39 protein-coding genes and 1 riboswitch (2 of these 40 cut by a window edge) are annotated in these 57,671 nt (G+C 64.0%); of the genes, 24 read left to right on the top strand and 15 right to left on the bottom strand.

All coding sequences use genetic code 11. The features are described 5' to 3' along the window. The 3 genes from AC1RL5_RS04480 to AC1RL5_RS04470 all read left to right on the top strand — a co-directional run. Positions 1-1,915, top strand: partial view of a fimbria/pilus outer membrane usher protein gene (locus AC1RL5_RS04480; RefSeq protein WP_072450382.1) — the 3' portion only. Its footprint begins 617 nt before the window's first position; 1,915 of the gene's 2,532 nt are visible here — the last part of the coding sequence; the start codon falls outside the window, past its left edge; its stop codon occupies positions 1,913-1,915. 162 nt (positions 1,916-2,077) lie between these two features. Next, positions 2,078-2,944, top strand: a complete 867-nt coding sequence (locus AC1RL5_RS04475) for a fimbrial protein (protein ID WP_072450379.1) — start codon at positions 2,078-2,080, stop codon at positions 2,942-2,944. A gap of 99 nt (positions 2,945-3,043) precedes the next feature. Further along, positions 3,044-3,673, top strand: coding sequence for a response regulator transcription factor (locus AC1RL5_RS04470; RefSeq protein ID WP_065364027.1), 630 nt, complete (start codon positions 3,044-3,046; stop codon positions 3,671-3,673). Positions 3,674-3,727: 54 nt separating this feature from the next. On the opposite strand, the gene AC1RL5_RS04465 is transcribed toward AC1RL5_RS04470, so the two are convergent. After that, on the bottom strand, positions 3,728-7,369 hold the full coding sequence (locus AC1RL5_RS04465) for a transporter substrate-binding domain-containing protein (protein ID WP_176876697.1): 3,642 nt from the start codon (positions 7,367-7,369) through the stop codon (positions 3,728-3,730). A 94-nt stretch (positions 7,370-7,463) separates the two neighbouring features. Next, positions 7,464-8,375, bottom strand: a complete 912-nt coding sequence (locus AC1RL5_RS04460) for an EAL domain-containing protein (protein WP_176876695.1) — start codon at positions 8,373-8,375, stop codon at positions 7,464-7,466. A gap of 170 nt (positions 8,376-8,545) precedes the next feature. Between AC1RL5_RS04460 and AC1RL5_RS04455 the strand changes: the two genes are divergently transcribed. From AC1RL5_RS04455 to AC1RL5_RS04440, 4 genes are all read left to right on the top strand, one after another. Continuing rightward, on the top strand, positions 8,546-11,836 hold the full coding sequence (locus tag AC1RL5_RS04455) for an ATP-binding protein (RefSeq protein ID WP_492588877.1): 3,291 nt from the start codon (positions 8,546-8,548) through the stop codon (positions 11,834-11,836). A gap of 101 nt (positions 11,837-11,937) precedes the next feature. Further along, a complete protein-coding gene (locus tag AC1RL5_RS04450; protein WP_072450373.1) occupies positions 11,938-13,044 on the top strand; it encodes a DmpA family aminopeptidase in 1,107 nt (368 codons plus the stop codon). 202 nt (positions 13,045-13,246) lie between these two features. After that, positions 13,247-14,932, top strand: a complete 1,686-nt coding sequence (locus AC1RL5_RS04445; RefSeq protein WP_072450371.1) for a ShlB/FhaC/HecB family hemolysin secretion/activation protein — start codon at positions 13,247-13,249, stop codon at positions 14,930-14,932. A gap of 130 nt (positions 14,933-15,062) precedes the next feature. Beyond that, entirely contained in the window at positions 15,063-16,859 is a 1,797-nt protein-coding gene (locus AC1RL5_RS04440; RefSeq protein WP_492588879.1) for a two-partner secretion domain-containing protein, read from the top strand. 54 nt (positions 16,860-16,913) lie between these two features. Here AC1RL5_RS04440 and AC1RL5_RS04435 read toward each other — a convergent pair whose 3' ends face one another. After that, positions 16,914-17,711, bottom strand: coding sequence for a LuxR C-terminal-related transcriptional regulator (locus AC1RL5_RS04435; protein WP_065364034.1), 798 nt, complete (start codon positions 17,709-17,711; stop codon positions 16,914-16,916). Between the two features lie 116 nt (positions 17,712-17,827). Here AC1RL5_RS04435 and AC1RL5_RS04430 point away from each other — a divergent pair, with 116 nt between their 5' ends. Next, the gene (locus AC1RL5_RS04430) at positions 17,828-18,643 is read left to right on the top strand and encodes a carbon-nitrogen hydrolase family protein (RefSeq protein WP_065364035.1); all 816 of its coding nucleotides are present in this window, start codon (positions 17,828-17,830) and stop codon (positions 18,641-18,643) included. Positions 18,644-18,742: 99 nt separating this feature from the next. Then, positions 18,743-19,837 (top strand): polyamine ABC transporter substrate-binding protein, encoded by a 1,095-nt coding sequence (locus AC1RL5_RS04425; protein ID WP_065364036.1) that lies wholly within the window; start codon positions 18,743-18,745, stop codon positions 19,835-19,837. Here the strand turns inward: AC1RL5_RS04425 and AC1RL5_RS04420 are convergent. The 5 genes from AC1RL5_RS04420 to AC1RL5_RS04400 form a co-directional block, all read right to left on the bottom strand. Continuing rightward, positions 19,834-21,285, bottom strand: a complete 1,452-nt coding sequence (locus tag AC1RL5_RS04420) for an efflux transporter outer membrane subunit (RefSeq protein WP_072450368.1) — start codon at positions 21,283-21,285, stop codon at positions 19,834-19,836. The genes AC1RL5_RS04425 and AC1RL5_RS04420 overlap by 4 nt on opposite strands. 10 nt (positions 21,286-21,295) lie before the next feature. Then, positions 21,296-24,397: a MexW/MexI family multidrug efflux RND transporter permease subunit gene (locus tag AC1RL5_RS04415; protein ID WP_072450366.1), complete on the bottom strand. Its 3,102-nt coding sequence runs from the start codon at positions 24,395-24,397 to the stop codon at positions 21,296-21,298. Between the two features lie 18 nt (positions 24,398-24,415). Further along, a complete protein-coding gene (locus AC1RL5_RS04410) occupies positions 24,416-25,537 on the bottom strand; it encodes an efflux RND transporter periplasmic adaptor subunit (RefSeq protein ID WP_072450365.1) in 1,122 nt (373 codons plus the stop codon). Positions 25,538-25,598: 61 nt separating this feature from the next. Then, entirely contained in the window at positions 25,599-26,825 is a 1,227-nt protein-coding gene (locus AC1RL5_RS04405) for an MFS transporter (protein WP_093403168.1), read from the bottom strand. Positions 26,826-27,144: 319 nt separating this feature from the next. After that, on the bottom strand, positions 27,145-27,840 hold the full coding sequence (locus AC1RL5_RS04400) for a peptidoglycan DD-metalloendopeptidase family protein (RefSeq protein WP_026020258.1): 696 nt from the start codon (positions 27,838-27,840) through the stop codon (positions 27,145-27,147). 246 nt (positions 27,841-28,086) lie between these two features. On the opposite strand from AC1RL5_RS04400, the gene AC1RL5_RS04395 reads away from it, so the two are divergent. After that, positions 28,087-28,305, top strand: coding sequence for a PLDc N-terminal domain-containing protein (locus tag AC1RL5_RS04395; RefSeq protein ID WP_072450362.1), 219 nt, complete (start codon positions 28,087-28,089; stop codon positions 28,303-28,305). Positions 28,306-28,342: 37 nt separating this feature from the next. Beyond that, positions 28,343-28,879: a hypothetical protein gene (locus tag AC1RL5_RS04390; protein WP_011061248.1), complete on the top strand. Its 537-nt coding sequence runs from the start codon at positions 28,343-28,345 to the stop codon at positions 28,877-28,879. A 115-nt stretch (positions 28,880-28,994) separates the two neighbouring features. Here the strand turns inward: AC1RL5_RS04390 and AC1RL5_RS04385 are convergent, their stop codons facing one another. From AC1RL5_RS04385 to AC1RL5_RS04370, 4 genes are all read right to left on the bottom strand, one after another. Beyond that, positions 28,995-30,995: a peptidase U32 family protein gene (locus AC1RL5_RS04385; protein WP_011061249.1), complete on the bottom strand. Its 2,001-nt coding sequence runs from the start codon at positions 30,993-30,995 to the stop codon at positions 28,995-28,997. Positions 30,996-31,118: 123 nt separating this feature from the next. Further along, positions 31,119-31,499 carry a RidA family protein gene (locus AC1RL5_RS04380; RefSeq protein WP_015635583.1) on the bottom strand — a complete coding sequence of 127 codons (381 nt, stop codon included), beginning with the start codon at positions 31,497-31,499 and terminating at the stop codon, positions 31,119-31,121. Between the two features lie 82 nt (positions 31,500-31,581). Then, positions 31,582-32,220, bottom strand: a complete 639-nt coding sequence (locus AC1RL5_RS04375; protein ID WP_072450361.1) for a GIY-YIG nuclease family protein — start codon at positions 32,218-32,220, stop codon at positions 31,582-31,584. 105 nt (positions 32,221-32,325) lie between these two features. Next, positions 32,326-32,571 carry a hypothetical protein gene (locus AC1RL5_RS04370; protein WP_015635585.1) on the bottom strand — a complete coding sequence of 82 codons (246 nt, stop codon included), beginning with the start codon at positions 32,569-32,571 and terminating at the stop codon, positions 32,326-32,328. A 218-nt stretch (positions 32,572-32,789) separates the two neighbouring features. On the opposite strand from AC1RL5_RS04370, the gene AC1RL5_RS04365 reads away from it, so the two are divergent. After that, positions 32,790-33,131 carry a hypothetical protein gene (locus AC1RL5_RS04365; RefSeq protein ID WP_492588881.1) on the top strand — a complete coding sequence of 114 codons (342 nt, stop codon included), beginning with the start codon at positions 32,790-32,792 and terminating at the stop codon, positions 33,129-33,131. Between the two features lie 9 nt (positions 33,132-33,140). Here AC1RL5_RS04365 and AC1RL5_RS04360 read toward each other — a convergent pair whose 3' ends face one another. Continuing rightward, on the bottom strand, positions 33,141-33,440 hold the full coding sequence (locus AC1RL5_RS04360) for a DUF7693 family protein (RefSeq protein WP_492588883.1): 300 nt from the start codon (positions 33,438-33,440) through the stop codon (positions 33,141-33,143). A gap of 170 nt (positions 33,441-33,610) precedes the next feature. Continuing rightward, a complete protein-coding gene (locus tag AC1RL5_RS04355; RefSeq protein WP_123577829.1) occupies positions 33,611-35,761 on the bottom strand; it encodes a TonB-dependent receptor in 2,151 nt (716 codons plus the stop codon). A 110-nt stretch (positions 35,762-35,871) separates the two neighbouring features. Continuing rightward, positions 35,872-36,076: riboswitch (cobalamin riboswitch) on the bottom strand. 363 nt (positions 36,077-36,439) lie between these two features. On the opposite strand from AC1RL5_RS04355, the gene AC1RL5_RS04350 reads away from it, so the two are divergent. From AC1RL5_RS04350 to pelG, 8 genes are all read left to right on the top strand, one after another. Continuing rightward, on the top strand, positions 36,440-37,372 hold the full coding sequence (locus tag AC1RL5_RS04350) for an NAD-dependent epimerase/dehydratase family protein (protein WP_011061259.1): 933 nt from the start codon (positions 36,440-36,442) through the stop codon (positions 37,370-37,372). 78 nt (positions 37,373-37,450) lie between these two features. Beyond that, positions 37,451-40,261, top strand: a complete 2,811-nt coding sequence (locus AC1RL5_RS04345; protein WP_015635589.1) for a bifunctional glycoside hydrolase/polysaccharide deacetylase family protein — start codon at positions 37,451-37,453, stop codon at positions 40,259-40,261. Continuing rightward, positions 40,239-43,835, top strand: coding sequence for a tetratricopeptide repeat protein (locus AC1RL5_RS04340; protein ID WP_492588885.1), 3,597 nt, complete (start codon positions 40,239-40,241; stop codon positions 43,833-43,835). Before AC1RL5_RS04345 ends, AC1RL5_RS04340 begins: the two co-directional genes overlap by 23 nt. Before the next feature lie 28 nt (positions 43,836-43,863). Next, positions 43,864-44,385 (top strand): transporter, encoded by a 522-nt coding sequence (locus AC1RL5_RS04335; RefSeq protein ID WP_019095543.1) that lies wholly within the window; start codon positions 43,864-43,866, stop codon positions 44,383-44,385. A gap of 5 nt (positions 44,386-44,390) precedes the next feature. Next, positions 44,391-45,761, top strand: a complete 1,371-nt coding sequence (locus AC1RL5_RS04330) for a PelD GGDEF domain-containing protein (protein ID WP_015635591.1) — start codon at positions 44,391-44,393, stop codon at positions 45,759-45,761. Beyond that, positions 45,739-46,728: a HEAT repeat domain-containing protein gene (locus AC1RL5_RS04325; protein ID WP_492588887.1), complete on the top strand. Its 990-nt coding sequence runs from the start codon at positions 45,739-45,741 to the stop codon at positions 46,726-46,728. The genes AC1RL5_RS04330 and AC1RL5_RS04325 overlap by 23 nt, the downstream gene beginning before the upstream one ends. Next, the gene (gene pelF, locus AC1RL5_RS04320; protein WP_492588889.1) at positions 46,725-48,257 is read left to right on the top strand and encodes a GT4 family glycosyltransferase PelF; all 1,533 of its coding nucleotides are present in this window, start codon (positions 46,725-46,727) and stop codon (positions 48,255-48,257) included. Before AC1RL5_RS04325 ends, pelF begins: the two co-directional genes overlap by 4 nt. Next, positions 48,258-49,628, top strand: a complete 1,371-nt coding sequence (gene pelG / locus AC1RL5_RS04315) for an exopolysaccharide Pel transporter PelG (RefSeq protein WP_011061266.1) — start codon at positions 48,258-48,260, stop codon at positions 49,626-49,628. A gap of 69 nt (positions 49,629-49,697) precedes the next feature. Here the strand turns inward: pelG and AC1RL5_RS04310 are convergent, their stop codons facing one another. Then, complete coding sequence (locus tag AC1RL5_RS04310) at positions 49,698-50,465, bottom strand: substrate-binding periplasmic protein (RefSeq protein WP_065364049.1); 768 nt, start codon at positions 50,463-50,465, stop codon at positions 49,698-49,700. Positions 50,466-50,975: 510 nt separating this feature from the next. Here AC1RL5_RS04310 and AC1RL5_RS04305 point away from each other — a divergent pair. The 4 genes from AC1RL5_RS04305 to AC1RL5_RS04290 all read left to right on the top strand — a co-directional run. After that, complete coding sequence (locus tag AC1RL5_RS04305; protein WP_072450352.1) at positions 50,976-53,117, top strand: type I secretion system permease/ATPase; 2,142 nt, start codon at positions 50,976-50,978, stop codon at positions 53,115-53,117. Then, a complete protein-coding gene (locus AC1RL5_RS04300) occupies positions 53,114-54,502 on the top strand; it encodes an HlyD family type I secretion periplasmic adaptor subunit (protein ID WP_072450350.1) in 1,389 nt (462 codons plus the stop codon). The genes AC1RL5_RS04305 and AC1RL5_RS04300 overlap by 4 nt, the downstream gene beginning before the upstream one ends. 2 nt (positions 54,503-54,504) lie before the next feature. After that, positions 54,505-56,664, top strand: coding sequence for a type I secretion system permease/ATPase (locus tag AC1RL5_RS04295; RefSeq protein WP_492588891.1), 2,160 nt, complete (start codon positions 54,505-54,507; stop codon positions 56,662-56,664). Positions 56,665-56,785: 121 nt separating this feature from the next. Further along, a protein-coding gene (locus AC1RL5_RS04290) for a TcdA/TcdB pore-forming domain-containing protein (RefSeq protein ID WP_492588893.1) crosses the window boundary here: on the top strand, positions 56,786-57,671 show its beginning. Its footprint extends 8,126 nt past the window's final position; the window shows 886 of its 9,012 coding nt (coding positions 1-886); the start codon lies at positions 56,786-56,788; the stop codon falls past the right edge of the window.

Raw genomic sequence — 57,671 nt, 5'->3', positions numbered from 1 at the left:
CTGGCGGTTGCGCAACGAGTCTTCAGTGTCGGGTTACACCGGTGTGCGCGACACCTTCAGCAGCAACCGCAGTTACATCGAGCGGGATGTTGCCTCTCTGAACGGCCGGTTTGCAGCGGGAGAGCTGTACACCCAGGGCGAGGTCTTCGACAGCGTGCGTTTTCGCGGGGTGCAGCTCAGTTCCGAGCTGAGCATGTTGTCGGATGAGGAAATCGGTTACGCACCGGTGGTGCGTGGCATTGCCGAGACCAACGCCACGGTGGAGGTGATCCAGAACAACTACGTCATCTACTCCACCAGCGTCTCGCCGGGCGCCTTCGAGATCCAGGACATCTATCCCAGTGGCTCCAACGGCGACCTGGTGGTGAAGATCATCGAGGCTGACGGTCGCGAACGGCAGTATTCACAGGCCTATTCCTATCTGCCGGTCATGATCCGCAACGGCAGTGCTCGCTACAGTGTTGCCGCTGGCCAATACAAGAACCATGACCAGGCTGCGCCAGGATTCGGCCAAGGCACCCTGGTATATGGCATGAGCGACAACTTTACCGGTTACGGCGGCCTGCTGGCGGCCACGGGGTACAAGGCCCTGAACCTGGGGCTGGGCATCAACTCGCCCTGGGGCGGGGTGTCGTTCGACGTGACCCAATCCAGTTCCGAGAGCTTGCGGGGCCAGATGAGCCGGGGGCAGAGTGCCCGCGCTCTGTACTCCAAGACCCTGGGCACCACCGATACCAGCTTCACCATGATTGGCTATCGCTACTCCACCGAGAACTACCGGACCTTCAGCCAGCATGTGGAGGAGTCCGGCGACGTCGGTGGGAGCCATTACGGACGGCAGAAAAGCCGCTTTGACCTGAACGTCAACCAACCCCTGGGGCAATCGGGTTCGCTGTTCGCCAGCATGGGAGAAACCAGCTACTGGAATCGTCAGGGCAGTACCCGGCGCTGGCAGTTCGGCTACAACGGTAACTATCTGGACGTCAGCTACAACCTAGCCCTTTCGCGTACAGAAGGCCAGGGCATGGAGCAGGGCGCCGATAACCAGCTCAGCGCATCGCTGAGCGTGCCATTCGGTGGCTCGGGCCGGCACCAGCGGGCCTATAGCAGTGTGACGTCGTCGTCCCAGGGGGATTCGTCGGTTCAGACTGGAGTCTCGGGCAATTTGGATCAGCGAAATGCCTGGAACTACTCGGTCCAGGGCAGCCAGAGCCGGCAGGGTGGACGTTCCGCCAACCTCGACCTGAGCTGGGATGGGCCCGCAGCGAAGGTCAGCGGCAATTACGGCCAAGGCTCCGCCAGCAAGCACATGAGTCTGGGCGCTGCGGGTGCGCTGGTGGCCCACGCAAATGGCATCACCTTGGGCCCCTCGGTGGGGGAAACCTTTGCCCTGGTCGAGGTATCCGGGGTCAAGGGGGTAGGGGTCGATAGCAGCGCTGTCACACGTACCGATGACAAGGGTTATGCCATCGTTCCCTATGTACAACCCTATCGCTACAACTGGATCAGCCTTGACAGCGACACCCTGGGCAGTGATGTAGAAATACAAGAAAGTTCGCGCATGGTGGTGCCCACCCGGGGTGCGGTAGTCAAGAGTCGCTTCGAGTCCACGTCCGGGCGCCGCCTGCAGTTCGACCTGCACACAGTAGATGGCCAGAAAATACCATTTGGCGCTCAGGCCTATGACTCCCAGGGAAACTTGCTGGGTGTCGTCGACAACTTGTCCAGGCTGTTGCTGTTTGGTATCGGGGATAAAGGTGAGCTGGATGTTCGCTGGGGTACAAAGCACTGCAAGGTGAATTATGAGTTGCCCGCGGCGAACAAAGAGATGATTTACGAAAAGTTTGAGTTTTCCTGCAGTACTCCGAAGGCCTTGATGGCGAGCACTGAAGTAATTAGTTCAAGTAGCCAATGATGGCTTCGAGGTAAGTGGATGAAGCTGGTTTGTGTTTTTTTTGCAAGAATATGGCTGTGCATGGTTCTGGGGGGTGTCCCGTACGCCATTGCCGGATGTTCTCAGGTGCTTGGCCAGACGCTTCAACCGGCGATACCGGAAGTCTCGCAAGGAGCGACAGGAATGCTCTCCAGTTATTGGGCATCAGCAACGGTCTTGGTGTCCTGTAGCGGTCTGGTGGCATATGGGAAGTACTTTAACAACATCTATGCAACCGCGGGCGACTCGGGGAAGAGCCTCTATTTCGAGGGCGCCAACTACAAGCTTTACAAGACTAGTTCCGCTGATGTGATGTTCATCGCCAAGGCTGCTGGTCCGGATAATATAGCTCGCCCTTTGGGCGACCTGAACCGCACGCCCGTATCTGTAAGCAGCACAGGAGCTGCCGGCTTCGGGATGATCATTTATGTGCGGTATTACTCCCCGTCGCAGAAGCTGTTTCCGGGCTTATACAGCATCACCGGGCAAGATCTGTTTGCCGGGCTGCTCAGTTACAACAATGGTGATCCTTCGGTTAATTTCGGTTATTGGGGAACCAAGGCGCTGGACTTTTCATTTCTGGTCATGGCGAGAACTTGCCAGCTTTATAATAATGCTCCAGTGAAACTGAAAAAAATCAGTTTATCGGCACTGCCAGTTCGAGGCTCAACGGTGGACGCGGGAACAGTCCGCCTGGATATAGGCTGCGAGAGCAGCATGAGCAGCAATAGAATCAGCGTCAATATGATTGATATGGCCACCCCCTGGAGTAACTCGTCGAACCTGACATTTACTACCCACGCCACCCAACCTTCGGGAGTCGCCTTGCAACTGATGAATGCCGGGAAGCTCCTTAATCTAGGCGTCTCGTCCAGTAATGTTATTGGCTATACGCCGGCCGGCACCACAAAAATCAGTAAAGTGCTTGACGTTCGTTATATCCGCACCGAAGACAAGGTAATCCCAGGAGCAGGCAATGCGGCAGTTTCAGTTACCGTCACTAGTGACTAGCCTGTTTCGCATAATCTTTTTCAAGCCATGCATTCACTATTATTCTCAAGTCGCCTACGGCATCATCCACCGAGTCAAGAAATCAGGAACAACCAAATCATGGGCAACATAGTCATAGTCGACGATCATCCACTGATGCGCATGGCCGTGCGTGTCATGCTCGAAAGTGAAGGGCATACCATCATGGCGGAAATCGACAACGGCGTGGATGCCCTGGAAATCATCCGCAAGTTGCTGCCTGACCTGATCGTGCTTGACCTGAGCATCCCCAAGATGGACGGTCTTTCGGTGATTGCGCACCTGACCTCCATCGGTATCTCCACCAAGGTGCTGATCCTCACCTCGGGCGACGCCCGCAACTTTGCCATGCGCTCGCTGCAGGCGGGAGCCGCAGGTTTCGTGTGCAAGGACGACAGCCTCGATGAACTGGCCGGGGCGGTGAAGGCGGTACTGGCCGGATACAGCTATTTTCCGGCGAACACTATTCACATGCTGCGGGACAACTCCCAGGCTGCGTCTCAGGAAAGCCTCAAGCTGGCACAGCTGTCCGATCGCGAGATTACCGTGCTCAAGCTGCTGGCCCGTGGCATGGGTAACCAGGATATAGCCCAGCAGTTGATGATCAGCCACAAGACGGTCAGTACGTACAAGGTGCGCCTGCAGAGGAAACTCAGCGTGGAAAACCTGATCGCCATGGTGGAACTGGCCAAGCGCAACGGCCTGGTGTGACCCCCGGTAGGGCCGGCGCAGGAGAACCTGCGCCGGCCTTTTTTTGCCTGGACTTCAGTGCGGCAGGGCGAAAGCCTTTTCGATCCGCAGCAGCTCGGCTTCCAGCTCCGCGGTTCTGCCGGGCAAGGTGTCCGGATTGTGTTCCGTGCAAGCCCGCTCCAGGTCCTTGCACAGTTGTGTCAGCCGGGCATTGCGCATGATGGCTGCACTGCCGCGGATACGATGCGACAGGCGCACCAGGGCGTTGACATTCATCTCTTCGCATAACCACCGCAGCTCTTCGAGGTCCCGGCGATTGCTCTTGAGTAGTTCAAGGCGCAACTGTTGCTGAAGTGTCGGGTTGTTGCTCAGTTTGTTGAGGGATTGGCTGGCATCGCCATGGGCCTGGAGGATGGCGCCGGGCGGCGGGGATTCCTCGTAGGCCAGTGTCTGGGCCTGGTCCTGGGGCAACAAGGTCGACAAGCGCTCTTCCAGGGTCGCGAGGCTCACCGGCTTGATCAGGCAGTCACGCATGCCGGCATTGATGCAGCGTTCTATTTCCTCCTGCTGGGCATCGGCGGTCAGCCCGATAATCAGGGTGCGCGGGCGTTGCTGCTCATGCTCCTCGCGGCGAATGGCCAGGGCCAGTTCAACGCCATTCATTTGTGGCATGTGATAGTCGGTGATCAGCAGGTCGAACGCATTCTGCTGCCATAGCTGCAAGGCCTGCACGCCGTTTTCGGCTTCCACCGCCTGGCAGCCGAGGAACTCCAACTGGGCCCGCAGCATCTGCCGGTTGGGGATGTTGTCGTCAGCCACCAGAACTCGGGTGGCCCGCTGTGCTGCGAAACGCAGCTTGTTGATTGTCGGCGCGGGGGCCTCGGGCACCGGCTCCAGCACTTTCAGGCGCAGGGTGACGGTCACTGTGGTTCCCTTGCCTGGGGTGCTGAGCATCTCCAGGGCGCCGCCCATCATTTCGCACAGCGATCGCGATACCACCAGGCCCAGGCCGCTGCCGCCCTGGCCACCGAGGGAGGGCTGGGCCACTTGGGCAAAAGGCCGGAAGAGCAACTGGCGGTCCTCCACCGAGATGCCTCGGCCGGTGTCCTGTACCTGCAACTTGATGTCGAGCATCTGCTCGCCATCGAGTGCGCTTTCAAGGCGGATGCTCACCCGGCCCTGATCGGTGAACTTGATCGCATTGCTCACCAGGTTTGTCAGCACCTGTTTGAAACGCATGGGGTCGATCAGCACATCGAGATTGCTGCCCGCGTCCATTTCCAACAGCAGTTCCAGGTTCTTCTGTTGCGCCAGGCCTTCGAAGACCCGGGCCACGGGCTCCAGCAGTTCCTTGAGGCGGGTACGCCGGGGAAAGAAGCTCAGGCGCCCGGATTCGATACGCACGATGTCCAGGGTATTGCCCAGCAGTTCTAGCAGGTTCTTCGCCGCACTGTGGGCGACATCGATGTGGTAGCGGTCGAGCACCCCTTGATCGGCCCGTTTCAGGACCAGCTCCAGTGTGCCGATCACCGCGCTCATGGGGGTGCGTATTTCATGGCTGATGGTGGCCAGGAACTGGGTTTTCGCCTGGTTCGCTTCATCGGCCTGGCCCTTGGCCTGTTGCAGGTCGTGGACCAGGCGCTGGTGTTCGGAAATATCCTGCCAGCCGCAGATCACTCCCTTGATAGCGCCCGAGGAGTCACGAAATGGCTGGATCCAGTGCTCGATGCACAGGCTGTTGCCGGCAATGACGATCTGATACTGGCGCTCGATGGTGATGCCGCTGTCCATGGCTTGCAGGTAGCTGTTGTGCAGGGCCAGGGCCACCTCGAAGTGCTCGATGGGCATCTCCAGGGCGGTCTTGCCCAGTACCTGGTCCTGACGCAGGTTCATCACCTGCATATAGCTGCGGCTGCAGGACAGCAGGCGGCCCTTGCGGTCGCGCACGTAGATGGGAATGGGCATGGAGTCGTCCAGGGTGCGCTGGAACTGCAACTGATCGCTCAGGGCTTTCTCGGCCAGCAGGCGCCGGCGGATCTGCCGGCGCAGCTGGAAGATGCGGATCATGAACACCGTCATCACCAGTAGAGCGCAGCCGAGAATTTCCAGTATTACCCGCCCGTAGTCGCGCCAGCTCTGGCCACTCATCGCGGCATTGGCCCGCCAGCGAATGGTGATGGCGTTCAATTCATCGGGCGGGATGCTCAGGATCGCCTTGTCGAGGATCGACTGCAGCTGGGTGTCACCGCGGCGCATGGCGAAGCTGGCGGTGGCGGCATCGCCGTCGAGGATGGCGGCGATGCGCAGTTTCTTTTCGTACAGGCGCGCGGTGTAGTAGCGCGCCATGGACAGCGCCATGACGGCGGCGTCCGCCTGCCCGCTGGCCACCATGCTCATTGCCTCCAGATTGTTGGAAGGGCGTAGCAGATGAATCTGCGGGTAATCGACGCCCAGGCTGGCGCTCAGCACATGTCCCCGGGCGATGGCCAGGCGTTTTCCGGACAGCGCAGCGAGGCTGGCGATGTCCTGCCGGCCCTGGGCAGTGACCAGGACAAAGGAGCTGGTGGCAAAGGGGTGAGTGAAACGGAAGGCTTCCTCGCGCTCGATGCTCGGTGTCAGCACCGCGAGGTCGGTTTCGCCGTTGCGCAAGGCTTTCTGGATGCCCTGGAAGCTGGAGGTGCGCTGCACCTCGAAGCGTAGGCCGGTGCGCTGGGTGATGATCTCGAACAGGTCGGAGATCACCCCGTTGAAGCGCCCGTCGGCATCGAAGAATGCGGAGGGGGCCATGTCGTCGTTGATCATCAGCCGGGCTACCGGGTGCCGAGCCAACCAGCGCCGCTCCTGATCGTCGAGGACCACCCGGTCTTCGGGCATGACGATGCCACCACCGGTCCAGCGCTTGACGATAAAGCTCATGCGCAAGGCGCCCAGCGAGGTCAGGGTGCGGTTGAGGATGTGCATCAGGCGCTGGTCGTCGGCGCGCAGGAGAAAGCCGTAGCCCCCGGATTCCAGGTCGATGAAACGGCTGAATTTCAGGTAGTTGAAGAAGCTGTGGTTGATCAGATAGTGGGCGCTCAGGGAGTCGCCGATATAGCCGTCAACGCCCTGGAAGGCCACCGCCGCCATGGCCTGGGCGGCGCTGCTGTAGCTGAGAATCTGCGCCTCGGGGAAGTGGCTGCGAAACAGCTCCGCGGGCAGGTAGTCCTGGACCACGGCGATGGTCATCCCCCGCAGGTCCTCGGGCAGGTTTCGCTCATCGCCCTGGCGTCGATAGAGCGAAGGCGCGTTCTGCGCATAGGGCAAGCTTAGGGCGGTGTCTGGAGTCTGGCGCTGGTAGTCGCTGGCGCGGCTGAGCAGGTCGACCTTGCCGGTCCGCAGGGCTCTCAGAGCGTCTTGGGCGTCATCGAAGCCCAGGACCTGGATCTCGATGTTCAACTGCTGTTTCAGCAGGGCCACCACATCGGCGCTGACCCCTTCGTAGTCACCGTTGCTGTAGATGATATCCATGGGCAGGGAGGAAGGCCCGGCGACCCCCAACACCAGCCGGCGCTTCTCCCGCAACCAGGCCCAGTCTTCGGCGTCCAGCTGGAGTTTCTGCGGCTCGCTGGCCAGTTGGCTGGTGAGGAGCAGGTGGTCCGGCACGGGCGCTGCGTGGCTGCGGAGGGCGAGCAACAGGGTCAGGCAAAGCACGCAGGACGTGATCAGTGACTTGGTCATGAACATAGGACGACTACCAGGGATAAAGCGGTCGGTTAGGGGGGCGAGATGAAGGGGCGCGGGCTCCATGGATCGCAAGGCATGGGCAAGTTACTCAGGCAGAGGCTATGGAACGTCGCGAGCGGGCGTTGTGCAGGCAGTAGTTGATCAGGTGCTGCTCCGGCATCGGCCGGCCGATGGCGAAACCTTGGACGACGGGGCAACCCAGGGCCTTGAGCTGCTTCATCTGCGCTGGTGTCTCCACTCCCTCGACCACCAGTGACAGGCCCAGGGTGGCGGCCAGTCGCACGGTGCTTTCCACCACGCTGCGGCAGGTGGGATGGGAGTCCAGCTTGCGTACGAACGAGGCGTCCAGCTTGATCTGGTTGAACGGCAGGTCGCACAGCCGCTCCAGCGAAGAGAAGCCGCGACCATAGTCGTCCATCGACAAGCCGCAGCCCAGCACCCGCAGTTGCAGCAGGTTCTTCAGGCTGACGGCGGGCAAGTGGATGGAGCCGGTCTCGGTCAGTTCGAACATGATGCCTTCGGCCGGGCAGCGGTACTCGCGCAACAGATCGCTGACACCCTTGCTGAACCCTGGGCTGCTCAACTGCTGGGGCTCCAGGTTGAACGCCAGCTCCATGGTCACACTCAGTTCGGCGAGGATCTGCTGCAATTGCAGCCCCTGCTCGAAGAGCTGGGCAAACAGCAGGTGCACCAGGCCGGCCTGGCACATCACGGGCAGAAAATGCTCCGGTGCCAGTATCCCAGCCTCGGGGTGGTCCCAGCGCGCCAGGACTTCGGCCCCGGCCAGCCTGCCATCGAGCAGTGACAGCTTGGGCTGGTAATAGGCGACGAACTCGTGGCGCCTGAGGCCCAGGAGCACTTCATCGGCACTGGGGGCGGCCAGTGGTACAGGGCTGAAAGATCCGGCGTCGGATCTGGGCGTCCCGTGTTGCGCTCGCCGCGCCGCGGGCACGGGCGCGCGGTCAAGCAAGGCGGTGCGGTTGAGGAAGGAGTTTTTCATGGTGCTCGACGATCCAATACGGTCTACCCACATTGGCGTAGCTCGATCAGACTGTCAGTCGGCGTTTTCGATGATAAATGTAGGACCGCTCCTACAATGGCAACAAGTTCAGGTAGTGTGCGTGACCCTCGCGGGTGCGGGGTGATGTTGATGAAGGACCTTTGGGGAGCATGAGATGCAACAAACAGCAGGTTTCGCCGGTTCACCCTCCCATGGTCTATAGACAATCCAGGGTCAAGCGCCTGGAGCGCGTGTCGCTGCGATTGAACCTCGGCCTGGTGATTTCCTTCCTGCTACTGGTGTTTTTCGTGAGTGCCGGTTACTGGGCGACCTACAAGGTGATGCGAGGTGAACTGGTCAAGGTCAATTACCACTTCCTGCGCCTGGTGGCCCGGGCCAACGACCATGAGACCTTTTTGCTGCGTGCCATCAAGAGCAGCGGTTCCAGCACCTACCGGCCCGAGACCGACTACCGGGGCTATATCTTCACGGAAATGCCCAAGGGTGATGTGCGCATCTACGAGGGCCTGGCGTCGCAGTACCTGACCAAGGTGTCCGTGGTCCTGCCCGAACACACCGACCGCCTGGGCCCCAGGGTCATCAACCGGCAGCTGGGGCTGGCCCGGGGCCTTGCCAATGTCTACAGCGACTTCTGGATCGGTTCCTCCTTTACCGCGCCACAGATGTTCCTGTTCGACCTGGACCGTCACTTCGACATCGCCATTCCCTGGATCGAAACCCAGCCGCAGCAGGTTGGCGCTACGCAGCCCGACCTGTTGCCGGTGCTGAGCCGGGTCAAGGCGGCGATTCGCCGCGACCCACCGAAAAACAGCGATCTGATCGTGCGCTGGAGCCCCGCCGAGCCGTTCATGATGAACGGGCGCCAGGCCCTGCTGGCCTATGTCCTCGATCAGACGGCGGACGAGTACCGGGTGGCGGGGCGTGCGCCACGTGAGGTGGTGGCAGCCACCCTGCTGGAACTGAGTGAGCTCAACGATTTCGGCGAGCGGATCGACAGGCAGTTCTATGAGCGGCCGGACTTCGAGTCCATCGACCTGCTGGCCCCCGACGGGCGCTTGCTGGTGGGTGCTGCCGACAGTGAAATCCGGGACTATCAGAACGGCTTGCACCTGAGCGCATCGGGGCTGCTGATCAAGCGCAGCGCCGGTACCCAGGGCACCTGGCAGGCGCTGTACCGGATCAGCTACAAGAGCCTGCTGGAGGACGGATTCTGGCCGCTGCTGAGCCTGTTGGGGCTGCTGCTGACGTGCGTCTTCGGTGGCTGGGGAGTGATCGAGTGGTATCGGCGGCGGGTGGTGGAGCCGGCCGGCAGCGATTTTCGGCAATTGCTGGTTACCCATGATTTCAACCACTCCATCCTGCAGACCGTACCGCTGGCGTTGTGTGTGGTCAGGGGCCCGACGCTGCAGCCGGTAACGCATAACAGTTTGTATGGGGCCTGGCTGGGAGAAGCCACGGACCTGCGTTTGCTGATGCAGCACTGGGAAATGTTCGACCAGGGCCGGCCGATTTCGGGAGAAGGCTGCCTGGAAGTCGGCCCGCGTTCCTTGTACGTGCGTTTTGCGCCCACCGACTACCAGGGTGAGGATGTGCTGCTGTGCACCTTTACCGACATCACGTCGCACCGCGAAGCCGCGGCCTCGCTGATCATGGCCCGGGATGCGGCGGATGCCGCCAACGAGCAGAAGAGCAACTTCGTCGCCACCGTCAGCCATGAGATCCGAACACCCTTGTATGGTGCCCTGGGGACCCTGGAGCTGTTGGCGATGACTGACCTGAGCGAGCGTCAGCGCGCCTACCTGCGCACCATCGACAGTTCATCGACGCTGCTGCTGCAACTGATCAGCGATGTGCTGGATGTGTCCAAGATCGAGGCCGGGCAAATGGTGCCTGAATCGGTCAGGTTCAACCCACGGGAGCTGCTGGAAGAAACCCTGCGGGGCTTTTCGGCCATGGCCGCGAGCAAGGGCCTGGCGCTGTACGCCTGCATCGACCAGCCGTTGCCGGTGGAGGTCCTGGGGGACAGCCTGCGCATCCGGCAGATCGTCGGTAACCTGATCAGCAACGCCATCAAGTTCACCGCTCACGGGCGGGTGGCGGTGAGCCTGAGCCAGGTGCCGTGCGCAACGGGCCGGGCTCGCTTGCAATGGCAGGTGGCCGATAGCGGGCCGGGCATACCCCAGGAGGTGCAGGCGCGCCTGTTCGAACGTTTCTACCAGCGGGACAACCGGCAGCCGAACATACGCGGTACCGGACTGGGCCTGCCGATCTGCGCCAGCCTCGGCCAGATGCTGGGGGGGCACCTGAGTTTCAGCAGCGAAGAGGGCCAGGGCAGCACATTCAGCTTCGCCCTCGACCTTGAACTGGCGGAGTCCGAGGGGGCCGCCCCAGTGGACCTGCGCCTGCAGGGCAAGCGCGTACACCTGCGTACCCCGTTCGCCGATCTGAGCGCCAGCCTCGGCGCCTGGTTGCAGCAGCACGGGGCGCGGGTGTCGACCCAGCCCGAGGCTCCGGGCGACATGCCCGATGTCATGCTGGAGGTGATGCCTGAAGCCCTGGCCGGCCTGGACTGGGCCGGAACCAAGGTCTTTGCCCAGCACGATTTCAATCTTCAGCCTCAGGTCATAGGCAAGGACATCCTGGTCAATCAGCACAGCCTGCCGGCCATCCTCCAGGCCTTGAACATGGCGCTGACGGGGGAGGTGTGCGAGCCCGACACCACGCCCGGTGTAGCGAGCAGACAACCGCTGGGCCTGAGCGTGCTGCTGGCCGAGGACAGTCCGGTGAACCAGTTGCTGATGAAGGAACAGCTGGAAACCATCGGCTGCCTGGTGGATGTGGCCAGCAATGGCATCGAAGGCTTGCACCTGCTTGACCAGCAGGCCTACGACCTGATCCTCACCGACGTCAACATGCCGCTCATGGACGGCTATGCCTTCGCCCAGAGCGTGCGCGAACGCAACCTGGACACGCCGATCATCGGTGTCACTGCCAACGCCTTGCGCGAGGAGGGGGAGCACTGCATCCGCGTCGGGATGAACAACTGGCTGACCAAGCCGATTGATATCCAGGGGCTTTACTTGTGTCTCAAGGCGGCCATCGAGATCCCGTTGCAGCACGTGGTTGCCGACGCTGTCCAGGCAACGGGCCTACCCCAGGACGATCCGTTGCGCGTGCCCGAGCGCATGCTGGAGCTGTTCCAGCTCACCATCGGCCAGGACCTGGAGGCGCTCAAGGCCGCGCTGGCAGGGGGCGACAAGGTGCAGCTGATGGACCAGTTGCACCGCATTCGCGGTGCCCTGGCAGTGGGCAAGGCCAAGAGCCTGATCCTGGTTTGCGCCAGCCTTGAAGCCTCGGTGGGCGGCCATGGTGCCAGGCTGGAGGAGGGCCAGTTGCAGCGATTCATCGAACGGGTCGAGCGGCTGATCAGCCAGCTCTGAGCGGCTAACCCGCCGGGGGTAATGCAACGGGGTAATCGTCAGCGGTTGTGCGGATTCTTACACTTCGACCCCTTGATTGTTCGACAGTGGAGACCGCAACCATGCGTATACGCGACCTTGGCATCACCCTCGGCACCGGTACCCCCGGCATCTACAACGCTATTACCGATGTGCCGGGGGTGCGTGTCGGCCATCACACCCTCAACCTGGAAACCGCCGATGCGTCGATCCATACCGGCGTCACAGTGATCGAGCCGCGGGCCGGTTCGGCCCACCTGGAGCCGTGCTTCGCCGGGGTCCATGTGCTCAATGGCAACGGCGATGCCACGGGCCTGGAGTGGATCCGCGAGGCTGGCTTGCTGGCCACACCCATTGCCTACACCAACACCCATAGCGTTGGCGTGGTGCGTGACGCCCTGGTGGCGGCCGAGCGAGAAATGGCCAGGCAACATACTTACTGGTGCATGCCGGTGGTGCTGGAAACCTACGACGGCGTGCTCAGCGATATCTGGGGCCAGCACGTGACGGCCGAACACCTCCACGCAGCCCTGAGCCAGGCCAGTTCCGGGCCGGTGGCGGAGGGCAACGTCGGAGGAGGCACCGGCATGATCTGCCACGAATTCAAGGGCGGTATCGGCACATCTTCGCGGGTCCTGAGCCAGGAGCAGGGTGGCTGGACCGTGGGCGTCCTGGTACAGGCCAACTATGGAGTGCGCGAAGCGTTGCGGGTGGCCGGCTACCCGGTGGGCACGGTACTGGGGGACGTGGCGTCACCGTTCAAGGGCCCGACTCCGGTCGGTGAGGCCGGCATGGGTTCGATCGTGATCACCATCGCCACCGACGCGCCCCTGCTGCCACACCAGTGCACGCGCCTGGCGCAGAGGGCCAGCATCGGCCTGGCGCGGGTCGGGGGAGGCACCGAGGATTCCAGCGGAGACATCTTCCTGGCGTTTTCGGTGGGCAATCGCAACCTGCCGGTGGCCAATCACGGCCACCCCGGTGCTCCGACCAGCGCCTTGCAGATGGTCAACAACGATTACATTTCAGCGCTGTTCGTGGCGGCCGCCGATGCGGTGGAAGAGGCCATTCTCAACGCCATGCTGGCCGCTCGCGATCTGTCGGGCTGTGGCAGCCAGGCCCTTGCGCTCACTCCCGAACGCTTGCTGGCTGCCCTGGAGCAGGTCGGCTGGCGACCACGGGGCCAGTGACAGGAGCAGGCACACGGGGTTGAGACTGTGCACCGGATGCTCGATTTATCTGCACAGTCTTGACGATTATTCCTTGAGTCGCTGTCTCCCACTCTTATTCCGGGGCCGCAACATCCACTCTTAGACTTCGCCGCAATTGCCCTGACATGCCTCCAACCCTCATCGGACGGGGCTGCATTGTCATCCTGCGGAGAGACCTCAGTTGTCGAGATGGAAAGGCCCCTGGCCCTTGCGCGGCCTGATCGCCCTGGTGCTGCTTGCCCCTCTGGAACAGGGCCTGGGCGCGCCGGCCCTGGGCTCACTGGGCAATGGCTCGCGGCATCAGGACCAGCAACTGGAAGCCTTGCAGGCCCAGGCCTTGAAACCGGTGGACATGCTTGCCGAACAGGCCCCGGTGGCCGGCAGCTCGCTGCGCCTGCCGGCCGAGTCGCCCTGTGTGCTGATCCGCTCGGTGCAGTGGCAGGGCGCCGAGGCCTTTACCTGGATGACCGCTACCTCGCCGATCATTGGCCAGTGCGTCGGCGGCAACGGCCTGGGCTTGCTGCGCCATTGGCTGGCGGAGCAACTGATACTGCGTGGCTACCTTACGACTCAAGTCGCCATTCCGGCCCAGGACCTGGCCGGTGGACGCCTGCTGATCCAAGTGATCGCCGGGCGGATCGGCACTATTGAACAGCAACCCCAGGGTATCGGTTGGGCCCGGCCGTTGTTTCCCGCCGGCCAGGGCCAACTGTTGAATGTGCGCGACCTGGACCAGGCCCTGGAAAACCTGCGGCGCCTGCCGGGGCAGGCCCTGAGTGCCTTTGACCTGATTCCGGGGACGGCCCTGGGCAGCACCGATATCGTCATCCGGCAACCCGAGGAGGTACGCCGGGTGATGGGCATGCTGACCCTGGACAACGCCGGCATCGACGCCACCGGGCGCAATCAGTTGGGTGCCATCCTGGCGATCGATTCGCCCCTGGCCCTGTATGACCAATTGCTGCTGACCGCCAGTTCGGACAGCGCATTCGCCGACCACAGCCTGGGTTCCTGGTCGAGGAGCCTGGCCTGGAACCTGCCTCTGGGCTACACCGCGCTGTCCTTGGGCGCCAGTGAGTGGGGCAGCCGCCAGCAACTGTTCAAAGACGCCGACCAGCGCCTGGGGTTCATCTCCAGGACCCGACGTCTGGATGCCGGCCTCAGCCTGGTGACTTACCGCTCGGCCCACAGCCGGGGCACCTTGCAGGGGCGGTTGGTGCGTCGCCAGGACCGGGCCTGGGTCGGCAACACCGAGTTGGGCCAGCTTTACCGGGACATCACCGGCTATGAACTGAGCATGGCCCACCGGGAAAAATGGAACGCCAGCACCCTGGATTTCGAACTCGGCCTGCGCGGCAGCCTGCCCGGGATGAGCGCAGCGCCGGGGGCGGTCTACGAGGAGCAGTACTGGAACGGTCGTTACCGGATCTTCACCGGCAAGGCGGCAGTGGCCGGTGCCCTTGGCGTGGGCGCCAGCATGCTGGGCTACCAGAGCGGTTTGTTCGTGCAGTACGCGCCGGTGCCGGTGCCGCCCACCGAGTACCTGCAGATCGGTGGCCGCTACACGGTGCGCGGCTTCGATGGCAACAGCACCCTGGCCAGCCCGGGTGGCTGGACCTGGCGCAACGAGCTGGCCGTGGCGGCAGGCTGGGGCAGCCAGTTCTACACGGCCCTGGATGCCGGCCAGGTAGTACCCAGCGCCAGCCTGCGGTCAGGGGAGCGCACCCTGATCGGTAGCGCCGTCGGCCTGCGCGGCAGCTTCAGCGCCCTGAGCTACGACATTGCCCTGGGCCTGCCGTTGAAAAAGCCCGACGACCTCAACAGCCGTACTCCCACCCTGGATTTCTCGTTGCGTAGCCGCTTCTAGGCCATAGCGTTTCGCCAAGCGGCCTGTCTTCCAGCCCTGAACCAGGAGGTGCCACCACCGCCGAACCTGTTACCCGCGTGCCCGCCGATTCAAGCGCACGCCTTATGCCAACAACACCACCGAGATCAATATGAAAACCAAGAATAAATCTACCCCGCACCTGCCACAGCCCGCTTTCGGGGCACAGCGCCTGGCGCTGGCCATCCTGCTGGCACTGCCGCTCCTGGAGCAGAGCGCCCTGGCCCAGCCCGGGCTGGTGGTGGACCCGTCCGCGGCGCTGCGACCGGTGCTCTCGACCAGCAACGGCACGCCGCTGGTGAACATCGTCGCTGCCAATGGTGCGGGCCTGTCCCACAACAAGTTCACCGAGTTCAACGTCGGCCAGGCCGGGCTGATCCTCAACAACAGCACCACGGGTGTGCAGACCAGCCTGGGCGGCGCCATAGCCGGCAACAGCCTGCTCAATGGCCAGTCGGCAAGCGTTATTCTCAACGAGGTAACCGGGAAAATGGCCTCCCAGCTCAACGGCGTGATTGAAGTCGCCGGTGCCAATGCGCGGGTGATCGTGGCCAACCCCAACGGCATTTCCACCCAGGGCGCGGGGTTCATCAATGCCAATCGAGTGACCCTGGTGGCCGGCAACGCTGTGCTGGACGGGCAGGGTGGAGTTGCGCGCCTGCATACCGAGAATGGCCAGATCCGTATCGAAGGCGCGGGCCTGGATGGTTCCGGGGCCAATGAAGTGGACCTGGTAGCCCGTACCATTCAGTTGAATGCGGCGCTGCAGGCGCAGAAGCTCAACCTGTCCGCACTCAAGGGCGATGTGAGTGCCAGCAACACCTTGTCCCTGGCCAGCTCCGGCAGCGCTGGACAGTCCGCGGTGGGGGTGATCATCAACGGCAAGGAGCAGGGCTTTACCGGCAACCAGATCATCATCAATGGCCAGGTGCAATCGGGTTCCGACTTTGCCGACAAACCCTTCAACAGCAGCCAGTTCGGCAAGGGCAACACCCCGGTGGTTTCCGGCCCGCCAGTGCCGGCGGCTGGCGTTTCAGTGCCGGAGGTGGTGGCTGAGACGGTTGTTCCCGAGGTCGCCATCGATGTGGCTCGCCTGGGCAGCATGCACGCGGACTCGATCCGCATGCTGGGCCGATCCGCCGGTGTCGGGGTCAATGTGGCGGGGCAGGTCAAGGCCCTGACCGGCAACCTCACTGTCACCGCTGATGGCAAGGTGCAGGTGGCCGCTGGTGGGGTCCTGGAAGCCGGGCAGGCACTGTCGATCACCGGCGGCCTGGACAACCAGGGCCGGGTTTCGGGTGCCCGGGTCTCGGTCAACGGCGACACGCTTCAGGGTCGACAGGGGTCGCTCGTGGCGCACGGCAGCCTGTCGCTGCAAGGCGCCCTGGAAAACCATGGCACCCTGCGCAGCGGGCAGGCGATGACTCTCAACGCCAGCAAGGTATTCAACGACAATCTGATCCACAGCGGCGCTTCGCTGACTGCCTACGGCGCCCTGGAGAATCACGGCACCCTGCGCAGCGAGCAGTCCATGACCCTCAACAACAGCACGCTGTTCAACGATAAGGTGATTCACAGTGGCGCCTCCCTGACGCTCCTGGGCAGCCGCCTGGACAACACTGCCAGCGGTACCATCACCAGTCGCGGCAGGCTCACCAACTGGGTCGGCAGCCAGCGCAATCAAGGGGTACTGGGGGGCGGTTATGCCGAGCCTCCACGCCAGTCCGGCGCAGCGGCGACTCCTGTCTCCAGCGTGGCGCTCAAGCCGGCTCCTGCCGTGCTTTCGGCCTATGGCCATGGCTCCTACGGCTACGCACAGGTCCAGTGGACAGCTCCGAGCTACGTCTGGACCGGGCTCTCGGAAATGGCCTACCAGGCGCCGGGGCGAGGTAACTACCTGCGCTTCTAATGCCTGAAACTGCGGGGGGCGGGGCGCTGGCCGCTGCGCCCCCACGGCCAGGCATCAGGCGTCCTGGGCCTGGAGGAACAGGGCAAACAGCTCGGACTGGGACTTGATCCCCAGCTTGCTGTACATGTGCTTGCGGTGAACCTTGACCGTCTCGGCGGAAATCCCCAGCTTGCGCGCAATCTCCTTGTTCGAGCAGCCACTGAGCAACCACTGGCCCACATCCAACTCCCGCGCCGAAAGGGGCGAACTCAACTGGGCAGTGGCCTGTTCCAGGCGGCTCTGCCAGTTGGGCGCGCTGGGCGTCGTGGCTTGGGGCTCGGACTCGAAATGCAGGCGCTGGCGCATCAGCGCCGCGATCCAGGGTTGCACCAGGCTCAGCAGGGCAGTCTGCTCAGGGCTGAAACGCGACTGGCTGCCCAGCGACAGGCTGAGGGTACGCTCGCCGTCCAGCAGGATGTTGATGTGCACCTCGTCGGTCAGCACGTTCAGGCAGAAATAGCGCTGGTAGTAATCGGTCTGCTCGAAGCATTCCGGGGCCACGTCCTGCAGGCGAAACAGGCCACTGCGCGGATGTTCCCTGGCGTGGATGTAGAACGGATCCAGCAGGTACAGCCCCTTGAGATAGTCCTGGAACAGGGAGTCGGCTTCGCCGTCCGTTGCCGGGGATTCGGCCAGTAACCGGGGCCGGCCGCCGCTGAAGACCAGCACCACCCAATTGTCCACCGGCACATAGTGCTGCAGCAGGCGCACCAGGGCGCTCCAGAAATTGTCCCGGTCCAGGGTCTCGATAACGCGGCCCACGGCGTCGTGCCAGGCCACGTCCTGCAAGGTCAGGCGCGTTTCACTACCCATTGAGGGGTACCCCATCGAAGTGATTTTTTGCCGCGTCGCGGCGCTCCATACTCGGCCCGTCCCCGGCACCTGCGGTCGCAAGCCCCGGGCGTCGCCAACGAGTGCAAGGATTAGAAATGAACATTGAACTGGTACAACTGGCCGGCCGTGACGGCGACACCGCTTATAACCTGGACCGGGTGCTCGAAGCCATTGCAACCTGCGCTGGCGACACCGATCTGCTGGTGTTCCCCGAAACTTGCCTGACCGGCTTCCTCAGCGCCGTGCAGTTGGCCGAGTGCGCTGAAACCCTGGACGGGCCGAGTGTCCAGGCGGTGCTGCAGCAGGTCCGTGAGCGTCAGGTCGCGGTGGTCATCGGCCTGGCCGAGCGGGCCGGGGAGCATTACTACAACAGCTCACTGCTGCTGACCCCCGAGGGCATCGCCTTGCATTACCGCAAGACCCACCTATGGCCCTCGGAGCGCGGTGCGTTCTGCCCCGGCGACCGGTTCACCACGGTGCTGTGGAAGGGGCTGCGGGTCGGCATCCTGATCTGCTACGACATCGAGTTGCCGGAAACGGCCCGGGCCCTGGCACAACTGGGGGCCGAACTGATCATCGTCACCAACGGCAACATGGACCCCTACGGCCCGGTGCACCGCACCGCGATCATGGCTCGAGCCCAGGAAAATCAGCTGTTCGCGGTCATGGTCAACCGGGTGGGCGAGGGCGATGACGGCCTGGTCTTCGCCGGGGGCAGCGCTGCCATCGACCCGTTCGGGCAGGTGCTGTGGGAAGCCGGGCGCGAGGCGTGCCAGCAGCGCGTGAGCCTCGACCTGCACCAGCTCAAGGCCTCGCGCCGCGACTACCACTACCTCAGCGACCGCCGTCTGCCCCTACCCGGTGAACAGGTGGAGCACCCGGACGGGCGCCGCGAGCTGCTGATTCCCTGATTCCTGCCCATTGCTCTGATTCCTGCCACAACAATCCCAAAAACAGCAGGCGCGGCCACCTTCCCCATGGAGCAGGGGCCGACGCTATGGAGCTTGACGATGAAAACCCTTCACTGCGTTCCCCTGGCCCTGGCCTTGAATTTCTGCCTGGCCTTTACCGCCAGCGCCGAACCCAAGGTGCACATCTACAACTGGTACGACTTCATTGCCCCCGAGACCACCAAGGACTTCCAGGCACAGACCTCCGTCGCCGTGACCTATGACGTGTTCGACAACGGTGACGTGATGCAGAGCAAGCTCATGGCCGGCCGCAGCGGCTACGACGTGGTAGTGGCCACCGGCGACCTGCTGCCGAACCTGATCAAGGCAGGGGTGCTCAAGGAACTGGACCGCAGCCAGTTGCCCAACTGGTCCAACCTGGACCCGCAGATCCTGGCCAAGGTGCAGGGCAACGACCCGGGCAATCGCTATGCCGTACCCTACCTGTGGGGCACCACGGGCATTGGCTACGACGCAGACAAGGTCCGGGCGATCCTCGGGCCGGACGCCCCGGTGGATTCCTGGGACCTGATCTTCAAGGAGCAGAACCTCGCCCGGCTCAGCCAGTGCGGTGTGGCCATGCTCGATGCCCCAGGCGAGATCGTCCCCATTGCCCTGCATTACCTGGGGTTGCCCTACAACAGCCAGAACCCCGAGGACTACCGCAAGGCCGAGGCCCTGCTGCTGAAGCTGCGCCCCTATGTGCGCTACTTCGATTCCTCGAAGTTCATCACCGACCTGGCCAATGGCAATATCTGCGTGGTAGTGGGCTGGGCCGGCGGTGTGCTTGACGCCAAGAGCGCATCGGAGGCCGCCGGCAACGGCCGCCAGATCGAGTACCGGATTCCCCGCGAGGGTGCCCCGATCTGGGTGGAGAGCCTGGTGTTGCTCAACGACGCACCCAACCCGCAGCAGGGCTTGCAGTTCATCGACTACATGCTGCGCCCCCAGGTGATCGCCGCGACCACCCGCTACCTGAAGTACCCCAATGGCAACCTGGCGGCCAAGGCGCTGGTGGAGCAGCAGATCCGTGACAACCCCAGCGTCTACCCGAGCGCTGCGGTGCTCGACACTCTGTTCCCCCTGGAACCGCTGCCGTTGAAACTGGAGCGGGTGCGTACCCGGGTCTGGAGCAAGGTCAAGAGCGGTAGCTAGTCCCGAGTGGCAACAGCGGCGGCGCTGGTTGCCTCTGGCGCTCGCCAGCCGCCCCCCAGCGCCTTGTACAGCGCCACCACATTCACATAGGACGCGGTATCCGCCTGGGCCAGGGCATCCTCGGCCTGCAGCCGGCTGGCCTGGGCCTGCAGCGCCAGCAGATAGGGCGCCGCACCTGCTGTGTAGCGCACCTGGGCCAGGGTGGCGGCGCGGCTACTTTGCCGGGCGGCTTCCAGCAGATCCCCCAGGCGTTGCTGGGACTGGCTGTAGGTGGTCAGGGCGCTCTCGGCTTCCGCCACCGCCAGCAGCACCACCTGCTCGTAACGAGCCTGGGCACCTTGGCTGCGCGCCTCGGCCTGGCGTTGCCGGGCCTTGACACTAGCCAGGTGCAGGGCCGGCCAGCTGATGCCGGGGGTGAAGCTGAAGGCCCGGCTGCTGCCGGCGCCCAGGTCCGCGCCGCGGATGGCCACGAAGCCGAGGAAGCCCCCCAGGTCCACCCGGGGATACAACTCGGCGGTCACCGCACCGATGTCGGCGCTGGAGGCGGCAAAGTCGCGCTCGGCACTGGCGATGTCCGGGCGCTGACGCAGCAGATCGGCGAGGTTGCCGATCGGCAGGCGGGTCGCAAGCGGTACCAGGGCAGCCTGACGATCCAGGGCTTTCAGCTCGCCGGGCTGGGCGGCCACCAGCACCGCCAGGCGATAGCGGGCCAGTTGGCTGCGGGTGTACAGGGGCGCCAGGGAGGCCTGCTGGCGTGCCCGCTCGGCCCGTGCACTGGCCAACTCGTCTTCGGCGCCACGCCCGGCTGCGACCATGGCGGCCACCACCTGCACCATGTGCGTCTGGTTATCCAGGGCTGCCCGGGCCACCTCCAGCTGGCGTTGCGCACCGCGCATCTCGAAGTAATTGCGCGCTACTTCGGCCGCTACCACTATCCGCGCCTGGGCCAGATCGGCCACGGCGGCTTGATCACGGGCGGCCGCAGCTTGGGACAGGCGCTGCAAGCGGCCGAACAGGTCTATCTCCCATTGGGCGTCAAACCCCGCCCGGTAGCTCTTGGCCAGGTTGCGTTCGCCGGCGGGCCCTGGATTGTCCTGGGCCAGGCTGCGGGAATAACCACCGCCGGCGGTCACGGTCGGCAAGCGGTCGAGCTGGCGCTGGTCCAGCTCGGCGCGCGCTTCCAGCAACCGGGCCTGGGCCTGGTGAATGTCCCGATTGCGACTCAGGGCCTGGTCCATCAACTGGTCCAGTTGCGGGTCCTGGAATTGCCGCCACCAGTCGCGCTGCAATTGCTCGCTGGAGTACAGCGCCGGGTCCGGTTGCTGGGACAGGTGCAGCGGCGTCGCAACCTGTGGCTGATAATCGGGGCCCAGGGTGCAGCCACCCAGCCCCAGTGACAGCAGCAGCCAGTACAGGGGCTGCCGCGGGTTGATTGCAAAGTGACGCATGAGTTGCTCCTTAGACCCGAGGGGCCATGGCGGGGGCTGCGGCATCCAGGGATGCCAGTTCGCGCGCCCGGGGAGTGTTAGCCGCGCTGCGATGGTCCACGGCAATGATCGAGTACATGGTGGGCAGCACCAGCAGGGTGAACAGCGTGCCCACCAGCATGCCCACCACAATCACCAGCCCCAGGTCATGGCGGCTGTGGGCACCAGCACCGCTGGCGAACAGCAGGGGGACCAGCCCGGCGACCATGGCCGCGGTGGTCATCAGGATCGGCCGCAGGCGCATCTTCGCCGACTTCACTATCGCCTCATGGCGGTCCAGGCCTTCCTTGACCTGCAGCTCATTGGCGAACTCCACCATGAGGATCCCATGCTTGCTGATCAGGCCCACCAAGGTGACCAGCCCGATCTGGGTGTAGATGTTGATGGTGGACAGCCCCAGCGCCAGGGGAATCAGGGCGCCGAAGATCGACAGCGGAACACTGATCAGGATGATCAGCGGGTCCCGCAGGCTTTCGTATTGGGCTGCCAATACCAGGTAGATGACGATGATCGCGAACACGAAGGCCATGATCAGCGCCCCCCCTTCCTGCTGATACTGGCGAGCGTCCGAGAGCCAGTCATAGGTGAAGCCCGGCGGCAGGTTGCGTGCCTGCTGTTCGAGGAAGCCCACGGCATCGCCCATGGCCACTCCCGGTGCGGGAATCGCCTGGAAGACCGCCGAGTTGAGCTGGTCGAACTGAGTCAACTGGTTGGGTTCCACCCCGGTGGACAGGGTTACCAGATTGCCCAGCGGAACCTGGCCGCCGCTGGCGCTGGTGACGTAGAAACGCGCCAGGGCCTCGGGAGACAGGCGCTCATTGCGCAGGCTCTGGGGGATTACATCGTAGGAGCGGCCCTGCATGCCGAAGCGGTTGACGTAGTTTTCGCCCACCAGCACCGCCAGGGTGTCGCCGATGTCCTTCATGGTGACCCCGAGGCTGTTGGCCTTGGCCCGGTCGATGCGGATCCTGATCACCGAGTTGTTGTAGTCCAGGTCGCTGTCCACCACCATGAACAGGCCGCTTTTGCGCGCGGCGTCCTTCAGCTCCTGCATGGCCTCGTAGACCAGCCGGTAGTCGCCGGCACTCTTGATTACCATCTGCACCGGCAGGCCGCCGGTGGAGCCGGGCAGCGAGGGCAACTGGAAGGCGAAGACATTGCTGCCCTCGATGTCATTGGCGCGATTCTGCATGTCCACCTGGATCTGGTCGGCGTTGCGCTGGCGTTGCTCCCAGTCGACGAAGTTGACCCCGCCAATACTGTTGGAGACACCGTTGATGCCGTTGATCAGCCACAGGTTGCTCTGCTCGGGTAGGGTCACCATCACCTGGTTCCACTTCTCGCCGAATTTCTCTACATAGTCGATGTTGGCGTTCTGCGGCGACTTGATGGCCGTCAGCACCGTGGACTGGTCTTCCACCGGTGCCAGTTCGCGCCGGGCCTGGTTGTACAGCAACGGCACGCTGACCAGGACCAGCAGGGCAATGACGCAGATCACCCGGCGATGTTCCAGGGACATGCTCAGCACCCGGCCATAGGCCGCCCCCAGGCGTGCGAAGGCGCGTTCGGCCTGGCGCGCCATCCAGCCTTCGTTCATCTGGCTATCGAGCAGGAACGAGCTCATGACCGGGGACAGCGTCAAGGCGATGATCCCGGAGACCACCACGGAACCGGCGAGGGTGAAGGCGAACTCCTTGAACAGCGACCCGGTAAGGCCGCCCATCAGGCCGATGGGCGCATAGACCGCGGCCAGGGTCAGGGTCATGGCGATCACCGGCGCGGCGACCTCCCGGGCGCCGATCAGGGCGGCGAGGGCCGGGGACTTGCCTTCTTCGATATGCCGGTGGACGTTCTCCACCACGATGATCGCGTCATCGACCACCAGGCCGATGGCCAGAACCATGGCCAGCAGGGTCAGCAAGTTGATACTGAAGCCAAATAGCGCCATGAAGGCCGCGGCGCCGAGCATCGACAGCGGGATGGTGATGACCGGGATGAGCACCGCCCGCACCGAACCCAGGCTGAGGAAGATGACCAGCACCACGATCACTATCGCTTCGATCAGGGTACCGGAGACTTCATCGATGGAGGCGCTGATGAAGCGGGCCAGCTCGAAGGGCACCGCTACCTTCACGTCCGGTGGCAGATTGGCGCGGATCCCCGGCAGCAGCTCGTCGAGCTTGTCGACTATCACCAAAGGGTTGGCATTGGGGGCAGCATTCAAACCGAAGTACACCGCATTGACCCCATCCATGAGGGCACTGGTATCCGTCGCGGCCGCGCCCAGTTCCACCGTGGCAACGTCTTCCAGGCGCACCAGGCCGGCAGGGGTGCTCTTGACCACCAACTGGCGAAACTCGGCGACGTTCACCAGGTCGGTATCGACCTGGATGTCGGACACCACATACAGCCCCTTGGCCTGGCCCGGCGCGGCCTGCACGTTGTTGTCGCGCAGGGCCCGGGCCACCTCGCCGGCGGACACACCGTGGGCGGCCAGGCGGCTGGCGTCGAGCCAGATGCGCATGGCCATTTTCTGCCCGCCGTTTAAGTCGATGCTGCCCACACCCTCGATGGACGACAGCTGTGGCTGCACCACCCGGGTCACGTAGTCGGACAGCGCCGCGGTGGACAGGGTCGGGCTGGAAAAGCCGACATAGGCCACGGCCGTGGCTTCCCCGGAGGACTTCACGATCACCGGGTCGTAGGCCTCGGCGGGCAGCCGGTACTTGACCTCGTTGACCTTGGCCATCACCTGGGTCATGGCCTTGTTCGAGTCGGCATTGAGCTTCATGCGCACTGCGATCACGCTGCGGCCTTGGGTCGAGGTGGAGGTCATGTAGTCGACGTCCTCCACCGTGGCCACCGACTGGGCAATGGCCTGGGTGACAAAGCCCTGCATCAATTGCGGCGAGGCGCCGGGATACTGGGTGGTGATGGTCAGGGTCGAGCTTTCGGTCAGCGGGTACTGGCGGATCGGCAGCTTGTCGATGGCCAGCCACCCCATCAGCAGAATCAGGGTGCTGACCACCAGCGCCAGTACCGGGCGCCGGACGAATAAATCAGTGAAGGTCATGATGGGATCCTTGGTGTTTCACTGGGCCCGGGCGGCGGTAGCCGGGGCATCGAGGGCCAGGCTGTCCTGGTTGGCTATCTGCACGGGGGCGCCGTTCTGCAGGCGCAACTGGCCCGAGGTCACTACCCGGTCTCCCGGCTGGACGCCTTCTTGCAGGACGACGCGGCCATCCAGGCGCTCGCCGGTCTTGACGTACGCCTGGCGCACACTGAGGGCGCTGTCATCAGTGCCTTGCACCACGTAGACAAAGTCGCCGTAGGCGCTGTAGCTGACGGCTGTTTCCGGGACACTCATGCGCGGCGGGCCCGGCGGCAGTGCCACCTGGCCATGGACATACATGCCCGGGGTCAGCAGGTGGTCGGGGTTGGCCACTACGGCCTGCACCAGTACGGTCCGGGTGCCAGGATCGATGCGCGGCTCCAGGGTGCCGACCCGGCCCTTGAACGAGCGCTGGGGATAGGCGTCCACCGCCACGGCCATGTCCTGCCCTGTGGCCAGTGCGGCCAGGGAGCGCTCGGGCAGGGTGATGTTGGCGTACAGGGTGCGTGCGTCGGTCAGGGACACCACAGGTTCACCGGCTTGCAGGTATTGGCCGAGGTTGACCTTGCGCACGCCGAGTACGCCGTCGAACGGCGCCTTTATGCGCTTTTGCTCGATCAGGGCCTTGACCCGGCGGATGTCCCCCAGCACCTGCTGATAGGCCCAGTGAGCCTGGTCCAACTGCTCCTGGGTGGCGGCCTGTTGCGGCAGCAGCGTGCGGGTACGCTGCAATTGTGCCTGGGCATTGCTGGCCTGGGCCTGGAGCCGCGCCAGTTCGCCCAGTTGCGGCTCGGCGTTCAATTGCACCAGCACCTGGCCGGCGCGCACCCGGTCTCCGGGGGCGAAGGCGATGGCGCTGATCAGGCCGCTGGTCTCGGCGCTGACCATGACTTGCCGGGTGGCTTCCAGCTCGCCGATACCGCTCAGTACGTTGGGCACATTGCCGAGCATTACCTGGGCAACGGCCACTTTGGTGGCCGGGCGCGAGCTATTGCCGGCGTCCGAACCTGAGGGAGCGGGGGCATACAGCACCTTGCAGGCGACCGCGAGCATTGCCAGCGCTACGGCAGCGCCAGCGGAGAATTTGAGTTTTCTATTCATGATCCTGACTACTGGTAAGTGAATGACAGGGGGCGACGGACGATGGGCTCGTGCGTCGGTGTTAAAGCCTTGCTGGGGAAAACCTGATTCGGTACGCCATCAGCAACAGACCGGTCCCCAGAAGCAGAAACAGCATCAGGGCACCGTGCACGGCCGGGGCCATGCCCGTTGCGTCCACCAGCAGCCCCAGGGGCACGGGGACGGCGTTGAACAGGTAGACCGTCATGTAGAAGTAGGCGATGAGCTTGCCGTGGCCCTTGCCCTTGGCCAGCTGATTGATCAGCCGCGCGCTGCCGACGAATATCGCGCCATAGGCATAGCCGCCGATGATCAGGGCCGGCACCGCCAGCAGCAGCGACGCCTGGAAAAAGGCCAGTAGCAACACCGCGAAGGCCAGGCATTGGCTCAGCAGGCCGCTCAGAAGGGCACGCCGGGCGTCCAGGCGCTGGCAGAACAACTGGCTGGCCCCGGCGATCAGCAGGTAAGCCGAAATGCTGTAGCCGAATACCCCGCGATCACCCAGGCCCAGTAGCTGCTCGGCGGCCCCGGGGCCGATGACGAACACGCAGGCGGCAAACGACCAACTGAAGAACACCGACCAGGCGCAAAGATGGAAGGGCATGCCAATGCCCTTGAGGCTTTGCAGCAATCCCGGGGCCTTGGCCTGCATAGCATCCGGTGTGGCGTTGGCGACCTGTACCGATGTGGGCCAGCCGCCCAGTACGCCGCAGGTGGCGACGAGGGTCAGGCCCATGATCAGCCAGAAGGGCAGTGCCATGGGGTAGCGGTCCAGTTGCAGGGCGGCACCGCTGAGCAACGGGCCCAGGGCCAGGCCCATGACCATCGCCAGGGTGGCCAGCAGCGCCGCCAGCTTGCCGTGGTCGGCGGGGCCGAAGCGCACCAGGGCGACGTTGACCCCGGCGGTCATGGCTCCCGAGCCGATACCGGCAATCAGGCGCCCGGCACCCAGTTGCCAGGGCGCCTCGCCCTGGGAAAACAGCCAGGCACCGCAGAACACCAGGGCTGCCGCGGGCACCAGCAACTTGCGCAGATCTTGCAGGCGGCCGGCAAGCCCGCCCAGGGTCAGCAGCGACAGCAGTACGCCGACGCCATAGACGCCGAAGATCAGCGTCAACTGCACCGAGCTCAATTGCAGTTGCTGCTTGTAGAAGGGGTAGAGCGGCGTTGGCACGCTGCTGTTGATCAGGGACACCATCAATGACAGCGCCAGAAACAGCAGGAGCAGCCGCGATGGAGCTTTATTGCAGGCGTGCGGATTCGCGGACATGACTTATCCAGGCCAATGACTGTGGGGGCATGGCAGTTGAGGTTGTTGGAAGGGGCGAAGAGAGCACCGGCGCCCTACAGCGCAGTGACAGGCACGTTGTCGCGCAGGCAGTCACTCAAGGGGGTTGCAGGGGCTCTCGGGCTTTGTGAATCGAGTGGCGCCGGCAGTACCGGCGTCGCTCAAATCCTGAAGCAAATGATAGCGATTGAGCCGATCACTACCATGCTTGAAACCCCAGAGTTCATCTTGCTGCGTCCAATGGGGGGGCGGCGCAGGGGCCAGGCAGGAGGGCAGACGTGCAGCGCGGTGAGCCGCTCGCTCAGCCCGGCGGCAGCAAGCGCAGCGGATCCACCGGCACGCCGTTGGCGCGGATCTCGAAGTAAAGCTGGGCGCGGTCGGTGTCCTGGGAACCGGCTTCGGCGATCTTCTGGCCCTTGATCACCATCTGCCCTTCCTTGACCAGCAGCCGGCTGTTGTAGGCGTAGGTACTGGTGTAGGAGGGGCCGTGCTGGAGAATCATCAGGTTGCCGTAACCGCGCATGTAGCCGGCGAACGCCACCTTGCCGCCCAGGGTGGCGTGGATCGGCTGGCCCTGGGTAGTGGCGATGCGGATGCCCTGGTTGAGCTTGCCGGTGGGGGAGAAGCGCCCGATCAGCACTCCGCGCAACGGCCAGCTCCAGCCCTTGAGGGTGACCTTGGGCATGGGTGCAGGAGCCGGGGGCGCTGTTCGGCCTTTGCTGGCGGTGGTTCGCGACTTGCTGCTGACCACCCGGGTGGTCCTGGCCGCGCCGCCTACCCGCAGCACCTGGCCGACCTCCACGGTATAAGGCGCCTTGAGGCCGTTGAGCCGCGCCACCTCCTTCCAGTTGGTGCCGTTGCGGCTGGCAATGGAATACAGCGTGTCGCCGCGCTTGACCCGGTACTCGCCGGCCTTGAGGGGGCCGGAGTTGGAAGGGCTGGAGCTGCAGGCTGACAGGGTCAGGAGCAATGCGATGAAAAGCAATCTTGCGAACACACGACATCCACTATGTCTTGACGGGGCCAGGGGGCCCGAAACTTCGGCGTTAGCCAGGCCGATAAAGCCGGCAACTATACCTGTTTGCCGATGAAGAGGCGCGTTATAGACCGCTGCCACAGCGGTTAAATTCAATCCGGATGTCACAGGATGCTGATCTTTCCTGCGCCATGAACGCCCACGGCAATCTTTGTGAACCCTCGTCGCCTGCACCGCACTAAGGCAGTACAGACCGGGAGGAATCTTATGCAAGTGCAATACCTGTTGATCGTACTGGCCGTGATCGTGCTGCTGGCCGAGATCTGGGCCATCAGAAGCCTGCTGCGCAGCGGTGCGCGGGCGGAAAACAAGGGGCTGTGGATCGTGGTGATCATCTTCGTGCCGCTGCTGGGGCTGTTGCTCTGGCTGATGGTCGGCCCCAAGGCCCTGAACCGGGACGCGCCGGTCGAGCGCGGCAGAAGCTGAAAACGGGGGGCAAACCCGCTGAAGGGTTGATCACGACATGCCAAGAATTCTTACATCCCATGTGGACGAAGCCGAGCTCACCGAGCACAACGCCAAGATGTTCGGCTCGCCCAAGGAACGGCTGGACTTCTATCGCCGGGAGATCCAATACGAAACCAGCATCCTGGCCAACCGCACCGATGCCTACCTGACGGCCCAGGCATTCCTGGTAATCGCCTTCGCTTCGTGCATGGCCAATCTCAATCCGGAGTGGGGCAAGCTGTTTACCCTGTCCGTGCCGCCTTTCCTGGCGTTGCTGGGGATCCTCAGCTCTCTCAATGCCTGGCCTGGCATCAGGGCCGCCTATGAGATCATCGATCACTGGCATTTCAAGCAGAGCCACCTGCTGCACAGCGAACCGGTAATGGGCCTGGCCTATGACGAATCGCCGCTGTTCTGCGAAAGCGAGTCGAGCCACAAGGGCTATCGCAAGTCGTTGCTGTTTTCCATGCGTTCGCCCTGGTTGTTCGCGGCGTTCTGGCTGCTGCTGGGGATTTGGGCGGTGTATATCCAGGTGACCAATCCGGGCTCCTGAGGGCGCAGGCCCGCTGCCTGCGCTGCGGGACGCAACCCTACCGGCCTATGGGCGCCAGCTGGCCGGTGTGCCGCGCACGCGAACGCGGCACCTGGGTGCCACGCTCGCCGGTCACTCAGTGCGGAGCGCGGGGAATGGTCTTGAGCAGGTCTTCGGGGCTGATATGGCCGACCACGGCCTCGGCGGCGCTGCCCGGTAGCGGCAGGTCGAGGATATGACCCTTGATCTTGCCCACCACATGCATTTCGCACGGCTTGCAGTCAAATTTCAGGGTCAGCACTTCATCGCCGTGTACCAGTTGCATCGGTGCCACCTTGGTGCGCACGCCAGTCACGCCCTTGGCCTGTTTGGGGCACAGGTTGAAGGAGAAGCGCAGGCAGTGCTTGGTGATCATCACCGGCACGTCGCCGTGCTCTTCATGGGCCTCGAAGGCCGCGTCGATCAGTTGCACCCCGTGACGGTGGTAGAAATCCCGGGCCTTCTGGTTGTAGACGTTGGCCAGGAATGACAGATGCGATTCCGGGTAGACCGGCGGCGGGCTGCTTTCGGCCTTGCGCGAGCCCCGTGGGTGGGCAGCGATGCGTGCGGCGTCCAGGGCTTCGATGACTTCCCGGCGCAGGGCCTTGAGCTGGGAGTTGGGGATGAAGTAAGCCTGGGGCGCGTCCAGCTTGATGCTGGTGGCGTGGTAATGGGTGGTGCCCAGCTGGCCCAGCAGATCCTGCAGTTGCCCCAGGGCCTGTTCCGGCTTGTTGGCCACACCGAACGGGCCATCCAGGGCGACGCTGGCGCTGATGCCTTCCTCGCTGGTGGCGGTCAGTTCCAGCCGTGCTTCGCTCAGGCGTGCCAGCCAGGACAGGCCGATGCGCCGCTCGGCGGAAGTGCGGGTCAAGGCTTGCTGCCAGTTGTGGTCGAGGTTGCGGCTCAGCGGGTGGTTGGGCCGCAGACGGCTCAGGGCTTCGGGCATCTCGTTGGGTTCGACCCGATAGCGGTAGCGTTTCTCGCCATCTTCTTCGAACTCGCCACGGGCCTCGGCGATGTTGGCGCGGAAACCCACCACCTCACGCTTGACCAGCAGGTTCAGGCCATCGCCATTGGACAACGGCTCGAAGGTCACCACCTGCAGGTCGCGCTTGCCGACCTTTTCCACGGTGCCTACCGGCAGCCCGGTGAAAGTCGGCGAGTCGAAGGCGCCGATGTCGATCTTGCGCTCGCTGACAAAGTAGTCGGTGCTGCCGCGGTGGAACGTCTTGTCCGGGTCGGGCACGAAGAAATGCGCGGTACGGCCGCTGGAGGCGCGGGCCAGGTCGGGGCGATCTTCCAGAACCGCGTCCAGGCGCTGGCGGTAGTAGGCCGTGATGTTCTTCACATAGGCCATGTCCTTGTAGCGCCCCTCGATCTTGAACGAGCGCACGCCGGCTTCCACCAGGGCGCGGATGTTGGCGCTCTGGTTGTTGTCCTTCATCGACAGCAGGTGCTTTTCATAGGCGATCACGCCGCCGTGCTCGTCCTTGAGGGTGTAGGGCAGGCGGCAGGCCTGGGAGCAGTCGCCACGGTTGGCGCTGCGGCCGGTCTGGGCGTGGGAAATGTTGCATTGGCCGGAGAAGGCCACGCACAACGCGCCGTGAATGAAGAACTCGATGGCGGCATCGGTTTCGGCGGCGATGGCACTGATTTCCTTGAGGTTCAGCTCGCGGGCCAGGACCAGCTGGGAGAAACCGGCCTGGTCGAGGAACTTCGCCCGCTCCAGGGTGCGGATGTCGGTCTGGGTGCTGGCGTGCAGTTCGATGGGCGGGATATCCAGCTCCATCACCCCCAGGTCCTGGACGATCAGCGCATCGACCCCCGCGTCATACAGCTGATGGATCAGCTTGCGCGCCGGTTCCAACTCGTTGTCGTGGAGGATGGTGTTGAGGGTGGTGAACACCCGGGCGTGATAGCGGCGGGCGAACTCCACCAACTGGGCGATCTCGCCCACCTCGTTGCTGGCGTTGTGGCGGGCGCCGAAGCTCGGGCCGCCGATGTACACCGCATCGGCGCCATGCAGGATGGCTTCGCGGGCGATGCTCACATCGCGGGCAGGGCTGAGCAGTTCCAGGTGATGTTTGGGCAAGGACATGTTTTTTTAGTCAGGCTTATCAGGGTCAAGGCGCGCATTGTAGCGGCGAAACGCTTGCCCGGCACCCGTGTGCTGCCAGGTGGCGGCCACGCCTTGCGCGTGGCCGCCGATTGAAGCGCTGCCTCAGGCCTTTGCGGCCATTGCCGTGACTTCCACGCGCATGCCTTCCACCGCCAGGGCGGCCACGCCAACCGCGGCACGTACCGGCCAGGGCTTGGCGAAGAAACGCTGGTAGACCGCATTGAATGCCGCACGGTCGGCCATGTCGGTGAGGTAGATGGTCAGGTGCATGACCCGGTCCATGGAACTGCCGGCGCGCTCCAGGGCCACTTTCAGCGCCTGCAGCGTGCATTCGCTCTGCAGGGTGATGTCCCCCAGTTCCAGGCTGCCGTCGGCGCGGGTAGGGATCTGGGTGGAGACCAGGATGCCGTTGAAACCGACCACGTCGGAGGAAATGGAATCGGCGTCCGGGTCGGGGGTGAAGCTCAGGTCTTGGTTGGCCATGGGGATCTCTTGATTTGTGTAAGGGCGCAGCGGTCGCACTCGCTACGGTTGGTCGGAAAGATCAGTCAGGCGACAGTTCAATTTAAGACTTATGCCTTTGCGCTATGTCCATGCAGGCTTCATGAGTGAACAGGTCTGTGCAATGAATCATTGAGTACTCATCGAGTTGATGCACAAAGAGGCGAGCATTGTCCATTGGACTTCTCGAGGCCGAGAACATTTCGCTTGTCGAGCCGTCGATGAAGCTCAGGTCTTTTCGCTCAATGATTTCGTCCTTCAAACCTGAATAGCGATAACGCACCGACTCCAGATAAACAACACCGTCGCTATGAGTAAGTTTAATCGAGTGGAAGTCCGGCTTCAGGTAGTCCGGGTACTTCTTCTTCAAGTCAGGGAGTATTTCCACACCACAATTTGTCCCGATCCGAGGCACGAGATATCCGACGGATTCCTCCATTAATCCACGTATCGCTTGCCTGACTGGAATTTCAAAAAACTCGCGATTCGGTTGATAGCGAAAAGAGTCAAAACGCGCGTGCATCCGTTTTTCAACAGTTTTGCAGTCAGTCACAAGCTCGTCGTAAACGGTAATGAAATCAGTCGGCAACCCCGTACTTCGTAGATCTTTGGCCCGGTCATCAGACGTTCTCTCGGTTAATCCGATTTTGACTAATCCAGGCATGGCCGGGTTGATCATGATGTAAACAAATCCACTACTCATAAAGACGAGGCTCCAAATTGAAGTAGAAATGGCAGGGGACCGATAACGCCTGGAGCGACTCGGTAATGGCTGTATTCACCGATGTCATCCTTGAGTGTCTTTACGTCACTGCGAGTGGTTGAGCCATGTCTCCAGCACCCGCCGGTCCAGCTCTTCCCAGTCGGCCATGCCCAGGACCCGGGTGGTGTTCAGGCCACGCAGGTAGCCACGCAATTGATAGGCGGCGATCCGCAGGCTTTGCGGGTCGGCGCTGCTGTCACCCAGCACCTGTTCGTACTCCACCAGGTAGTCCGCCACCCGCTCACGGAATTCCGGGAGAACGGCGTCGCGAATCAAGTCAAAGGTGCGCATGGGGAAATCCTTTTTTTAGTTGTAGTCGGGCTGCCGGGCAGTCTGCCCGGGGGGCAACTATCGGTTCAAGTAATAGTGACAATCAAGCAACGCAAGTTCTGCTTTGGGCGCCAACCATGGACAATCGCCCCCGACCCAAAACCATGACCGCAACGGCAGCGCCCGTGACGCTGAACCGTTGCGCACCGAACCAGGCTGTACATTTTCAGGACTTACCGATGCGCCCTCTATTTGCTCCCGCCATGACCCTGGCCATCTTGCTGCTGGCCGGTTGCGCCACCGCGCCCAACGACCCGACCCTGGTCATGCAGACCCGGAAAACCCCGGCCGAATATGCCGAGTGCGTGGTGCCCAAGCTGCAAGGCAACGCCCAGAGCCCGACGGTTTCCCAGACCCAGCGCGGTTTTCGCATTGTCGTTGCCAGCAAGGTGGCGGCAGACAACGTACTGGAAGCCTACAAGGCGCCCAATGGCGGCAAGGTGTTCCTCTACGAGCGGCACTTGCTGGCCTCCAGCTTCGCCCCGTCGAGCTTCGAACGCGCGGCCCAGGAATGCCTGTAGCCAGCCGTGTTAAACCGCCTCTTTCAGTAACTTCTCGATCTGCGCCAGCTCCCAGGTACTGAGCAGGCTCACCGGGTCGGTGCCGAAGCGTTGCCGCGTATCGAGCTGCCAGACATCGCCTTCGGCGCTGAGGCAGCTCTGGCAGTGATGCAGATGCCGGCCATCGAAATCCAGCAGCAGCTGCCAACCCTCGATATCCACCTGCACCTGGCCAGCGCCCGAATGGCTGGCGCCGGGCCGTAGGGGGTAAACGCCAAGGGCGGCATCGCGCAGGCGCTGGCAGACATCTCGGGCATTCAGGCAGGGCATGGGGCTCTCGCGGGCAGTGCAGGGACAAAGGCGCTCAGCATATCCATCGACTGCGTGGGTGCAAGTGCCGATTGGTCGCTGTCCGACGCTGGCCCGGGCCAGTGGCTGGCGAACTCACTGCACGCCTTAAATGGCGCCGCAAAGCCCAGGGCCTTGCGGCAACCCCTCGATCAGAAACTGTAGTCGGCGGTGACGAACAACGAGCGCGGTTCACCCATCAGCCATTGCTGGCCGCTGTTCTGTTGCGCCGCGGCATAACGCCGGTCCAGCAGGTTGTTCACCTGCAGGCCCAGGCGCACGTCGGGCAGGGCCTGCCAGCCGAGGTTGGCATCCAGCACCGTGTAGCCGGGTACATCGACGCTATTGGCGGTGTTGGCATAACGCGCATCGACGTAGCGCAGGCCCATGCCGGCTTCCAGGCTCGGAGCCAGGGCCTTGTTCAGCCACAGGTTGGCGGTGCGTCGCGGCACGTTGGTGGGGCGATTGCCGGCCCGGGACACCGCTTTGCCAGAGACCACCTCATCGAAGTCATCGTACTCGGCGCGCACCACCGAGGCGTTGGCCGAGACTTGCCAGCCGTGATCCAGGGCCAGCTCCAGCGAGGTTTCCAGGCCGTCGGCGGATTGCTGGCCGACCTGCTGCGCCAGGCGGGTCACCGGATCGGTGGTCAAGAGCTTTTTCTTGACGATGTGGTAGGCCGCCAGGGTCCATTCGCCACGGCCGTTCCAGAACTGCTGCTTGAGCCCGAACTCGGTCTGCTTGGCTTCGGTCAGGTCCATCTGCAACTGGCTCGGGTTGAGGCTGATCAGGTTGCTGACCCCGTCTTCACTGGTGGAGTACTGGCCGTACAGCGACAGTTGATCGGTGACCGCGAACACCAGGCCGGCGCGCCAGTTGCCGCCGGTGAGGCTGCGATCGGTGCGGGTGCCGGCGCGCAGATCACTGCGATCGATATGGTTCTGGTCGCGGCGGATGCCGGTCACCAGCGACCAGCGCTCCGACAGTTGCAGGCGGTTTTCCGCAAACAGGGCGAAAGTGCGGGTGCTGCTGTCGGTCTGGGGCGAGAAGGGCGAGCGGCTCTGGAAGTAGCCCGGTGCCGGGTTCCACGGGTCGATATAGTCGCTACCGATATCCTTGTAGGGCGAGTTGTTGGCCACACCGAAGCGAATCCTGTTGTACTCCAGGCCGATCACGGTCCTGCTGTCCAGGCCGAACAGCGAGTGGTTGAAGGTGAAGCTCTGGCGATCGCCGATCTGCTCCTGATCGTGCTTGATCTCCAGGTAGTCGCCGCGCAGCAACTGCTCCCGGGAGCTGACCCAGTTGTAGGCTTCGGCGTTGCGCCAGTGGCGGCGGCTCTTGATGTAGTAGAGCTGGTTGCTGGCGCTGAGGTTGTCGCTCAGGGTCCAGTCGGTGTTGAGCCGGGTCCATTCGTCGTTGTAGCGCTGCACGGCGTTGCGCAGGTTGTAGTTCTTGTCCCGCAGGCTGTCGCGGTATTGGCCGGCAATCAGCGGCGTGCCGAAATAGCTGGCGGGTTCGCTTTCACCGCGTTCATGGGCCAGGGTGAAACCGAGGTCGTCGGTGGCTTGCCAGCGTAGCGCCGCGCTGAGTGCCAGGCTGCGTGACTGGCCCTGGTCGACCCAGCCATTGCTCTGCTGCTGGTTCAGGGTCAGGCGGTAGCTCAGGGTGTCGGTCAGCGAGCCGCCGCTGTCCAGGCCCAGTTGCTGGCGATCATGGGAGCCATAGCCCAGGCGCAGGCGGTTGTGGATCTCACCGTCGAAGGGCTTCTTGGCAATCACGTTGATCACCGCGCCGGTGGCGCCTTCCCCGTACAGCACCGAGGCCGGGCCGCGGATCACGTCGATGCGCTCGACCATCCACGGGTCCACCGGGAAGGTCTGGCTGCCGGCGCCGGTGTACAGGCGCGCGCCGTCGAACAGGGTCATCACCGAGGAGTGCCCGGTAAAGCCGCGGGCCGACAGTGCGGTATTGCCGTTGCCCGGGGTGGCGATGCTGGTGATGCCGGGGGAGCGGGTGACGGCATCCTGCACCGTGAGGTTGTTGCGGTTGCTGATGGCGTCGTTGCCCAGGCTGCTGGTGCTGGCCGGAGTCTCCAGGGCCGTGAGGTTCAGCCGCGAGCCGGCGGGCAGGGGGGTGTCCAGAGAGGTTTGCGGGGCGCTGGAGACTCCGCTCACTTGGGTCTCGGGCAAGACCAGGGAGGTTTTCTGCTCAGCCAAGGCCAGCGCCGGGTAGGCCATGCAAGGCAGGAGGGTGAAACACAGCGAGGGGCTCGCCAGGTGTTGCAGCAAGGAGGTGCGGGACATGCGATTCCTACTACTTGTAAGGAATGAATGAATCCCGGAGGGAACAACGCATAGGGAATCGCGGGCAGCCGCGCCCACGAAAACCGGACTGCGCCCGCCCACCGCGGGGTTGTCAAACGAAGTTGCAGGCCGGTCTCCGGGCTTGCGAGGGTCATGAGGCATTCACCTTCCCATGCCTTGGCACAGTGGTCTGTCGAATGCTTCGCTCGCTTACCGTTGCGGGGGCAGCGCCGGACTGATCATCGAAATGACGCACCGGCTTCCCGTTTAACCCCATGCACGGCGGCATGGGACACCTGAAACTGGCGCGCATATGAGCACTGCCGAGCCCTTGCGTCAATGGCATGTGGCCAGCTACGGCGGCGGTTTCAGCGCTTTATACCAGGTAAGTCAATATATTGACCTATTTTTCCTGGCGCTTAAATAATCAACAAATATCGACGCATTATTGACGATTTTGCTTTTCTGACCCAGTATGTCGGCGCTGAGCGATTGATTATCTTGAGTTTTTTTTTGACGCCAAAGCGCTGAACTCTGCTCCGAAAATAGGCGAAACAGCCTATGGCGCAGAGCAGCCACTAAAAACATGACGGCCAGGATGGCAAGTAGCCAGGGCTGATCCGTTGGCTGTGCTAGCTTCAGACGGCGTAGCCGCGATATTTCTCTTTGGAATGATCTATGTCTGCCGAACGGATACTGGTTACTGGGGGCGCTGGTTTTATCGGTTCTCACCTCGTGGATGCACTGCTGGCCAAGGGTTATGCGGTGCGGGTTCTGGACGACCTTTCCACGGGCAAGGTCGGCAATCTGCCCATGGGCGATGCTGGCCTGGAACTGCTGGTGGGGGATGCCGCCGATGCGGCACTCCTGGCGGATGCCGTTCAGGGCTGCGATGCCGTGGTGCATCTGGCTGCTGTGGCGTCGGTCCAGGCTTCGGTCGAAGACCCGGTGGCCACCCACCAGAGCAATTTCATCGCCACCCTGCGCCTGTGCGAGGCGATGACCGCGGCCGGTATCCGCCGCGTGGTGTTCGCCTCCAGTGCGGCGGTCTATGGCAATAACGGCGAGGGCACGCCGATTGCCGAAGACACCCCTAAATCTCCCCTCACGCCCTACGCGGCGGACAAGCTCGCCAGCGAGTACTACCTGGACTTCTACCGCCGCCAGCATGGGCTGGAACCGGTGATCCTGCGCTTTTTCAATATCTTCGGCCCGCGCCAGGACCCTTCATCGCCGTATTCCGGGGTGATCAGCATTTTCAGCGAGCGGGCCAAGGCCGGGCGGCCCATCACCCTGTTCGGCGATGGCGGGCAGACCCGCGACTTCGTCTATGTCGCGGACCTGGTGAAGATCCTGGTGCAGGGCCTGGAATGCCCCGCGCCGGCAGCCGATGCCACCAATGTCGGGCTCGGCGGGGTGACCACCCTCAACGATCTGATTGGCGCCCTGCAGCAGATCAGCGGCAAGCCGCTGCAGGTGAGCCACGGCGCGACCCGCTCCGGGGATATCCGCCATTCCAAGGCCGACAACCGCCGCTTGCGCGAGCGCTTCGACCTGGGCACGCCCAGCAGCCTGGCCGAGGGCCTGGAACGGCTTTACCGCAGCCTTTAGTTCGTTGCCTTAGGGGCGCGCCATGGCGGCTGCCCTAGAGCCTGATGTTGTGCAGATTGATCTACTGAAGAGTGAGTTATGGATATCGAGTTTCGCAGGGGGCATGTCTGCAAAGTGGTTCGACGCCTGTTTACCGCATTGGCCTTGTGTGCCACCAACACCCTGGTGCAGGCCGCGCCCGCGGCGCCCGCCAGTGTCGGGTTCTGGTACGCCGAGCAGCCACCCTTGCAGGAGCTGGCGCAGTTCGAATGGGCAGTGGTCGAGCCCGGCCATATGGCCAGCGCCGATGTCGCTACCTTGCGCAAGCTCGGCAGCCAGCCGTTCGCCTACCTGTCGGTAGGGGAGTTCGACGGCAACCGCGCTGCCCTGGCCAAGCAGGCCCTGGCCCAAGGCGCGAGCCCCGTGCGCAACAAGGCCTGGGACAGCCAGGTGATGGACATCGCCACCCCGGCCTGGCGCGAACACCTGTTCAAGCGTGCCAAGGCGCTGCAGGACCAGGGCTACGCCGGCCTGTTCCTGGACACCCTGGACAGTTTCCAGTTGCTCCCCGAGGCCGATCGCGAACCGCAACGCAAGGCCCTGGCCTCGTTCCTGCGGGAACTGCACAGCCGGCTGCCCAACCTCAAGCTGTTCTTCAACCGGGGCTTCGAGGTACTGGGCGAGCTCGATGGCGTCGCCTCGGCCGTGGCGGTGGAATCCATCCACGCCGGCTGGGATGCCTCGGCCAAGCGTTACCGCCCGGTTTCCGAAGCCGACCGCACCTGGCTTGAAGGCGAACTCAAGCCGCTGCGCGCACGCAACATCCCGCTGGTGGCCATCGATTACCTGCCGGCCAACCGTCGGGAAGAGGCGCGCAAGCTGGTCCGGCAATTGAGCCAGGAAGGCTTTATCCCGGTGGTCACCACCCCGGACCTCAACGCCCTGAGCATGAGCACGGTGGAAGTCCAGCCGCGACGCATCGCCATGCTCTATGACCCGCGCGAAGGGGAACTCTACGATCACGCCGGGCACCGCATGCTCGGTGGCCTGCTGGAATACCTGGGTTACCGGGTGGACTACTTCCCGGTGGACGATAGCCTGCCTGCCTACAGCTTCGCCGGCCTTTACGCCGGGGTGGTGCTGTGGATGACCAGCGGCCCGCCCGAGGACAGCCGTGCCTTCTATAGCTGGGTCGGCCAGCGCCTGGATGAGCAGGTGCCCCTGGCGATCATGGCCGGCCTGCCGATCGAGGACCGGGCGCTGCTCAAGCGCCTGGGGCTGAACCTGGCGGCGCCGGGGGCTCGCGATGCCCTGCATGTGCTGAGCCAGGACAAGAGCCTGATCGGCGCCTTCGAGGCCCCGGTGGTGGCGCGCAGCCGTGAACTGACCCGCGTGAGCCTGCTGCCCGACGGGCCGAAACCAGCCCTGGTGCTGGGCGATGACAAGGGCGGCAAGTACGTCCCGGTGGCCACCGCCGCCTGGGGCGGCATGGCCCTGGCCCCCTACGTGGTGGAGGCCAATGTGGAGCGCAGCCGCTGGATCCTCGACCCGTTCGCCTTTATCCAGAAGGCCCTGCGCCTGCCGTCCCAGCCACGCCCGGACACCACCACCGAGAACGGTCGGCGGATCGCCACGGTGCATATCGACGGTGACGGTTTCCCGTCCCATGCCGAAGTGCGTGGCACCCCGTATTCCGGGCGCCAGGTGCTGGACGACTACATTCGTCCCAACCCGTTCCTGACCTCGGTCTCGATCATCGAAGGCGAAGTCGGGCCCAAGGGCATGTCGCCGTTCCTGGCGCGGGAGCTGGAGCCCATCGCCCAGGAGATCTTCGCCGACCCCAAGGTCGAAGTGGCCACCCACACCTACAGCCACCCGTTCTACATGCAGCCGGAGAAGGCCAAGAAGGACGAGGATTTCCACGCCGAATACGGCCTGCGCCTGAATATCCCGGGGTACAAGACCCTGGATTACAAGCGCGAGATCCTCGGCTCGCGGGACTACATCAACAGCCGCCTGACCACCGCGCAGAAGCCGGTGAAGCTGGTCTTCTGGCCGGGGGATGCGCTGCCCAGCGCCGAGACCATCAAGCTGGCCTACGACGCCGGGCTGAAAAACGTCAACGGCGGGCAGACCATCCTGACCAAGGCCAACTCATCGCTCACCGGCCTGTACCCGCTGTTGCGGCCGACCTCGGGCGGCTTGCAGTACTACGCGCCGGTGATCAACGAGAACATGTACACCAACCTCTGGAAAGGCCCGTACTACGGCTTTCGCGATGTGATCGATACCTTCGAGCTGACCGACAGCCCACGGCGCCTGCGCGGCATCCATCTGTACTACCACTTCTATTCGGGCACCAAGCAGGCGTCGATCAAGGCCATGACCGACATCTACCAGTTCATGCGTGGCCAGCAGCCGCTGTCATTGTGGATGAGTGACTACCTGGACCGGGTCCACGGCCTGTACCAGGCAAGCCTGGCGCGGACCGCCAATGGCGACTGGCAGGTACGCGGCATGGACGGCCTGCGCACCTTGCGCCTGGACCCGGCGCTGGGTTGGCCGGACCTCGGCCGCTCGGTGGGGGTGGCCGGGGTGCGCGACTTGCCCCAGGGGCGCTATGTAGCCTTGAGCAGCGATCATGCGCTGTTGGCCCTGCGCCCCGAGCGCGATCCGCGCCCGGCACTGGAGCTGGCCAACATTCCCCTGCGCGACTGGCGCTATGTCAATGACCGGCAGGTGAGCTTCTCCTTTGCCGGCCAGTTCAACCTGGAATTCTCGGTGCGTTCGGCCAGCGCCTGTCGGGTCGAGGTCCAGGGCCAACGCTACGCCGGCAAGTCCGAACAGGGCCTGTGGCATTTCCAACTTCCCATGAAGCAGGTGAGTGATGCCCAACTCCTCTGCAACTAAGGCCAAGGCGCCCAGCGCGCGGCTGCTCAACCCCTGGGCCTTGCTGCTGGTGGCGATCGCCGTCGGCGTGCTGCTGTGGGCAACCTTTCGCAATGAAGAGGCGTTCCGCCCCAAGGGCGGGCAGCCGGACGAAGTGTCGGCCAGCTACGCCGAGGTGCTGCTGGCCGCACACCCGGAAAACAATGAGCTGCGCACCCAGCTGCTCGACCTGCTGATTCAGCTGGGGGACTACCCCAAGGCGGAAAAACACCTGGCCCAGTGGCAGCGGCCCGATCCGGCGCTCAAGGCCTACTACCGCTTGCAGCTCGATGCCCTGGCGCTGAACAACAGCACCGACAGCGCGGCCCTGCAGGCCCTGGCCGAACGTTTCAAGGCCTTTGACTACAAGCCGCTGCCATCGCCGCAACTGGAACGCCTGGCCACTTTGGCCCTGAGCGCCCAGGCCCCGGGGCTGGCGGCGGATGCCTATGCCGAGCTGGCGCGGCGCGACCCGACACGGCGCGAGCAGTGGCTGCCTGAAGCCGCCAAGTGGTACCAGGCCAGCGAACAGCCGGGCCGCGCGGCCGATCTCTATGTGCAGTTGCTCGATGCCAGCCAGACCCCCGAGGCGCGTCGGCAGTTTCTGCAACAGGCCTTCACCACCCTGGTGGCGGCCGATCGCGGCGATCAGGCAGTGGAGCTGCTGGCCCGAGAGCTGGCCGCACAGCCGGACGTGGAATTCGAACCGGCGCTGCTGGACCGCGGCGTGGATGTGGCCGTGGCGCACAACCGCGTGGACCTGGCGGAACAGTTCTTCAGTGCCTGGCGCAAGGTGCAGCCCGACAGTCCGGAAATCCTCGCCAAGGAATTCAAGCAGCGCCTGGCCTTCGGTGACCTGGCCGGCGCCCATGCGGTGGGCCTGCAACTGCTCGAACAGCGGCCGGATGACCCGCAGTTGCTGGAGCAGATGGCCCATCTCGCCGAATGGCAGGGCGACTCGGCCGCCGCCCTGGGCTACTGGATCAGCCTGAGCACGCTAAGCAAGGACCCGGCGCAGTTCGAGCACACCTGGCGCCTGGCGATGCAGACCTACGACTTCGACCGGGGCATCCCACTGCTGGCGGGGATCATGGACAGCCGCGCCCTGACCAACGTCGAGCTCGATGCCCTGGTCTACGCGCAAGAGTCCAGGGGGACGCCCGAGGAGGCAGAAAAGTGGCTGCGCCGCTATGTCGCCAAATACCCGAAACAGCGTCTGGCCTGGGTGCGCCTGTTGCAGAACCTGGAAAACACCGAGCAGTACCCGCAGCGCCTGGTGGTCTGGAACCAGTTCGCCAAGCGCTATCCGCTCACCAGCACCGAACGTGTGGACTGGGCCAACAACCACCTCAAGCTGTTCGATAGCCAGGGGGCCTGGAAAGTCATCACCGCGGTGGATGGCAACAAGATCAAGGACTTCAACTACTGGCAATCCCGCGCCGCCCTGGCCTGGGACCTGGAACTGGACGACGAGCTGCAGCTGGCGCTGGAGAAGATGCTGGCGATCAAGGGCTCACTCAATACAGGCGACGAAAGCGAGCTGATTGCCCTGTATCGCACCCGCGATCCGCGCAAGGCCCTGCAATTGACCGTCGACAGCTGGCGCCAGGGCCACAGCCCGCAGCGCCTGGTGGCCGCCCTGCAACTGGCCCAGGAACTCCAGGACTGGCCTCTGGTGGTCGATTTGCTCAAGGAGGCCGAGCAGTACCCGGGTGCCAGCGACCAGTCCCAGGTGCTGGCCGCCCGCGCCGCGCTGGCGGTGCAGCAGGGCCAGACCGATCTGGCGCTGCGCCTGTATCAACAGGGCTTGAGCCGCTTCCCGGACGACAACACCTTCCGTGAGCGGCTGCTGTGGCTGTATGTCGATCTGGGCCGCACGGGCGAGATCAAGCCGCTGTTGCAGCAATGGCGCTCCCTGGCCCGCAGTGACAGCAGCCTGTGGCTGCCGTTCGCCGCCGCCAGCCAGTTGCTCGGGCGCAATACCGAGGCCCTGGCCTGGTATCGCCTGTACTTGCAGGCCAACCCCCGGGACTGGATGGTCCAGGCCGCCTATGCCGATGCCCTGGAGGGCGCCGGTTATGCCGATTCGGCCCAGCGCTTGCGCCTGCGGCTCGATCGCCAGGTCAGCCCGGAGCAGATCCGCGCCACGCCCCAGGGCTATGCCACCTGGCTGCGCCTGCTGGCCAGCAGCTATTCGTCACGCAAGGCGCAGAACAAGGCCATGCAATGGCAGGACGGTTCCAAGCCGATGCTGCAGCTGTGGTTCGATCAGTTCCTCGCGCGCCTGGATGACCTCAATCAGTCGGCGCAAAAGGATGAGTGGCTGGCCTGGGCCCGCAGCCGCGGCCTGAAGGTCAGCCGCTACGAGCAGATCCAGGAAGCCCTGCGCGGCAGCAATCGCCAGGCCCTGGAGCGCCTGGTGGCCAGCGGCGACCTGGACCCGGCGCAGCAGGTCGAGGCCTTGAACAGCCTGGGCCGCAGCGGCGAAGCGCTGGCGGTGGGCCTTTCGGCACTGGGTGACGAGCAGCCGGCGGCGCTGCGCGAGCAACTGCGCCGCCAGGCCATCGAGATGACCGAGCGCACGCCCCAGGGTATGCAAATCGCCTGGGAGCGCGAGGACTACGGCGGCCTGGTGTTCAACGGCCCGCGCCTGACCGCCGCGCGCTATCTGAACGACAACTGGTACGCCAAGCTGGTCCTGGAGCAGGGCCGCTACAGCGGCGATGTGCTGGATGAGTCGCGCCTGGGCAATGAGACCAACACCGAACTGACCTTGCAGCGCCAGCTGGAGAACGGCAACTACAAGCTGATCTTCGACAGCAGCCTGCGCAAGGACGATGACCGCAACGGCCTGGGTGCCAGCCGCACCTGGCAACTGGACAGCGGCAACGAGCTGGACGTCGGTGCCGACTGGCACCGCAAGAACGAGGACAGCGGATACATGCGCACCTTCGGCCAGCAGGATGATGTCTGGGTGGGCGGCCGGCATCGCTATTCGGCCCGTGACCAGTTGTCCTGGAACCTGGCCCAGCGCTGGTTCTCGACCCGCGGCGGCGATGACCTGGGCAGCGGCCAGGCGTTGAAGATCGAGTTCGACCACACCTTGCAGTTCGAAGGGCCGAACTGGGAATTGCGCAGCGGTATCGACTACCAGCAGAACAGCCTGAACAACCGCTCGCTGCCCGACCTGGCCAATACCCTGGGCGGAGGCATCGATCTGGCCGGGGCCGATCTCGACAATCCGGAGCAGATCACCAGCCAGACCCTGCTGCAGAAGCGCTACGGCCAGCTGTTCTTCGGCAGTTCCTGGCGGCGCGGTTTCCCGGGGGCGCTGAACCGCACGCGGGGGCAATACACCTGGCTGGTGGATGTCAGCACCGGCTGGCAGTGGACCGACAACACCATCAACTACGCCATCAGTACCGGTGTCGGCACCGAGGTGATAGGGGATGACGAATTGGCAGTGACCCTTGGCTACCAGTCCGCGCCGCAAGGCGGGGCAGGCAAGTCCGGGGGCACTGCAGGTGTCAGCTACAGCGTGCGTTTCGGACGCTGATCATGGAATTCAAAGAGGAGTAAACCTTATGCAATCCATTCGTTGCGTGAGTCTGGCAATGGTCGCCTTGCTGATGGCCGGGTGCAGCAGCTTCACCGGGCAAAGCAGCCCCGAGTTGTCCAAGAGTGCGCGCTGGGGCGTGCTGCCGCTGGTCAACTATTCCCAGACACCCCAGGCCGGCGAGCGCAGTGAGCAGATTCTGCTCAGCGTGCTGAGCAGCCGCGGCCTGCAACCCCAGGTCTACACCGGTACGACGGGGCAGGGCGAACAGGCCCTGCTCGACGACAACGAGCGCCTGGCCGGGGCCATGGACTGGGCCCGGGAGCAGAAGCTCGACTATGTGGTGTCCGGCAGCGTCGAGGAGTGGCAGTACAAGAACGGCCTGGATGGCGAACCGGCGGTGGGCATCAGCCTGCGGGTGGTCGAGGCCGGTACCGGCAAGGTGCTGTGGAGCAATAGCGGGGCCCGCGCCGGCTGGTCCCGGGAAAGCCTGGCCGGGGCCGCCCAGAAGGTGCTCGACAAGCTTGTCGGTGGCCTTCGGATCGAGTGACTGCCATGAACTCTCCACACATGGACTATGCGCTGGCGCCCCGCGCCAGCGGTCCGGCGTCCTGGCTGGAAACCTTTCTGGTGACCGCCCTGGTCATCGGCGTCGGCCTGTGGCTGGCCCCCGAGGACCCCTTGCAGGTGCAGGGCGAGTTTCCCTGGTCGGTGCTGGCGCCGCTGCTGCTGGGGGTGCGCTACGGGTTTGTCCGCGGCCTGATCAGTGCCAGCCTGCTGGTAGCGGCGTTCTTTGCCCTGCGTCATTCGGGGCTGGCGAGCTACGCCCAGGTCGCGCCGTCCTACATTGTCGGCGTACTGGTCTGCGGCATGCTGGTGGGCGAGGTGCGTGACCTCTGGGAGCGGCGTTTGCTGCGCTTGCAGATGGCCAACGAGTACCGCCAGTACCGGCTTGATGATTTCACCCGGGCGCACCAGATTCTGCGGGTCTCCCATGACCGCCTGGAGCAGCGCCTGGCGGGCAGCGACCAGAGCTTGCGCAGTTCCCTGCTGGGCCTGCGTGATCGGCTGCGCGCGGCGCCCAATGGCGGCGACCCGCTGAGCCTGCTGGCCGAGCCGGTGCTGACCCTGCTCGGCCAGTACGGCTCGCTGCGGGTGGCCGGGCTGTACCGGGTGGAGCAGGGCGCCAGTGCGGCGCCACAGCTGAGCCTCTTGGCCTCGATCGGCACCATGGGGCCGCTGGACAGCCAGGACCTGCTGGTGCGTATGTGCCTGGAGCGCGAGGAGCTGGTGAGTGTGCGTGAGGAGCTGCTGGATAGCGGCGCCCAGGCCTCGGTGTCGTCCTTGCAGGCCTGTGTTCCGCTGGTGGACACCCAGGGCCAGGTGCTGGCGATTCTGGCGGTGCGGCAGATGCCGTTCTTTGCCTTCCAGGAACGCACCCTCAGCCTGCTGGCCCTGCTGGCCGGACATATCGCCGACTTGCTGCACCCGGACCCGCAGGTTTTGCAACTGCAGAGCGCCGATGCCCAGCACTTCACCCGCCAACTCAAGCGTTCACTGGTGGATGTCGAGCGCCACGGCCTGTCCGGTTGCCTCTATGCCTTCGAGCTGACCCAGCCCAATGATGAACTGGCGCGGCTGTTCGAGCGCAGCCAGCGAGGCCTGGACCTGCACCTGAGCCTGGCCAATGCACGCGGGCACGAACTGTTGCTGGTGCTGTTGCCGCTGACCAGCGCCGAGGGCGCCCAGGGCTACCTGGCACGCCTGGGCAAGCTGGTCCACGAGCACTTCGGCATGAGCGTGGAGCTGGCCGGCCTGGGGGTCAAGGTACTGCCCTACGACCTGGAGTCGGCCCGGCAACGCGATGGGCTGCGTAACTTCCTGTACAACGAGTGTGGCCTGAATGATCAGCAAGTGGCTGTTTAGCGGAGCGCTGTTTTTCGAGATCGGCAGCTGGGCCAGCCTGACGGCGCAGTTGCCCGAGTTGCAGACCGCGCTGCTGTATGCAATGACCCATGGCATCGCCTGTGGCCTGCTGACCGCGGCGGTCTGGCTGCTGCTGCCGGCGCGTTATCGCCGGCCGTTGCCATGGAGCCCGCTGTTCATCTTCAGCCTGGCGTTCTTTGTGCCGCTGATCGGGGCCGTCGGAGTGATTGCCGCGATCTTTCCGGCGCTGTATCTGCCGCGCAAGCGCGAGGCGCAGACGTGGCAGGCGGTGGGCATTCCCGACCTGCCGTTTCGCGCTCAGACTCAACTGCATTCGCCCACCTTCGGTGACAGCGGGCTGCAGGATGTCTTGCGTCATGCGCCGGACCCCGACCAGCGCCTGGCGGCCTTGCTCGCCACCCGGCGGATGCCGGGCAAGGAAGCGGTGCCGATCCTCAAGCTGGCCCTGGGTGACCCGAGCGACGATGTGCGGCTGTTGGCGTATTCGATGCTCGACAAGCAGGAAACCGACATCAACCAGCGGATCCAGTCCTCCCTGGAACAACTGCCCGGCGCGGCGCCGCAGAAGGCCGGAGCCTTGCACGCGACGCTGGCCCGCTGGTACTGGGAACTGGCTTACCTGGGCCTGGCCCAGGGCAGTGTGCAGCAGCACGTGCTGGGCCAGGCCGGCGAACATGCCGAACAGGCGCTGAAGCTGGGGGAGGGCGGCGAGCTGCTGTTGCTGGCCGGGCGCATCGCCCTTGAACGCGGTGACGTCGGCAAGGCGCGCCTGCACATGCACCAGGCCGAGGAGGCGGGCATGGACTCGGCCAAGGTCCTGCCGTTCCGCGCCGAAATCGCCTTTGAAACCGGCCGCTATGCCGAGATTCCCGGGCTGCTGCGAAGCCTGCCGGCGCAAATGCAGCAACGTCCGCCCTTTGCTGGGCTGGTAAGGACCTGGACATGAAGAAAACCCCCGACTCAACCCCCATCGCCGATGTCTGCCTGCTGCTCGAGGGCACCTGGCCCTATGTGCGTGGTGGCGTGTCCAGCTGGATCCACCAGATGATCCTCGGCCTGCCGCAGCTGCAGTTTTCGGTGCTGTTCATTGGCGGCCAGCGCGAGGCCTATGGTCAGCGCCGCTATGAGATTCCGGCCAACGTCGTGCATATCGAAGAGGTGTACCTGGAAGAGGCCTGGCGCAACCCCAGGCACAAGCGCGAGGCCCACAGCGCGTCCCTGGAGGAACTGAGCAACCTGTACCGCTACCTGCACAACCCGCAGAAGCCCGCCGCCGAGCTGGGCATCGAAGTGCTGGCATCCCTGGCCCAGGGGCGCATCACCCTGGACGACGTGCTCTACAGCCGGCCCAGCTGGGAAGCGCTGACCGAAGGCTACGAGCAGCACTGCGCCGATCCGTCCTTCGTCAACTACTTCTGGACCCTGCGCACCATGCAGTCGCCCTTGCTGATGCTGGCCAATGCCGCCCGGCACATGCCGCGGGCCCGGGTGCTGCACTCGATTTCCACCGGCTACGCCGGGCTGGTGGGCTGCATTCTCAAGCAGTTGTGGGGCTGCCAGTTCCTGCTCAGCGAGCACGGGATCTACACCAAGGAGCGCAAGATCGACCTGGCCCAGGCCAGCTGGATCGCCGAAAGCAGCAACCAGGCGCTGAACGACAGCATGGATTCCGGCTCCGGCTATATCCGCATGCTCTGGGTGCGTTTCTTCGAACGCATCGGGCATCTGGTCTATGAAAGCGCCGACCAGATCATTGCCCTGTACGACGGCAACCGCCAACGCCAGATCAAGGACGGCGCGCCCCCCGAGCGCACCCAGGTGATCCCCAACGGCATCGACCTGCAGCTCTGGACCCAGGCCCTGGAGGCCCGGGCCGAAGGCATTGCGCCGGTGGTCGGGCTGATCGGCCGGGTGGTGCCGATCAAGGACGTCAAGACCTTCCTGCGGGCCATGCGCGGGGTGGTCAGCGTGATGCCCGAGGTCGAAGGCTGGATCGTCGGGCCGGAAGAGGAAGACCCGGAGTACGTCGCCGAGTGCCGCAGCCTGGTGGCGAGCCTGGGGCTGGAGCAGAAGGTACTGTTCCTGGGCTTCCAGAAAATCCAGGACATCCTGCCGCAACTGGGCCTGATGGTGCTGACCTCCATCAGCGAGGCCCAGCCCCTGGTGATTCTCGAAGCCTGGGCCGCCGGCACGCCGGTGGTCAGCAGTGACGTGGGCTCCTGCCGCGAGCTGATCGAGGGCGGCGAGGCGGCCGACCGGGACCTGGGGCGGGCCGGGGAAGTGGTGGCGATCGCCGATCCGCAGGCCACCTCCCAGGCGATCATCGACCTGCTGCGCAGCCCCGAAAGCTGGCAATCGGCCCAGGCGGCGGGCCTGTTGCGGGTACATCGCTACTACAGCGAGCGCTTGATGCTCGACCGCTATCGCACGCTCTATCACACGGCCATCGGCACCCCACACAAGGAGGCTGTGTAAATGGCCGGCATCGGTTTCGAACTGCGCAAGATTCTCTCCCGCGACTCCTACACGGCGACCCTGCACGCCTATGTCTATGCCGGCCTGATCAGTTCCGGGCCCTGGGTGCTGTCGATCCTCAGCGTGATGCTGGTGGGGGTGATCAGCCTCGGGCTGGTGGTGCCGGAGGTCCTGATCCGCCAGTTCCTGATCACCGTCACCTACCTGATGGCCACGTCGCTGATCCTGACCGGCGGCCTGCAGCTGTTTTTCACCCGTTTCGTGTCCGACCGCCTGTTCGAGCGCAAGTACGAGCAGATCCTGCCGAACCTGGTGGGCGTACTCTTGCTGGTGACCCTGGGCTCCGGGGCGCTGGGCATCCTGCTGCTGGTGACCCTGTTCGACCAGGCGCTGATCTACCGCCTGCTGACCCTGGCCAACTTCGTGGTGCTGTGCAACCTGTGGCTGGTGATCATCTTCCTCTCGGGGATGAAGGCCTATAACCGCATCCTCCTGGTGATGCTGGTGGGGTATGGCTTGATGGTCGGCAGCGCCTTCTACCTGCGCTACATGGGCATGGAAGGGCTGTTGCTGGCGCTGCTGCTGGGGCACAGCACGCTGCTGTTCCTGTTTCTCTACGACATCCTGCGCGAGTACCGGGCCGAGAAGCTGGTGGCCTTCGACTTTCTCGACCGCCGCCAGGTGTTTGTCAGCCTGCTGCTGACCGGGCTTTGCTACAACCTGGGGATCTGGATCGACAAGTTCATCTTCTGGTTCAACCCGGAAACTTCGAGCCAGGTGATCGGGCCGATGCGCGCGTCAATTCTCTACGACCTGCCGATCTTCCTTGCTTACCTGGCGATCATTCCCGGGATGGCGGTGTTCCTGGTGCGCATCGAAACCGATTTCGCCGAATGGTACGACCGCCTGTTCCGTGCCGTGCGCGATGGCGAGACCTTGCAGCACATCGGTTCGCTGAAGGCCGAGATGACCTTCTCGATCCGCCAGGGCCTGCTGGAAATCTGCAAGGTCCAGGGGCTGACGGTGGTCCTGCTGTTCCTCTTCGGCCCGCGCCTGCTGGAGTGGCTGGGGATGTCCAGCTACTACCTGCCGCTGTTCTACATCGACCTGATCGGGGTGAGCATCCAGGTGGTGTTCATGGCGATTCTCAACGTGTTCTTCTACCTCGACAAACGCGCCATCGTGCTGGAGCTGTGCCTGCTGTTCGTGGCCCTCAATGCCGCCCTGACCCTGCTCAGCCTGCACCTGGGGCCGAGCTTCTTCGGCTATGGCTTTACCCTGTCGCTGCTGATCTGCGTGCTGCTGGGGCTGACGCGGCTGTCGACGGCGCTGGATGACCTGGAGTACGAGACGTTCATGCTCTCGCGTTGAGGCGTGCACGGGCCCCCTCCAGGCTCGCGTTCATGACGCCAGCGCAAGCCTGGTACAGGGCCGAACGGATCACGGCTCTTTCAGGTAGGCGTTTTTTATCCGCTCCAGCGTGCCGTCCTTGCGCAGTGTCTCGACTGCCGCCTGCAAGTGGCGTACGAGCACCGCATCGCACTGTCTGGAGCAGGCCAGATACAGATCGGTCTTCATCAAGGACGGACTGACCTGCAACGTCCTGTTTGACAGCTTGCGCCAGATAGCTTGCGTTTCGGGAATGCCATTGAACCAGGCATCGACGCGCCCCATCAGCAGCAATTGCGCCGGATTCTCACCAATCTCAAACGGATAAATCTGGGTATCGCTAAAGCCCTCTGCCCGCAGTTTTTGCTCTTGGGCGCTGCCTCGGCCAACGGCGATACGGGCAAAGGTTTCCCGTGCCTGCTGCATGCTCTGGACGCGCTTGTCGAGGCTGAAAAACGCTCTGTCCATGGTCATGATGGGCGCGATCCAGGTGTAATCGGCTTCTCTTTCTGGCGTGCGCGACAGGGGAATGATCAGCTTGTCGACGCCTTTGCGTACGCTTTGCTGGGCTCGTGCCCAAGGCACTTCTATAAAGTGCAGCGTATATCCGGCTCGGGTCGCCGCTTCCAGCGTCGCGTCGCCGAGGATGCCATGCAGGCCGGACGGGTCCAGCATCGATAAAGGCGGCGCTTCGGCGATGTACAGGTCGAAGCTACGGGACTCGGCGCCAGACACTGAGGGCACCCAGGCCGTCAGAACGAGCAGCGTCGTCAGGATCAGCGCCCCCCGCTGGCGCAACGATTGGATCATATGAGTCATGGCAGTAACTCAACAAACAGTGGCATTTCATGCTCTCGGATTAACGCTGCGTATTCGACACGTGCAGAGACCGACACGCAACGACCTGCAAAACATGCCGCCAAGATTAGAGGGTTATGTGCAGAGACGGTTGGGTTTGACGGTTTTTTTTGACCGCCGAGATTGCTCTCGCGGTTCAGGGCTGGGGCAACCGGTGAGGGCAGCGACTGGTACGCGCTGATACTCACGTTGAACAGCCTTGGGCAGCGCAATATCAGTAGCCTCGCCACTCTCACCTCCCTCTCCAGCCTGGGGCCAGGGTTCTCTGCATGCGCCGTATGAACATGCGGGGCATTTGCGGGACAGCCTTAAGTTTTAGTTAAAACGCTTCAATCAAACTGCTGATTATCATTCGTAATTGGCTGACTCAGACTGCGTTCGTGCCTCCATGCTCCCTGGAGCAAGCAACGAGCGGTCTATGCCAGTCAATACTGCAACAACCCGCAGCCTGTCCTCAGCGGATGTTCCGCTATGACGGCGCTGTCTGCCCCATCATCCGCGGCCGATACGGCCGTTCACTCAGCCTTGGCCTGCTGCCATCTGCTGCTGCAACTGGCCCAGGAACGCGTACCGCAAGCCGCGGCCCCGCAATCCCTGGACCCTGACCCTTCGCGGGACCTGCGCCAGGCGGTCAGGGACTACGCACGCAACGCCGGTGTCGATCTGCGCCTGGAACGCCTGGCGCTGACCCGACTGACCCCGAAGATGCTGCCCCTTGCCTGGCGCAACCAGAGCGGCGAATTCATGTTGCTGGCGCGGCTCTCGGACACCCAGGCGCTGGTGCAGCGACCTTCAATGCCGACCCCGGACATGCTCGATCGCCAGCAGTTGGCCGAGCAGTGGAGCGGGGAGGTGATTCGCCTGCGCCAGAGCGGTTTGCGCTTCGATCTGTCCTGGTTCGTACCGGAGCTGCTGCGCCATCGGCGGATACTGGGCGAAGTGCTGCTGTGCTCGCTGTTGCTGCAGGTGCTGGCCCTGGCGACGCCGTTGTTCTTCCAGGCGGTGATGGACAAGGTCATGGTGCACCGGGCGCTGTCGACCCTCGACGTGCTGGTGATGACCCTGGTGGTGGTGGGCCTGTTCGAGGTGCTGCTCAAGGGCTTGCGCGAATACCTGGCGGCGCACACCGCCAATCGCATCGACATTGGCCTTGGGGTCAAGCTCTTGCGCCATCTGCTGGGCCTGCCGCTGCTGTACTTCAAGCAACGCCAGGTGGGGGCGATCATCACCCGGGTCCAGGAACTGGACAGCATCCGCGAGTTCCTCACCGGCTCGCTGCTGACCCTGTGTGTCGATGTGGCCTTCACCCTGGTGTTTTTTGCGGTCATGGCCTGGATTTCCTGGCCGTTGACCCTGCTGGTGCTGCTGACCCTGCCCCTGTATGCGCTGCTGGCCTGGTTCAGCAACGGCCCGCTGGAGAAGCGCATCGAGCGCCAGTTCTACAGTGCTGCGCGCAACACCGCCTTTCTCAACGAAAGCGTCAGCAGCAGCGAAACCATCAAGAGCCTGGCGGTGGAGCCGCGCATGCAGCGTCGCTGGGAGTCGCAGACGGCGCAGATGGTCGAGGCCGGGTTTGCCAGCCAGACCCTGGGCAGCGCCATCAGCCAGACCGTGATGCTGTTGCAGAAAGTCACCGCGGTGGCGGTGATCTGCTGGGGCGCTAGCCGGGTCATCGACCTGCAAATGAGCATCGGCCAGTTGATTGCCTTCAACATGATGCTGTCCCACGTCAGCCAGCCCGTGGCCAAGTTGATCGAAGTCTGGCAGCAGTTCGTCCGGGTGCGGGTGTCGGTGGACAAGCTGGGCGACATGCTCAACCTGCCGGTGGAGCAGGCCGAGGGGGATCTGCGCCCGGCGCAGGCGTTGCGTGGCGAAGTGCGCATCGAACAGTTGGTGTTCCGCTACCGCCCGGAACTTGAGTGGGTGCTGCGCGGCCTGGACTTGCAGATCGCCGCGGGGCAGACCCTGGGCATCGTCGGGCCGTCCGGGTCCGGCAAGAGCACGCTGACCCGCTTGCTGCAGAAACTCTACACCCCTGATGGCGGGCGCATCCTGATCGACGGCTTGCCCCTGGATCAGTTGCAGCCGGCCTGGTTGCGCAGCCAGATTGGCGTGGTGCTCCAGGAAAACTACCTGTTCAACCGCAGCGTGCGCCACAACATCGCCCTGCGCCATCCCACCGCCTCCCTGGAAAGCGTGATCGCCGCGGCGCGCCTGGCCGGTGCCCATGATTTCATCCTGCGCCTGCCCCTGGGCTACGACACGGTGCTGGCCGAAGCCGGCAGCTCCTTGTCCGGCGGCCAGCGGCAACGCATCGCCATAGCCCGGGCACTGATGGGCGACCCGCGCATCCTGATTTTCGACGAAGCCACCAGCGCCCTGGATGACGAATCCCAGGCGCTGATCCAGGACAACATGGCGAGCATCGCCCAGGGACGCACGGTGATCATCATTGCCCATCGCCTGTCTGCGGTACGGCATTGCCAACGCATCATCGCTCTGGAACAGGGGCGCATCAGTGAATCCGGCAGCCACCAGCAACTCTTGGCCAACGGCGGTTGCTACTCGCGCCTGTGGGCGCTGCAACAGGCGCTGTGCAAGGAGGCGTCATGAGGTCCGGTGCACTGTTGTCTCGCTGGCGCCGCGCCTGGCAGCGCCTGGGTGACGCGCGGACGCTGCTCAAGCGCAGCCGCGACGAATACGAGTTCCAACCCGGCTACCTGGAAATTGTCGAGCGGCCACCCGCGCCCTGGGCACGTGGCACGGCACTGCTGCTGATCCTGGCGATCCTGCTGGCCCTGGGCTGGGCGATCCTCGGCTTTCTCGACATTCATGCCAGTGCCGCCGGGCGCCTCATGGTCTCCAGCTACACCAAGGTGATTCAGGCGCACGAGGCGGGTGAAGTTCGCGCCATCCATGTGCGTGACGGGCAGCGGGTCAAGGCCGGCGAGGTGCTGGTGGCGCTGAACCCGATCGGCATCGACGCCGAGTTGAGCGAGTTGCGCACGCAACTGGATTTCAAGCGTCTGGAATTGGCCCGTGCCCGTGCACTGCTGACCCCGGACCCCTTGCACAGCTACCAGACGCCTGCTGGCCTGGATGCACAGCAAGCCGCGGCGGCCCGGGAGCAACTGCTCAGTACCTGGAAGGAAATCAGCGCCAACCTGGACAGCCTCAACGCCGAAATCGCCATCAATCAGGCCAATCAAAGGGCCCGGGGCAGCGAGATCAGCGCCCTGGGCAAGCTGGCCAGCAATGTGCGCAAACGGCTCCATGCACGCCGGGCGATGGCCGCCGAACAGCTGATGCCCCTGGTGGAATTGCTTGAGCAGGAAAAGGAGCAACTGGACGTCGAGCGTTCACTGGCCCAGCAGCAGGCCGAACTGCAGGTGCTCAAGGCCCAGGCGCAGAACCGTCGGGAGCAGCGCGACAGCTTCCTGGCCAGGACCCAGCGCGAACAGCATGAATTGCTCAACCGCAGCCAACAGGAGATCGCCGTGCTTGAGCAGCAACTGATCCGTGGCCGCGACCGGCAGCGCCTGCAAACCCTGCTGGCGCCGGTGGACGGTGTGGTCCAGCAACTGGCGGTGCATACCCTGGGCGGCGCCGTGCAAGCGGCGCAGCAGTTACTGGTGATCGTGCCCGAGGGGGCCGAGCTGGATGCCGAGGTCATGGTGCTGAACAAGGACGTCGGTTTCGTCAGGGCCGGCCAGCCCGTGGAGATCAAGGTGGATGCGTTTCCCTATACCCGCTACGGCACCTTGCGCGGCACCGTGGCCCATGTCTCCGGTGACGCCATCAAGGACGAACAGCTGGGGCTGGTGTTCCCCACGCGGATTCGCCTGGAGCGTGCGGCCATTGCCGCGGGGCAGGGCTGGATGCCCTTGCAGGCGGGGATGAGCGTGACCGGCGAGATTCGCACCGGCGAGCGGCGGGTGATCAATTACCTGCTGAGCCCGATTCGCGAGTATCAGTCCGAAGCGTTGCGGGAGCGTTGAGCATGACCCGCGCTTTCGATGCCGCTTCTGAACCCTCACCGACAATGCTCGACACCGGCCTGCACGCCCTGGCCTGGGCCGCCCGGCGCTTCGACCTGAGCATCAGCGTGGCGCAACTGACTCACCGCCTGGGGCGGGTTGAAGGTCCGGCCGACAGCCTTGACCTGCGGCGCTGCGCCGGCTGGATCGGCCTGCGCGCACGGGCAGTGCAGAGCCGGGTGCAGCGCTTGCATCACCTGCCGCTGCCGGCGCTGCTGGACACCACGCGGGGCTGGGCGGTGCTGGACGCGGTGGAGGGCGACCGGGTCCGGGTGTTCTGGCCGCTGCAGGGGCAATGCCAGACCCTGTCGCGCCAGGAGCTGGCGACGCTCTGGCAAGGCCATGATCAGGGACAGGGAGAGGTGTTGCTGCTGGCCGAGCGGCATGTGCAGCTGAAGACGGGTGGTTTCGGCGTCTCCTGGTTCCTGCCGTCGATCCTCAAGCATGGGCGCCAGTTTCGCAGCGTGCTGCTGGTGTCGCTGATGCTGCAAGGCGTAGCGCTGGTCACGCCGCTGCTGTTCGAGAACATCATCGACCGGGTCCTGGTCAGTCGCGGCCTGTCGAGCCTGCAAGTGCTGGGGATCGCCATGCTGGCCCTGGCGCTGTTCGAGCCCTTGTTCGGCCTCTTGCGGTCCTGGCTGTTCAGCAATGTGGCGAGCAAGATCAACGCCGAGCTGTCCGCGCGCCTCTACCAGCATCTGATCCAGTTGCCGCTGGGTTATTTCCAGCGGCGTCAGAGCGGCGAGATCATCGCCCGGGTCGGTGAGATGCAACAGATCCGCCAGTTTCTTACCGGCTCGGCCTTGACCCTGGTGCTGGACCTGGCGTTCTGCGGCTTGTTCATCGCCGTGATGTACAGCTACGCACCGCTGCTGACCTGGGTGGTGGTGGGCTCCCTGGCCCTGTATTTCCTCTTCTGGCTGTGTGTGGGCCCCTTGCTGCGCAGCCGGGCCTTGCGCGAATACGAGTTGAATGCGGCCAACACGGCGTTTCTCACCGAGACCGTGACCGGCATCGAGACCATCAAGACCGGGGCCATCGAAAGCGCCTTCCAGCAGCAGTGGCAGCGCCAGCTGGCGGCTTATGTGCGTGCGGCGTTCCACACCCGCATCGTCGGGATCTGGGCCGGGCAGGGCATCGGCCTGATCCAGAAGCTGACCGCAGCGCTGTTGCTGTGGTGGGGCGTGATGCTGGTGCTGGATGGCCAGTTGAGCCCCGGCCAACTGGTGGCCTTCAACATGCTGGCCGGGCATGTGGTGGAGCCGATCCTGCGCCTGGCCCAGGTCTGGCAGGACTTCCAGCACACGCTGATTTCCCTGCGCCGCCTGGGGGACATTCTCGACAGCGACTGTGAAAGCGGCAGCGGCGGCCTGGCCTCGGTGCCGGCTTTGCAAGGCGGGGTGAGCTTCCAGGGGGTGCGCTTTCGCTACGAGGAAGACGGCCAGGAGGTGCTGCGCCAGCTGGATCTGGAGATCCAGCCGGGCGAGTTCGTCGGCATCACCGGGCCTTCCGGTTCCGGCAAATCGACCCTGACCCGCCTGCTGCAGCGCCTCTATGTGCCCCAGCACGGCCGGGTGCTGGTGGACGGCATCGACTTGGCCATCGCCGACCCGGTGGCCCTGCGTCGCAACATGAGCGTGGTGCTCCAGGAAAGCGTGCTGTTCGCCGGCAGCGTTGCCGAGAACATCCGCCTGTGCCGGCCTCAAGCCAGCGACGCCGAGGTGCGGCAGGCCGCCAGTCTGGCCGGGGCGGCGTCCTTTATCGAGGCCCTGGCCCAGGGCTACGAGACCGAGGTGGGCGAGCGTGGCGGCCAGCTCTCCGGCGGCCAGCGTCAACGCATTGCCCTGGCCCGGGCCCTGTTGACCAACCCCGGCATCCTGTTGCTGGACGAAGCCACCAGCGCCCTGGACTACGAGTCGGAAGCGGCGGTGATGGCCAACCTGCAGGGCATCGTCCGCGGCCGCACGGTGATCAGCGTCGCCCATCGCCTCAATACCCTGCGCCATGCGGACCGGATTCTGGTCATCGATCAGGGCCGGGTGCTCGAACAAGGCACACACCAACAGCTGCTCGCCCTGGACGGGTTGTATGCCCGGCAGTGGGCGCTGCAGATGAAGGATTGACCCCACCGACGGCAGGAGGACTCGCCCACCCGTCATGTCTCCCCACCCCGCAGTTCCATACCCATAGGCAGCCCTTCGCGAGACGCAGGGCTTGGCTCAAAACAGACAAAGGATCATTGCAATGGCTTTTATGTCCAAGGACTTCACGCGCCTGCTCAATTCCCTGATCGACCAACAGATCAAGACGGCAGGGCGGCAAACCGAATGGTTCAACATGAGCGCCGACGAGCGTGCCGCGTACATCGGCCAGGTCGGCGAGCGCCTGCTGGAAATGCAGCAGAGCACCCTGAGCGTGCTGGCCGCCCAGCACTACCAGATGCAGGACAACCCGGTCTCGGTGGGCGACCAGTTGCAGGTGCTGCAACAACGCCGCAAAGAAATGAAGGCCATCGCCGACACGCCGGCCACCATTGCCTACAAGCAGCAACTGGACCGTGACATCCTGTTGTACAGCCGTCAGGACACGGCGATCAGCCACTATGACCGCACCTGGAGCAAGGCCCTGCGGCTGCTCAGTCCCGGTGGCGCCAAGGCCGAGGTCCTGCAAGCCGATGCGCCGGCCAAGCAGAAAGAGCTCAAGGGCCGGATCAACCGCCTGGAGAAGCACCTGAGCCTGCAGGTGGCCGACTCCACCTTCAGCCAGACCTACGTGACCCTGTTCTCCGAGCTGCAGGCCTACAAGGAGGTGAGTACCCGCTACAACGCCTGGCTCAAGGCCGCCCCGCAGCAGCAGGCCGCGAGCCTGGACGCACTGGCCAAGGCACCCCGGGCCTCCGACGAGCTGCCGGTGAACCTTTCACTGCTGATGATGGAGGAGCGCCCGGGCTACATCCGCATGAACGTGGCGCTGGTCAATGCCAGCACCGATGGCCGCTTCAAGGATTTCTACCTGGAGCACGGCCGGCTGGTGGTGCCCACCGACGGCGTGCTGAATTTCTCCTTTGGCACCGCCGCCCGTTCCCTGGCCTGGCAGCAACAGTACCGGCTCAAGAGCGAGCCACCGTCCA

It is taken from the genome of Pseudomonas sp. GW822-FHT06D10, assembly GCF_058799535.1.
Note: the sequence above shows the minus strand (reverse complement) of the source record. Positions and strands in the feature narration are given on the sequence as shown.

Coding starts and splice junctions, on each gene's coding strand:
- AC1RL5_RS04475 (WP_072450379.1), top strand. CDS start 2,078: ATGCTCTCCAGTTATTGGGCATCAGCAACGGTCTTGGTGTCCTGTAGC.
- AC1RL5_RS04470 (WP_065364027.1), top strand. CDS start 3,044: ATGGGCAACATAGTCATAGTCGACGATCATCCACTGATGCGCATGGCC.
- AC1RL5_RS04465 (WP_176876697.1), bottom strand. CDS start 7,369: ATGACCAAGTCACTGATCACGTCCTGCGTGCTTTGCCTGACCCTGTTG.
- AC1RL5_RS04460 (WP_176876695.1), bottom strand. CDS start 8,375: ATGAAAAACTCCTTCCTCAACCGCACCGCCTTGCTTGACCGCGCGCCC.
- AC1RL5_RS04455 (WP_492588877.1), top strand. CDS start 8,546: ATGAGATGCAACAAACAGCAGGTTTCGCCGGTTCACCCTCCCATGGTC.
- AC1RL5_RS04450 (WP_072450373.1), top strand. CDS start 11,938: ATGCGTATACGCGACCTTGGCATCACCCTCGGCACCGGTACCCCCGGC.
- AC1RL5_RS04440 (WP_492588879.1), top strand. CDS start 15,063: ATGAAAACCAAGAATAAATCTACCCCGCACCTGCCACAGCCCGCTTTC.
- AC1RL5_RS04435 (WP_065364034.1), bottom strand. CDS start 17,711: ATGGGTAGTGAAACGCGCCTGACCTTGCAGGACGTGGCCTGGCACGAC.
- AC1RL5_RS04430 (WP_065364035.1), top strand. CDS start 17,828: ATGAACATTGAACTGGTACAACTGGCCGGCCGTGACGGCGACACCGCT.
- AC1RL5_RS04425 (WP_065364036.1), top strand. CDS start 18,743: ATGAAAACCCTTCACTGCGTTCCCCTGGCCCTGGCCTTGAATTTCTGC.
- AC1RL5_RS04420 (WP_072450368.1), bottom strand. CDS start 21,285: ATGCGTCACTTTGCAATCAACCCGCGGCAGCCCCTGTACTGGCTGCTG.
- AC1RL5_RS04415 (WP_072450366.1), bottom strand. CDS start 24,397: ATGACCTTCACTGATTTATTCGTCCGGCGCCCGGTACTGGCGCTGGTG.
- AC1RL5_RS04410 (WP_072450365.1), bottom strand. CDS start 25,537: ATGAATAGAAAACTCAAATTCTCCGCTGGCGCTGCCGTAGCGCTGGCA.
- AC1RL5_RS04405 (WP_093403168.1), bottom strand. CDS start 26,825: ATGTCCGCGAATCCGCACGCCTGCAATAAAGCTCCATCGCGGCTGCTC.
- AC1RL5_RS04395 (WP_072450362.1), top strand. CDS start 28,087: ATGCAAGTGCAATACCTGTTGATCGTACTGGCCGTGATCGTGCTGCTG.
- AC1RL5_RS04390 (WP_011061248.1), top strand. CDS start 28,343: ATGCCAAGAATTCTTACATCCCATGTGGACGAAGCCGAGCTCACCGAG.
- AC1RL5_RS04385 (WP_011061249.1), bottom strand. CDS start 30,995: ATGTCCTTGCCCAAACATCACCTGGAACTGCTCAGCCCTGCCCGCGAT.
- AC1RL5_RS04380 (WP_015635583.1), bottom strand. CDS start 31,499: ATGGCCAACCAAGACCTGAGCTTCACCCCCGACCCGGACGCCGATTCC.
- AC1RL5_RS04375 (WP_072450361.1), bottom strand. CDS start 32,220: ATGAGTAGTGGATTTGTTTACATCATGATCAACCCGGCCATGCCTGGA.
- AC1RL5_RS04370 (WP_015635585.1), bottom strand. CDS start 32,571: ATGCGCACCTTTGACTTGATTCGCGACGCCGTTCTCCCGGAATTCCGT.
- AC1RL5_RS04365 (WP_492588881.1), top strand. CDS start 32,790: ATGCGCCCTCTATTTGCTCCCGCCATGACCCTGGCCATCTTGCTGCTG.
- AC1RL5_RS04360 (WP_492588883.1), bottom strand. CDS start 33,440: ATGCCCTGCCTGAATGCCCGAGATGTCTGCCAGCGCCTGCGCGATGCC.
- AC1RL5_RS04355 (WP_123577829.1), bottom strand. CDS start 35,761: ATGTCCCGCACCTCCTTGCTGCAACACCTGGCGAGCCCCTCGCTGTGT.
- AC1RL5_RS04350 (WP_011061259.1), top strand. CDS start 36,440: ATGTCTGCCGAACGGATACTGGTTACTGGGGGCGCTGGTTTTATCGGT.
- AC1RL5_RS04345 (WP_015635589.1), top strand. CDS start 37,451: ATGGATATCGAGTTTCGCAGGGGGCATGTCTGCAAAGTGGTTCGACGC.
- AC1RL5_RS04340 (WP_492588885.1), top strand. CDS start 40,239: ATGCCCAACTCCTCTGCAACTAAGGCCAAGGCGCCCAGCGCGCGGCTG.
- AC1RL5_RS04335 (WP_019095543.1), top strand. CDS start 43,864: ATGCAATCCATTCGTTGCGTGAGTCTGGCAATGGTCGCCTTGCTGATG.
- AC1RL5_RS04330 (WP_015635591.1), top strand. CDS start 44,391: ATGAACTCTCCACACATGGACTATGCGCTGGCGCCCCGCGCCAGCGGT.
- AC1RL5_RS04325 (WP_492588887.1), top strand. CDS start 45,739: ATGATCAGCAAGTGGCTGTTTAGCGGAGCGCTGTTTTTCGAGATCGGC.
- pelF (WP_492588889.1), top strand. CDS start 46,725: ATGAAGAAAACCCCCGACTCAACCCCCATCGCCGATGTCTGCCTGCTG.
- pelG (WP_011061266.1), top strand. CDS start 48,258: ATGGCCGGCATCGGTTTCGAACTGCGCAAGATTCTCTCCCGCGACTCC.
- AC1RL5_RS04310 (WP_065364049.1), bottom strand. CDS start 50,465: ATGACTCATATGATCCAATCGTTGCGCCAGCGGGGGGCGCTGATCCTG.
- AC1RL5_RS04305 (WP_072450352.1), top strand. CDS start 50,976: ATGACGGCGCTGTCTGCCCCATCATCCGCGGCCGATACGGCCGTTCAC.
- AC1RL5_RS04300 (WP_072450350.1), top strand. CDS start 53,114: ATGAGGTCCGGTGCACTGTTGTCTCGCTGGCGCCGCGCCTGGCAGCGC.
- AC1RL5_RS04295 (WP_492588891.1), top strand. CDS start 54,505: ATGACCCGCGCTTTCGATGCCGCTTCTGAACCCTCACCGACAATGCTC.